Source organism: Halobacteriovorax sp. ZH5_bin.2 (genome assembly GCF_043196375.1).
Lineage (GTDB): Bacteria > Bdellovibrionota > Bacteriovoracia > Bacteriovoracales > Bacteriovoracaceae > Halobacteriovorax_A.
Genome location: NZ_JBEBMJ010000001.1, coordinates 193,056 through 250,726, shown reverse-complemented (window position 1 = coordinate 250,726; position 57,671 = coordinate 193,056). Strand labels below are relative to the sequence as shown.

At 36.5% G+C, this 57,671-nt stretch carries 62 protein-coding genes (1 of these 62 only partly in view); 18 read left to right on the top strand and 44 right to left on the bottom strand.

The window, feature by feature from the left end; genetic code table 11:
- From glyA to ABMA76_RS01185, 5 genes are all read left to right on the top strand, one after another.
- On the top strand, nucleotides 1–1,035 hold the 3' portion of the coding sequence (glyA, locus tag ABMA76_RS01205; RefSeq protein WP_392910318.1) for a serine hydroxymethyltransferase. 216 nt of this gene lie to the left of the window's left edge; only the last 1,035 of its 1,251 coding nucleotides appear in the window; its start codon lies beyond the left edge, outside the window; the stop codon is at nucleotides 1,033–1,035.
- Nucleotides 1,036–1,136: 101 nt separating this feature from the next.
- Nucleotides 1,137–2,720, top strand: a complete 1,584-nt coding sequence (locus ABMA76_RS01200; protein WP_393060678.1) for a YiiX/YebB-like N1pC/P60 family cysteine hydrolase — start codon at nucleotides 1,137–1,139, stop codon at nucleotides 2,718–2,720.
- A gap of 25 nt (nucleotides 2,721–2,745) precedes the next feature.
- The gene (nrdR, locus tag ABMA76_RS01195) at nucleotides 2,746–3,300 is read left to right on the top strand and encodes a transcriptional regulator NrdR (RefSeq protein ID WP_392858482.1); all 555 of its coding nucleotides are present in this window, start codon (nucleotides 2,746–2,748) and stop codon (nucleotides 3,298–3,300) included.
- Complete coding sequence (gene nusB / locus ABMA76_RS01190; protein WP_392858481.1) at nucleotides 3,275–3,754, top strand: transcription antitermination factor NusB; 480 nt, start codon at nucleotides 3,275–3,277, stop codon at nucleotides 3,752–3,754. Before nrdR ends, nusB begins: the two co-directional genes overlap by 26 nt.
- 2 nt (nucleotides 3,755–3,756) lie before the next feature.
- Nucleotides 3,757–4,161: a hypothetical protein gene (locus ABMA76_RS01185; protein WP_392910322.1), complete on the top strand. Its 405-nt coding sequence runs from the start codon at nucleotides 3,757–3,759 to the stop codon at nucleotides 4,159–4,161.
- Here the strand turns inward: ABMA76_RS01185 and ABMA76_RS01180 are convergent.
- The 5 genes from ABMA76_RS01180 to ABMA76_RS01160 form a co-directional block, all read right to left on the bottom strand.
- Nucleotides 4,158–4,922 carry a HEAT repeat domain-containing protein gene (locus ABMA76_RS01180; protein ID WP_392910324.1) on the bottom strand — a complete coding sequence of 255 codons (765 nt, stop codon included), beginning with the start codon at nucleotides 4,920–4,922 and terminating at the stop codon, nucleotides 4,158–4,160. The two genes, ABMA76_RS01185 and ABMA76_RS01180, sit on opposite strands and share 4 nt — an antisense overlap.
- A 45-nt stretch (nucleotides 4,923–4,967) precedes the next feature.
- Nucleotides 4,968–6,002: a hypothetical protein gene (locus tag ABMA76_RS01175; protein WP_392910326.1), complete on the bottom strand. Its 1,035-nt coding sequence runs from the start codon at nucleotides 6,000–6,002 to the stop codon at nucleotides 4,968–4,970.
- A 115-nt stretch (nucleotides 6,003–6,117) separates the two neighbouring features.
- Entirely contained in the window at nucleotides 6,118–6,960 is an 843-nt protein-coding gene (locus ABMA76_RS01170; protein WP_392910328.1) for an inositol monophosphatase family protein, read from the bottom strand.
- Entirely contained in the window at nucleotides 6,944–7,156 is a 213-nt protein-coding gene (locus ABMA76_RS01165) for a DNA gyrase inhibitor YacG (protein WP_392910330.1), read from the bottom strand. The genes ABMA76_RS01170 and ABMA76_RS01165 overlap by 17 nt, the downstream gene beginning before the upstream one ends.
- A complete protein-coding gene (locus tag ABMA76_RS01160) occupies nucleotides 7,153–7,953 on the bottom strand; it encodes an aminotransferase class IV (RefSeq protein WP_392910332.1) in 801 nt (266 codons plus the stop codon). The genes ABMA76_RS01165 and ABMA76_RS01160 overlap by 4 nt, the downstream gene beginning before the upstream one ends.
- A 39-nt stretch (nucleotides 7,954–7,992) precedes the next feature.
- On the opposite strand from ABMA76_RS01160, the gene ABMA76_RS01155 reads away from it, so the two are divergent.
- Genes ABMA76_RS01155 through ABMA76_RS01145 form a run of 3 tightly spaced genes read left to right on the top strand, consistent with a single transcriptional unit; the run spans nucleotide 7,993 to nucleotide 10,367 of the window.
- Nucleotides 7,993–8,961, top strand: a complete 969-nt coding sequence (locus ABMA76_RS01155) for an NAD(P)-binding domain-containing protein (protein WP_393060677.1) — start codon at nucleotides 7,993–7,995, stop codon at nucleotides 8,959–8,961.
- Entirely contained in the window at nucleotides 8,933–9,739 is an 807-nt protein-coding gene (gene panB / locus ABMA76_RS01150; protein WP_393060675.1) for a 3-methyl-2-oxobutanoate hydroxymethyltransferase, read from the top strand. Before ABMA76_RS01155 ends, panB begins: the two co-directional genes overlap by 29 nt.
- Nucleotides 9,720–10,367, top strand: a complete 648-nt coding sequence (locus ABMA76_RS01145; RefSeq protein ID WP_393060673.1) for a type III pantothenate kinase — start codon at nucleotides 9,720–9,722, stop codon at nucleotides 10,365–10,367. Before panB ends, ABMA76_RS01145 begins: the two co-directional genes overlap by 20 nt.
- On the opposite strand, the gene ABMA76_RS01140 is transcribed toward ABMA76_RS01145, so the two are convergent.
- Nucleotides 10,345–10,569 carry a hypothetical protein gene (locus tag ABMA76_RS01140; protein ID WP_392910342.1) on the bottom strand — a complete coding sequence of 75 codons (225 nt, stop codon included), beginning with the start codon at nucleotides 10,567–10,569 and terminating at the stop codon, nucleotides 10,345–10,347. The genes ABMA76_RS01145 and ABMA76_RS01140 overlap by 23 nt on opposite strands.
- Before the next feature lie 128 nt (nucleotides 10,570–10,697).
- On the opposite strand from ABMA76_RS01140, the gene coaBC reads away from it, so the two are divergent.
- Genes coaBC through ABMA76_RS01120 form a run of 4 tightly spaced genes read left to right on the top strand, consistent with a single transcriptional unit; the run spans nucleotide 10,698 to nucleotide 14,498 of the window.
- Nucleotides 10,698–11,924 carry a bifunctional phosphopantothenoylcysteine decarboxylase/phosphopantothenate--cysteine ligase CoaBC gene (coaBC, locus tag ABMA76_RS01135; protein WP_392910345.1) on the top strand — a complete coding sequence of 409 codons (1,227 nt, stop codon included), beginning with the start codon at nucleotides 10,698–10,700 and terminating at the stop codon, nucleotides 11,922–11,924.
- Entirely contained in the window at nucleotides 11,921–12,790 is an 870-nt protein-coding gene (gene panC, locus ABMA76_RS01130) for a pantoate--beta-alanine ligase (RefSeq protein WP_392910347.1), read from the top strand. Before coaBC ends, panC begins: the two co-directional genes overlap by 4 nt.
- Nucleotides 12,783–14,102 (top strand): GTPase HflX, encoded by a 1,320-nt coding sequence (hflX, locus tag ABMA76_RS01125; RefSeq protein ID WP_393060671.1) that lies wholly within the window; start codon nucleotides 12,783–12,785, stop codon nucleotides 14,100–14,102. The genes panC and hflX overlap by 8 nt, the downstream gene beginning before the upstream one ends.
- A 42-nt stretch (nucleotides 14,103–14,144) precedes the next feature.
- Entirely contained in the window at nucleotides 14,145–14,498 is a 354-nt protein-coding gene (locus ABMA76_RS01120; RefSeq protein WP_392910352.1) for a hypothetical protein, read from the top strand.
- A 7-nt stretch (nucleotides 14,499–14,505) separates the two neighbouring features.
- Here the strand turns inward: ABMA76_RS01120 and ABMA76_RS01115 are convergent, their stop codons facing one another.
- Nucleotides 14,506–14,778 (bottom strand): peptidylprolyl isomerase, encoded by a 273-nt coding sequence (locus tag ABMA76_RS01115; protein ID WP_392910354.1) that lies wholly within the window; start codon nucleotides 14,776–14,778, stop codon nucleotides 14,506–14,508.
- A gap of 99 nt (nucleotides 14,779–14,877) precedes the next feature.
- The gene (locus tag ABMA76_RS01110; protein ID WP_392910356.1) at nucleotides 14,878–15,186 is read right to left on the bottom strand and encodes a hypothetical protein; all 309 of its coding nucleotides are present in this window, start codon (nucleotides 15,184–15,186) and stop codon (nucleotides 14,878–14,880) included.
- Nucleotides 15,187–15,276: 90 nt separating this feature from the next.
- On the opposite strand from ABMA76_RS01110, the gene ABMA76_RS01105 reads away from it, so the two are divergent.
- Nucleotides 15,277–15,567, top strand: coding sequence for a hypothetical protein (locus ABMA76_RS01105; RefSeq protein ID WP_392858454.1), 291 nt, complete (start codon nucleotides 15,277–15,279; stop codon nucleotides 15,565–15,567).
- A 7-nt stretch (nucleotides 15,568–15,574) separates the two neighbouring features.
- On the opposite strand, the gene ABMA76_RS01100 is transcribed toward ABMA76_RS01105, so the two are convergent.
- The 16 genes from ABMA76_RS01100 to ybeY all read right to left on the bottom strand — a co-directional run bounded on the left by ABMA76_RS01100 (nucleotide 15,575) and on the right by ybeY (nucleotide 33,125).
- Complete coding sequence (locus tag ABMA76_RS01100; RefSeq protein ID WP_392910358.1) at nucleotides 15,575–16,435, bottom strand: prepilin-type N-terminal cleavage/methylation domain-containing protein; 861 nt, start codon at nucleotides 16,433–16,435, stop codon at nucleotides 15,575–15,577.
- Nucleotides 16,436–16,948: 513 nt separating this feature from the next.
- Complete coding sequence (locus tag ABMA76_RS01095) at nucleotides 16,949–18,679, bottom strand: 30S ribosomal protein S1 (protein ID WP_392910360.1); 1,731 nt, start codon at nucleotides 18,677–18,679, stop codon at nucleotides 16,949–16,951.
- A 166-nt stretch (nucleotides 18,680–18,845) separates the two neighbouring features.
- Nucleotides 18,846–19,991 carry a hypothetical protein gene (locus ABMA76_RS01090; RefSeq protein WP_392858447.1) on the bottom strand — a complete coding sequence of 382 codons (1,146 nt, stop codon included), beginning with the start codon at nucleotides 19,989–19,991 and terminating at the stop codon, nucleotides 18,846–18,848.
- A gap of 5 nt (nucleotides 19,992–19,996) precedes the next feature.
- Nucleotides 19,997–21,079, bottom strand: coding sequence for a DUF3108 domain-containing protein (locus tag ABMA76_RS01085; RefSeq protein WP_393060669.1), 1,083 nt, complete (start codon nucleotides 21,077–21,079; stop codon nucleotides 19,997–19,999).
- 1 nt (nucleotide 21,080) lies between these two features.
- Entirely contained in the window at nucleotides 21,081–22,154 is a 1,074-nt protein-coding gene (gene lpxK, locus ABMA76_RS01080; protein WP_392910365.1) for a tetraacyldisaccharide 4'-kinase, read from the bottom strand.
- A 9-nt stretch (nucleotides 22,155–22,163) separates the two neighbouring features.
- The gene (gene lpxB, locus ABMA76_RS01075; RefSeq protein ID WP_392910368.1) at nucleotides 22,164–23,294 is read right to left on the bottom strand and encodes a lipid-A-disaccharide synthase; all 1,131 of its coding nucleotides are present in this window, start codon (nucleotides 23,292–23,294) and stop codon (nucleotides 22,164–22,166) included.
- Nucleotides 23,291–24,238, bottom strand: a complete 948-nt coding sequence (locus tag ABMA76_RS01070) for a Gfo/Idh/MocA family protein (protein ID WP_392910370.1) — start codon at nucleotides 24,236–24,238, stop codon at nucleotides 23,291–23,293. The genes lpxB and ABMA76_RS01070 overlap by 4 nt, the downstream gene beginning before the upstream one ends.
- Nucleotides 24,239–24,250: 12 nt before the next feature.
- A complete protein-coding gene (lpxA, locus tag ABMA76_RS01065; protein ID WP_392910372.1) occupies nucleotides 24,251–25,045 on the bottom strand; it encodes an acyl-ACP--UDP-N-acetylglucosamine O-acyltransferase in 795 nt (264 codons plus the stop codon).
- 12 nt (nucleotides 25,046–25,057) lie between these two features.
- Nucleotides 25,058–25,537, bottom strand: coding sequence for a 3-hydroxyacyl-ACP dehydratase FabZ family protein (locus tag ABMA76_RS01060; protein ID WP_392910374.1), 480 nt, complete (start codon nucleotides 25,535–25,537; stop codon nucleotides 25,058–25,060).
- A 13-nt stretch (nucleotides 25,538–25,550) separates the two neighbouring features.
- The gene (gene lpxD / locus ABMA76_RS01055; RefSeq protein WP_393060667.1) at nucleotides 25,551–26,567 is read right to left on the bottom strand and encodes a UDP-3-O-(3-hydroxymyristoyl)glucosamine N-acyltransferase; all 1,017 of its coding nucleotides are present in this window, start codon (nucleotides 26,565–26,567) and stop codon (nucleotides 25,551–25,553) included.
- A 73-nt stretch (nucleotides 26,568–26,640) separates the two neighbouring features.
- Entirely contained in the window at nucleotides 26,641–27,141 is a 501-nt protein-coding gene (locus tag ABMA76_RS01050; protein WP_392910378.1) for an OmpH family outer membrane protein, read from the bottom strand.
- A 16-nt stretch (nucleotides 27,142–27,157) separates the two neighbouring features.
- The gene (gene bamA / locus ABMA76_RS01045) at nucleotides 27,158–29,452 is read right to left on the bottom strand and encodes an outer membrane protein assembly factor BamA (protein WP_392910380.1); all 2,295 of its coding nucleotides are present in this window, start codon (nucleotides 29,450–29,452) and stop codon (nucleotides 27,158–27,160) included.
- Nucleotides 29,453–29,582: 130 nt separating this feature from the next.
- Nucleotides 29,583–30,239 (bottom strand): ABC transporter ATP-binding protein, encoded by a 657-nt coding sequence (locus ABMA76_RS01040; protein WP_392858428.1) that lies wholly within the window; start codon nucleotides 30,237–30,239, stop codon nucleotides 29,583–29,585.
- On the bottom strand, nucleotides 30,240–31,433 hold the full coding sequence (locus tag ABMA76_RS01035) for an ABC transporter permease (protein WP_392910382.1): 1,194 nt from the start codon (nucleotides 31,431–31,433) through the stop codon (nucleotides 30,240–30,242).
- Between the two features lies 1 nt (nucleotide 31,434).
- A protein-coding gene (prfB, locus tag ABMA76_RS01030; RefSeq protein ID WP_392910740.1) for a peptide chain release factor 2 occupies nucleotides 31,435–32,548 on the bottom strand; the annotation gives its coding sequence in 2 pieces (ribosomal slippage) (nucleotides 31,435–32,475 and nucleotides 32,477–32,548; 1,113 coding nt in all).
- Nucleotides 32,549–32,576: 28 nt separating this feature from the next.
- Nucleotides 32,577–33,125, bottom strand: coding sequence for an rRNA maturation RNase YbeY (gene ybeY, locus ABMA76_RS01025; RefSeq protein ID WP_393060665.1), 549 nt, complete (start codon nucleotides 33,123–33,125; stop codon nucleotides 32,577–32,579).
- Nucleotides 33,126–33,197: 72 nt separating this feature from the next.
- On the opposite strand from ybeY, the gene mazG reads away from it, so the two are divergent.
- Together mazG and coaE are read left to right on the top strand one after the other, a co-directional pair.
- Nucleotides 33,198–34,004: a nucleoside triphosphate pyrophosphohydrolase gene (mazG, locus tag ABMA76_RS01020; protein ID WP_392858422.1), complete on the top strand. Its 807-nt coding sequence runs from the start codon at nucleotides 33,198–33,200 to the stop codon at nucleotides 34,002–34,004.
- Between the two features lie 2 nt (nucleotides 34,005–34,006).
- Nucleotides 34,007–34,657 carry a dephospho-CoA kinase gene (gene coaE / locus ABMA76_RS01015; protein ID WP_392910386.1) on the top strand — a complete coding sequence of 217 codons (651 nt, stop codon included), beginning with the start codon at nucleotides 34,007–34,009 and terminating at the stop codon, nucleotides 34,655–34,657.
- A 33-nt stretch (nucleotides 34,658–34,690) separates the two neighbouring features.
- On the opposite strand, the gene ABMA76_RS01010 is transcribed toward coaE, so the two are convergent.
- From ABMA76_RS01010 to ABMA76_RS00930, 17 genes are all read right to left on the bottom strand, one after another.
- Nucleotides 34,691–36,991 carry a hypothetical protein gene (locus tag ABMA76_RS01010; protein WP_392910388.1) on the bottom strand — a complete coding sequence of 767 codons (2,301 nt, stop codon included), beginning with the start codon at nucleotides 36,989–36,991 and terminating at the stop codon, nucleotides 34,691–34,693.
- A 206-nt stretch (nucleotides 36,992–37,197) separates the two neighbouring features.
- A complete protein-coding gene (locus ABMA76_RS01005; protein ID WP_392858414.1) occupies nucleotides 37,198–37,983 on the bottom strand; it encodes a FliA/WhiG family RNA polymerase sigma factor in 786 nt (261 codons plus the stop codon).
- A 16-nt stretch (nucleotides 37,984–37,999) separates the two neighbouring features.
- Nucleotides 38,000–38,896 carry a MinD/ParA family protein gene (locus ABMA76_RS01000; protein WP_392910390.1) on the bottom strand — a complete coding sequence of 299 codons (897 nt, stop codon included), beginning with the start codon at nucleotides 38,894–38,896 and terminating at the stop codon, nucleotides 38,000–38,002.
- 48 nt (nucleotides 38,897–38,944) lie between these two features.
- A complete protein-coding gene (locus tag ABMA76_RS00995; RefSeq protein WP_392910392.1) occupies nucleotides 38,945–40,408 on the bottom strand; it encodes a hypothetical protein in 1,464 nt (487 codons plus the stop codon).
- 7 nt (nucleotides 40,409–40,415) lie between these two features.
- Entirely contained in the window at nucleotides 40,416–42,491 is a 2,076-nt protein-coding gene (flhA, locus tag ABMA76_RS00990) for a flagellar biosynthesis protein FlhA (protein WP_392910394.1), read from the bottom strand.
- Between the two features lie 20 nt (nucleotides 42,492–42,511).
- Nucleotides 42,512–43,588 (bottom strand): flagellar biosynthesis protein FlhB, encoded by a 1,077-nt coding sequence (gene flhB / locus ABMA76_RS00985; RefSeq protein ID WP_392910396.1) that lies wholly within the window; start codon nucleotides 43,586–43,588, stop codon nucleotides 42,512–42,514.
- 10 nt (nucleotides 43,589–43,598) lie between these two features.
- Nucleotides 43,599–44,375 (bottom strand): flagellar biosynthetic protein FliR, encoded by a 777-nt coding sequence (locus ABMA76_RS00980; protein ID WP_021268508.1) that lies wholly within the window; start codon nucleotides 44,373–44,375, stop codon nucleotides 43,599–43,601.
- 10 nt (nucleotides 44,376–44,385) lie between these two features.
- Nucleotides 44,386–44,655 carry a flagellar biosynthesis protein FliQ gene (gene fliQ, locus ABMA76_RS00975; protein WP_392910399.1) on the bottom strand — a complete coding sequence of 90 codons (270 nt, stop codon included), beginning with the start codon at nucleotides 44,653–44,655 and terminating at the stop codon, nucleotides 44,386–44,388.
- A gap of 8 nt (nucleotides 44,656–44,663) precedes the next feature.
- Nucleotides 44,664–45,413, bottom strand: coding sequence for a flagellar type III secretion system pore protein FliP (fliP, locus tag ABMA76_RS00970; protein ID WP_392858401.1), 750 nt, complete (start codon nucleotides 45,411–45,413; stop codon nucleotides 44,664–44,666).
- A 31-nt stretch (nucleotides 45,414–45,444) separates the two neighbouring features.
- Entirely contained in the window at nucleotides 45,445–46,614 is a 1,170-nt protein-coding gene (locus tag ABMA76_RS00965; protein ID WP_393060663.1) for a flagellar biosynthetic protein FliO, read from the bottom strand.
- 22 nt (nucleotides 46,615–46,636) lie between these two features.
- Nucleotides 46,637–47,017, bottom strand: a complete 381-nt coding sequence (fliN, locus tag ABMA76_RS00960) for a flagellar motor switch protein FliN (RefSeq protein WP_021268549.1) — start codon at nucleotides 47,015–47,017, stop codon at nucleotides 46,637–46,639.
- A gap of 15 nt (nucleotides 47,018–47,032) precedes the next feature.
- Nucleotides 47,033–48,055, bottom strand: a complete 1,023-nt coding sequence (fliM, locus tag ABMA76_RS00955) for a flagellar motor switch protein FliM (RefSeq protein ID WP_021267929.1) — start codon at nucleotides 48,053–48,055, stop codon at nucleotides 47,033–47,035.
- Between the two features lie 67 nt (nucleotides 48,056–48,122).
- Nucleotides 48,123–48,656: a flagellar basal body-associated protein FliL gene (fliL, locus tag ABMA76_RS00950; protein WP_392910404.1), complete on the bottom strand. Its 534-nt coding sequence runs from the start codon at nucleotides 48,654–48,656 to the stop codon at nucleotides 48,123–48,125.
- A 291-nt stretch (nucleotides 48,657–48,947) separates the two neighbouring features.
- Entirely contained in the window at nucleotides 48,948–49,226 is a 279-nt protein-coding gene (locus ABMA76_RS00945; protein WP_021268333.1) for an HU family DNA-binding protein, read from the bottom strand.
- Between the two features lie 119 nt (nucleotides 49,227–49,345).
- Nucleotides 49,346–49,783: a hypothetical protein gene (locus ABMA76_RS00940; protein ID WP_392910406.1), complete on the bottom strand. Its 438-nt coding sequence runs from the start codon at nucleotides 49,781–49,783 to the stop codon at nucleotides 49,346–49,348.
- A gap of 91 nt (nucleotides 49,784–49,874) precedes the next feature.
- Nucleotides 49,875–50,666, bottom strand: coding sequence for a DsbA family protein (locus tag ABMA76_RS00935; RefSeq protein ID WP_392910408.1), 792 nt, complete (start codon nucleotides 50,664–50,666; stop codon nucleotides 49,875–49,877).
- Between the two features lie 76 nt (nucleotides 50,667–50,742).
- Nucleotides 50,743–51,714, bottom strand: coding sequence for a hypothetical protein (locus ABMA76_RS00930; protein ID WP_392910410.1), 972 nt, complete (start codon nucleotides 51,712–51,714; stop codon nucleotides 50,743–50,745).
- Between the two features lie 119 nt (nucleotides 51,715–51,833).
- Here ABMA76_RS00930 and ABMA76_RS00925 point away from each other — a divergent pair, with 119 nt between their 5' ends.
- Nucleotides 51,834–52,547: a hypothetical protein gene (locus tag ABMA76_RS00925; protein WP_392910412.1), complete on the top strand. Its 714-nt coding sequence runs from the start codon at nucleotides 51,834–51,836 to the stop codon at nucleotides 52,545–52,547.
- 13 nt (nucleotides 52,548–52,560) lie between these two features.
- Here ABMA76_RS00925 and ABMA76_RS00920 read toward each other — a convergent pair whose 3' ends face one another.
- Nucleotides 52,561–53,712 (bottom strand): SpoIID/LytB domain-containing protein, encoded by a 1,152-nt coding sequence (locus ABMA76_RS00920; RefSeq protein ID WP_393060661.1) that lies wholly within the window; start codon nucleotides 53,710–53,712, stop codon nucleotides 52,561–52,563.
- Nucleotides 53,713–53,790: 78 nt separating this feature from the next.
- On the bottom strand, nucleotides 53,791–54,654 hold the full coding sequence (locus ABMA76_RS00915) for a hypothetical protein (RefSeq protein ID WP_393060659.1): 864 nt from the start codon (nucleotides 54,652–54,654) through the stop codon (nucleotides 53,791–53,793).
- 163 nt (nucleotides 54,655–54,817) lie between these two features.
- Between ABMA76_RS00915 and ABMA76_RS00910 the strand changes: the two genes are divergently transcribed.
- Entirely contained in the window at nucleotides 54,818–55,030 is a 213-nt protein-coding gene (locus tag ABMA76_RS00910) for a hypothetical protein (protein WP_021267851.1), read from the top strand.
- Between the two features lie 4 nt (nucleotides 55,031–55,034).
- Here the strand turns inward: ABMA76_RS00910 and uvrC are convergent, their stop codons facing one another.
- Entirely contained in the window at nucleotides 55,035–56,915 is a 1,881-nt protein-coding gene (gene uvrC / locus ABMA76_RS00905; protein ID WP_392910420.1) for an excinuclease ABC subunit UvrC, read from the bottom strand.
- Between the two features lie 89 nt (nucleotides 56,916–57,004).
- Here uvrC and ABMA76_RS00900 point away from each other — a divergent pair, with 89 nt between their 5' ends.
- Nucleotides 57,005–57,424: a hypothetical protein gene (locus tag ABMA76_RS00900; protein WP_393060657.1), complete on the top strand. Its 420-nt coding sequence runs from the start codon at nucleotides 57,005–57,007 to the stop codon at nucleotides 57,422–57,424.
- Nucleotides 57,425–57,671 lie beyond the last annotated feature (247 nt).

Genomic DNA, 57,671 nt, shown 5'->3' with positions numbered 1-57,671 from the left:
GATTCAGTTGAGCAACTTGCAATTAATCGTCTATGTGAATTATTTGGATGTAAATTTGCAAACGTACAACCACACTCAGGTTCAAGTGCGAATATGGCCGCATATTTTTCAATCATTGCTCCAGGAGATAAAATTCTTGGAATGGACCTTTCTGAAGGTGGTCACTTAACTCATGGCTCACCTGTTAACTTCTCGGGAAAATATTTTGACGTGAAGTTTTATGGACTAAATCCAGAAACAGAAATGATCGATTACGATGATGTAAGAAGAGCAGCTAAAGAACACCAACCAAAAGTGATCGTTGCTGGTGCATCGGCTTACCCAAGAACAATTGATTTTGCTAAGTTTAGAGAAATTGCAGATGAAGTTGGTGCTTACTTAATGGTTGATATGGCCCACATTGCAGGATTAGTTGCTGCAGGTCTTCACCCTTCACCATTTCCTCATGCACATATTGTTACATCTACGACTCACAAAACACTACGTGGACCACGTGGTGGGATTATCCTGACTAACGATGAAGAGCTTGCAAAGAAAATTAACTTCAATGTTTTCCCAGGAATTCAAGGTGGACCTCTAGAGCATGTTATTGCAGCAAAAGCAGTTTCATTTAAAGAAGCACTTGATCCCCAATATAAGGATTACCAAAAACAAGTTATTACTAATGCCCAAGCGCTAGCAAAGCAGCTTACTGATCTTGGAATGGAAATTGTTTCTGGTGGTACTGACAACCACCTAATCCTAATGAAAACAGACCCTGCTGGTGTTACTGGTAAGGTTGCTGAAAAGGCCCTAGAAGAAGCCGGGATTACTTGTAATAAGAATATGATTCCAGGTGACACGAGATCTCCATTTGTCACAAGTGGAATTCGTCTTGGAACACCTGCTCTAACAACTCGTGGAATGGGTGAAGAACAAATGAAACAAATTGGAACTTGGATTGTTGAAGCACTTAAAAATGCTGAAAATGAAGCTGTCCTTAAAGACATCAAAGGCCAAGTTGAAAAACTTTGTAAAGAGTTTCCTGTTTACTAATTTCAATACTTTATGGAGGATAGTTTCCTGCTATCCTCCTATATTAATAAAATCTTACTAATCTTCCGATAACTAAATGTGATTTAGTATATGGGGATACTGTGAGAAAGTTTCATTCAAAATTTATTTCGGCCATTTTAGTTTCAACTCTTCTGTCGTCTTGTGCTTCAACTGTCGACCAAATTGAAATGGTGTACGATCAGTATTCTGCCGCAGTTTCTCGCTATATCGCTTCAACAACAACAGATTACAATCCATCTAAATTTGAAATCAATAAAGACAACTTATACAAGCTACAAGAATCTGTTGAAAAGAATCTCGTGTGGCGCATGGAATTTGCGAAGGCCGAAAAGAAGAAAGGACAGAATTCCTTAAAATTTATCTCTCCATACTTCGATTCAAATCAAAAAATCACTGCAGAACTTAATACATTTTTAAAAAATATTTCATGGGTAACTGATCCAACAACTCGCTTTGAGATTCGCACAAATCAAACGACTCAAGTTGAGCAACGCCGTGAAATTTATTTCACAGGAAATCGTAAACTTAAAAGACGAGAACGCGATGTGGACTTTGCCATTGTTAACCCTTACGACCTTAAAGGGAGTGAGATTATCAAGGCATTAAAAGTTGGCTATATAGCCAATATTGCAATCTACGAAAATCATCTTCTTTTAAAGAATAAAATTCGTGAAACACTTAAAAACGAAAAAGACATAACATTGCATAAAGAGTTAGGTGATTATTATAAGCGCCTCGTTCAAAAGCTTGTTAAATCCCCTTCTCACAAGAGGCTTGCTAGACTTGCCACAATTTATCGAGATATTAAAATTTTTGAAGAGGTAAAAAATAAAACAAGAATTTCTTATTACATCAATCCACTTATTGAAGAAACACTTGTCTACAATGAATTGATTAAGAACTATAATAAGAAAAAGAGATGGAATGAAATACAACCTTCAATCCAAAACACAATCTCTTCAATGGCACTAAAGGATAAGAGCTACTATGTAGGCTATTTTAATAAGGCCATTAAATTTGAAAATTTAAAAGGTGGCCAAGTTACCTATATTGGTAAAACAGAGAAGGCACACTTAGCCTATCAACTAAGACCAATGGATATTGTCTTTACCCATAACAAGAATAGTTTTAATAACGCTGTTGTCGATCGCTTTTGGGATAATGTTGGCATTTGGATTGGATCTTGGGATGAGATTGTAAAGCTTGGCCTATCTAAACATCCCTACGTCATCAAATATCGAAAGGATATTCAATCAAAGAAGCTTAACTTTATAACGACAACGCGAGAAGGCATTAAACTTAAAAGCATCGATTCAATGTATAACCAAGATGATCTTGCAGTTATCAGAAAGAGAAAGCTCTCTTATCAAGAAACAACACAAGGTATTATTTTGGCCCTCAGTAATATTGGGAAGCCATACGACTATAAGATGGATCCATCAGATACAAGTCGCGTCTCTTTTGCGCAGCTCGTCTTTGAATCCTTTCCACAAATTAAATGGGATAAGTCTCATGCCTATAAACAAGAAGCTGTTTCTCCATATAAAATTACACAGCGCACAGGAGAAAAACAAGAGTTCTTCACTGTTATGTTGTATCGAGATGGTATCGAGGTCCTAGAGGATCTAGAAGACAACTTCAGGCAGATCTCTTCCCTACAGTAATTATTCACACCTACAAAATCAGAATATGCAATGCATTCATAATATGCTAGAAATAGATATGTATTGCCCAAGTTGCCAAACACCAAACACAAAAGTTATTGATTCGAGACACCTGTCCGACGGACTCGCTGTTCGTCGTCGTAGAGCATGTCTTAACTGTGACTTTCGTTATACGACTTATGAGAAGCTCCAGCTTCAAGTACCGGCACTTGTAAAGAACGATAAAAGACGTGAGCCTTATAACCGCGAAAAAATTTCGAAAGGGATCAATAAGGCCTGTCAAAAAAGACCTTTAACTACGGCACAAATCAACCGATTAATTGACGATGTCGAAATGACTCTCTCGCAAATGAACAATATTGAAGTTCCTGCTAAAATCGTTGGTGAAGTTGTTATGGAGAAGCTCTACGAGCTAGACCCTGTTGCCTACGTTAGATATGCTTCATTCTATTGGAACTTCAAAGATATTGATGGATTCATTGAGAGTTTACAAAAGAGCATTGGTCAATTTGGAAATTTAAAAGAAAAGTTTTTATTAAATAAGGATTCAACTAGTGAAAAACCAAGCATTCAACAATAAGTCAGCAGCACGTCGTTTTGCTTTTAAATTTATCTATAAATTATTTTTAAAGGACTTCAAAGCAGAGCTTGAAGAGTACAAAAATGATATTGGAAAACTTAAGGCCGATATTGAAATGTTTGAAGAATCTTACATGAAAGAAGATGAAGAACACCATGATAATGATATCAATCCAAGTGTTCAAAACTTTGGTAACAAACTAATCACTGGTGTTATTAAAAACTTTCCAGAGATTAAGGAAACTGCTTCTACTTATATTCTAAAGAGAAGCTTTGACTCTGTTGATGCTATCGAAAGAGCAATTCTTTGTCTTGGTACTTACGAAATCAAATTTGAAGAAACTCCAAATAACGTAGCAATTAATGAGTACATCAATCTTGTTAAGAGTTATGGAAAAGAAGAATCAAAGAGCTTTGTAAACGGTATCCTAGATAAAATCAGTAAAGCACAATAATAATGGCACTAAAACACGAACTCTTCACATTGATAAATGAAAGAATTGGCGCAGTCATTTGCCTTTACGATCAACAACAAGAGAGTTCGTCCCAAGTCCTTGAGGCCATGAATCACCTTGTTGATGGCACTCTAGAAGAAAGAATCTTAAAATCAAAGAATAAAGACCTAATTAAAGATGGGGCAAGTCACTTCTTCTTTTCGAAGAACTATGGTGAACAACTCAATATCATCTTTAGCTCAATCCCTAACACTCCATCACAAAATGAGTTAAAGCAATTTATCAGTGTCTTAGATGCTCAGAAAAAAACTCATATTGAGGAAAAAGAGATTGTCGTGATAAAACCAAAAGGACACGCCTTTAAGTTTCATCACCCATCATTTCAAATAAATCATTTTGAATACTAGCGAATAACAACAGTCGCTTGAGAGACCTTAGACCAGAAACGCTTCTTTTCTTTAAGATTACCATTTGGTGCTTTTCGACCAGTAATCTTCTCTAAAGTTTCAGAGATTTCTCTGTGGATATCAGAATACTTTTCTTTTTGGATCATTGATAAAAGAGGCTTCTTAGCTTTCTCAAATTTTAAATCCCCTATTGTTGTAATAATCTCTTTTACAATATGGGCCCTCTTAGTCGATTTAAGCTTTTCATTAATGTGATAATTTCTCTTATCATAGAGCATTGCCCAAATATTTGGAGCTAGATCAGTAAGGTTCATTCTCTTCACATTCTCCAGTGCTTGATAGCGAACAATAAGAGAATTATCCTTTAAAGACTGCTTATATACATCTTTATAATCTGTTTGGTTTAATGCCAGAAGTGACTTTAGAGCGGCCATTCTCATGACCCAATTAGGATGTTTTGCAAACTTAGAAATAAAAGGAGCTGACTTTTTCCCCATAACTCGACCAAGTAAGAAAGTTGCCATCCAACGGTTTTTCTCAGGATACTTTTCATCTTTCATTACATTGATAAGGGCAGCAACAGACTTGCCTTTAAGCTTTAAAACTTGCTTCTTAAGCTTTTCCATATCAGCTGATTTTAAATTGTATTTGAATTGTCTTTCGAGCTTCTGTGTTAGCACCGCTTGATGGGCCTTATGATTTACAGCAGAGAACGAGTTAAAACTAACAATTAATGTTGCAATAAGAAGTAGTTTTTTCAAAAGACATCCTTGTCTAAGTTATTCTATTTTTTTTAAAGATTATTTTTAACCAAGCATTTTTTCAAATTCGCTTAAAAGCTCTTCTGCCGATTTCTGATCTGCTGCTTCATTCTCAGGAGCTTTCTCCCCTGCAACTTCAGCTGCGGCCGCAGCTGGAGCCTCAGCTTCTTCAATTGGCTCAGGAGCTGCTTCCATTGTCGCTTCTTCAATTGGTTCTTCAAAGAACTCAGAAGCTTCGGCCATTAAGTTATCAGGTGCTGGCTCTGGAACCTCAACTGGTTCAGGAGCTTCAACTGGTGCTTCATCTGGAGCAACAACTTCTTCTGGTTCAGGAGAGAGATCAACTTCAGGTTCAGCATCAGGAGTTAAGTCAACTTCAGGTGCTGGCTTAGACGGAGTTCCTCCACCTTCTGCTAATTGTGCCTTTAGTTGTTCGTTTTCTTGCTTAAATTTTCTAAGGTCAGCAAGATCACCTTCAATCATTTCATATTCTTTAAGTCTTGCCTGTAGCTCATCTCTTTCTGATGAAAGAGCAGATAATTCTGCACTACTATCGCCAGCAGATTCACTTGCTGCTTTCAATGTTTCGATTTGCGATTTAAGTTGGGCAATTTCAGAATTTAGATTTGTTATGATTTGAGCAGAATCTGAATTATCTCCCGATTGCTCAACAGCACCCAGTTGTGCTTCAAGGTCTCTAATAAGAGAATCTTTATTTGCGATCTGTCCATTTAGTGCAGCAATTTCAGCATTCTTACTTGCTAACTGAGCTCCGTCAACATTACCCGTTGGTAAGCTTCCACCAGGAACAACAGAAGGAATCCCCTCTCCTGTCTCTAGTCCACCACCTCTAAATAGAGAAGATTTTAAAGCGTTTGAATTTTGAATAACTGAGTCGAGATAGCTTTTTAAAACATTCGCTGGAATTTGATGTTGTAACTCCTGCATACGTTTTCGTGTATAAAACCAATAAACGACGATGACACAAATTAAAAGTATAAGAATAGAGAATAAAATATAAAAAACGTTGTCACTAACGTACATCATTTCTCTTGATAATCTCGTGATAGAATTCGTCACTTTTTAATCCTTTTAATATATAAACCTTTGATTATTTTAACATAATCAGCGCCATTTAAAAGATATGAAAAAATAGCAAAAATGAACCGATAATGTAGGAAATAAGTAGAGTCTTTTAGTCAGAGACCATTTCATTTAACTTCTCATAAAGCGGATTTCTGCCCACAATAATTGTCTTTGAGAAGATATTATGATCTTGATCATTATACTCAGTTACTTTAGCACCAGCTTCTGTACAAATAATCTTTCCAGCGGCCACATCCCAAGGAGCAAGCCCCTTCTCCCAGAAACCATCAAAAATCCCGCGAGCGACATAGCACAGATCAATGGCCGCTGAACCAAGTCTGCGAACAGCAGAAATATTAATCATGACTTTTTTAAATTTTTTGAACTCATCATTGAATGGTTTTCCCTTTTCAGTAGCAAAGCCAGTTGCCAATAGGAAGCCACGGTCTCTTGAACGTGTTTTCTTAAGTCGAGTTTTTTCTTTCCCCTTAATAAGATAGGCTCCATTGCCCTTTGTCGCACAATAGAATTCCCCTTTTTCAGGAATATAAATCACACCAACAACTGGTTGTAGCTTATAAGTTAGAGAAAGGCATACACAGTAGTGCTCTAATCCGTGGACAAAATTATTTGTTCCATCTAGTGGATCAATAACCCAAAGATAGTCACTATCTTGGTATTCCTTTAGGTGTTTATAATCACCTTGATACTTGTGGTAGAAGTCTTCTTCTGCCAGCACAGGAATATCTGCTCGAAGCTTATAGAGTTGGTTAATAATATAGCCTTCAGACGCATGGTCAGCTGCAGAGACTGCTCCTTGAGCATCTTTGTAGCTAATCGAAAGATTTGAAAGATCTTTTTGAAAAGGTTTTAAAATTCTTCCGGCACCACGTGCGATCTTTATTAATTCACCTTCTATGGCAATAAGTTCACTCTTAGTAATCTTCTTCATCCTGTCTCTTTTTAATGACGGCCTCTAAGTCAGAATCAGAAAGAGGCTCCTGACTAGCAACTGTATAATTCTCTGTAAGCCACATTCCTAAATCAACCATCTTACATTTTTCACTACAAAATGGGCGGAAATCACTTGAATAATAATTAAACTCTTTTGAGCATTCAGGACATTTAACCTTCAAAACTTTTGTCACCAAATTTCTCCGTAAAACTCATTAACTAAACTTTTAATCTCTGTATCTTCAGTATATGCTACTTCGTTGATAGTTGAAATATGCCTAATGCCATTAAATGAACTTGTTGTGAAACAACTATCAAACTCATGCAACTCGGCTGCATGAACGCGCATCTCTTTCAGGGGGCGTCCTAGCTTTTCTAACATGAATTTTACCCTCTCAAGAGAGATTCCATCAAGTACACCAAACTCTGCAACTGGAGTTATATAGTCATCCCCTTTCTTGAGAATAATATTGGCCGTCGGAAGTTCCAATAGATAAGACTCTGGATCAAGTAGGAGGACATCATCATAGCCAAGTGCGAGACTCTCCCTTCTTAACTGAAATTGGTATTGGTAATTACTTCGCTTTAAAAAGTCGGGAAAATTTTGATCTGGATAATAGCAATGGGAATTCAACTTTAATGAACTTTTAAGCTGATCTTTTTCAACGGCCCATATCCAAAATTGTATTGCTCCAGAGAGTTCTCGATAAAAAGTGATCCTAAGATAAGCGTGAGGGATTGAGCTGAAATCATCAAGTATTTTTGCCGTGGCCAGCTGAACTTCATCAATTATTGAGTTATTAAAATCGTTAGGCCAACAATATTGAAATGACTTCTCCAATCTTTGACGATGCTGATCCCAAAAGATGGCCTTGCCACCTTTTACAAGTATTGTCGTAAAGAAAGAATTCCCCCAAAGATTTCCCTCATTAATTAATGCATCACGTGCAGTTAAACCTTTCTTAGAAAAATAGATTACTTCCTGTGCCATAACTTCCCTTATTGTTTCAATCCATGATATCTAATTTTTATGATGAAAAATAGTAGCGATAATATTTCTAATGATATTTTAATTATTGGTTTTGGCTCTCAAGCTAAGTCTTGGTCATTAAACCTTAGAGACTCTGGTAGAGAAGTTACTATCGGCCTACGCCAAAATAGTAGCTCAACTTCTTTAGCAAATAAAATGGGCCTGCCAACAATTGATATTACAAATAACAAAATTGCTAATTTCAAATTTATCATCATCCTTACACCAGATGATACCCATGAAGAAATCTTAACTTCTCTTCAATTCTCTGATACGAATTTTAAGCAAAGATTGGTTTACGGTCACGGCTATAGTGTCATGTACCAAGACCTACGAGCAAAGTTTCCTGCGTATCAGCACTTTCTTTTAGCGCCTAAGGCCATTGCAAGTGAGCTACGATTTGGTTATGAAACGAAGGCTCCCCTAACTGCAGTTGTAAACTGTGATGATGAAAGCCTCTTAAAGCTTGCAAAGGATCTGGGAATTAATGTTGGCCCAATCGAAAGTAGTTTTGAAGAAGAAACAATCTGTGATCTCTTTTCAGAGCAATCGATACTCTGCTCGGTTATTCCACAGGCAGCAAGACTGTCTTTTGAGACTCTTGTCAAAAAAGGTCACTCCCCTGAAATTGCCTATATCGAATGCTGGCATGAGGTAAAACTTATTGCTGATGCCATGATAAAATTTGGCCCTACAGAGTTTATGAAGCTTATCTCCCCTAATGCCTTCATGGGAGGAGAAATGGCCAAGTCATTGATATTTGATAATGAATATCAGAACAAACTCAATAAAATCTACAAAAATATCGAAAATGGCACTTTTGCCCGTGAAATTCTTCATACCGATTTCCAAAAGCAGCTCTCTCAGGTTATAAGTGAGTGGAATAACTTAGATATCACCAAAGTTTACAATAACTTTGGAAAGAAATTGGTTCATGGGAATGAAGAAGCTAACAACTCGAATAATTAGAAAATCAAAACTTTCTGAAACAAGAAAATCACTTCAAGTTCTTACTTGCTATGATTATCAGACAGCTCAAATGTTAAACGAGACAGAACTTGATATGATTCTTGTAGGAGACAGTCTTGGAAATGTTGTTCTTGGCTACGATACGACAGTTCAAGTTAGCTTAACAGAAATGGCCATTTTTGGAGCAGCAGTAAGAAGAGGTGCACCAAATAAATTTGTGATTGTTGATATGCCCTTTGGTACTTATACAACTTTTGACAAGGCCCTTGAGAATGCTACGAAGCTCTTTCAAGACACTCAGGCAGAGGCCCTGAAGCTTGAAGGTGCCTATCCTCACCAACTCGATATTATCAAAAGATTAACTCAATCTGGTATTCCTGTGATGGGACATATTGGCCTGACTCCACAAAGTGTTCATGAGCAAGGTGGATACTATACTCACGGCAAAGATGACTCAGATAAGGCAAGACTTCTAGCAGAAGCAAAGCTTTTAGAAGAGGCCGGATGTTTTGCAATTGTTCTCGAATGTGTCACTGATGAGATTGCCACAATCATTACAAGAGAGCTTTCAATCCCGACAATTGGGATTGGTGCAGGAAAGAACACTGATGGACAAGTTCTTGTTATTAATGATCTTCTGAAAATGGGACCAGGAAAATACCCGAATTTTTGTACACCTATTGCTAACTTCTTTGATCAAAAGCTTAAGCTAATTAGTGAGTATATTCTAAAGAATAAGAACGTGGATGATACAGACGATGCAGACCTACACCATTGATAGTGGTAACACTTTTCTTAAAATTGGTGTTTTTCAAAGTGACACTCTTACAGATGTTAAGAAATTAAGCATTCGAAACTTTGATTTTACATTTAAAGAGAACTCTTCTGTCATCTATTCAAATGTCTCTAAAGAAATAACGCCACTTCTTCCAGCAAGTGCAATTAATGCAAACGACCTAATCAAAGATTTCAAAACATCTTATGATCCAAAAAAACTAGGAATTGATCGTAAAGTCATCTCTTACTTTCTGCAAAAGAAATTTCCAAATGAGAAGCTCCTTCTCGTTGATTTGGGAAGCTTTATCACATTTGATGAAATTACTAATGGAACTCATCTTGGTGGCCCCATTTTTCTAGGTTTAAATAATTACTTAAAGTCATATCCTAAATTTTCCGCCAATCTTCCCCTACTTAGCGAAATAGACTTAACAGACATGACCAATACGAAACAGGCCATCTCCCACGCGTACGCAGCCTATACAGAAATGATCATCCTTCAAGTAAGGAAATACAATCAACACAGAGTTATTTTAACGGGTGGAGATTCAGAGAAGCTGAAGGACTACGGTGAAATTCAGAACAACCTCATTCACCAAGCTCTATTTAACTTACAAAATTCTTTTTAAAATTAGCCGGAATTTCGATGGCACGATACTTCTTGCCATTAGATAGACGTAGCCAATAACCTTCCTTAACATCACCATCCATAACGATATTAATAGGCTTCATTGACACGATATGATCGTAATTTATGTAGATGAGTTCTAGCGTATCACCTAGTGCTTGTACGTCACGTTGTGAGATGATTGAGAACTTACCAAATTTCATAAACTTACCTTTGTTACTTATTACACGGGCCTTCCGAATACCTTCAGATATTTCAAATTCAATGGCCTAAATCCTTAAAAACATATATAAGATAGACACATAGTATTAACAACCAGAAAGTTAAATATATGAAAATATTAGTAGGTGTATGTGGCTCAGTTTCCGCTTACAAGTCAATTGAGTTTGTAAGAGGACTGGTTAAAAAGGGCCACGAGGTAAAGGTTATCTTAACAGGCGGAGCAACGAAATTTGTTCAGGCAGACCTCTACACTTACCTTGGTGCGGCCGAAGTTTACAGCGCTCAATCCGACTTTAGTGCCAGTGTAGAAACGAAGTCAGTGCTTCATATTGAATTGGCAAAATGGGCCGACTCACTTCATATCTACCCTGCGAGTGCCAATACTATTGCCAATCTTGCCATGGGAAAGGCTGATGATCTTCTAACCTCTGTCTTCTTAGCAGGATGGGATAAGTTTCAAACAGTAATTTATCCGGCCATGAATACGTCGATGTGGACAAATCCAATCACACAAGAAAATATTGATCTATTGGCCCGCCTAAATAAGCAAAGTAATGTCTTTATTTATCCACCAGCATCTGGTGAACTTGCATGCGGCGATGTCGGTGCAGGTAAAATCCCAGCAGTTGAAGAGGTCTTAGCAAATTTTGATGCCATTAATCCTTCAATTAATGAATCCTCAAAAAGAGTGGTTATTACAGCTGGTGCAACAGTTGCTCCTATTGATCCAGTTCGCTTCGTCACAAATCCTTCATCTGGAAAAACGGGTTATGAGATTGCAAAAGAATCACTTCGCCTAGGGAATCAAACTGTAATCTTACTTGGGCAAAACTCTTGTCCAGAGTTTCAATACCTAAGAAGTCTTCCTGGAGTTAAGATTATTTCTGTTCGAACAACAGATGAAATGTATGAAGCAGTTCTTGCTCTTAAGAATCAATTTGATACTTATATCTCAACGGCCGCCATTAGTGATCTGAAGTTTAAAACAGCAGAAGGTAAGCTAAAAAAAGAGGCCCTTTCTTCAAACCTTGAGTTTGAAAAGGCCCAGGATATTCTTGCATATGTTGTTGCCAATAAACTGGACCATCAAATAATCGTTGGTTTTGCTGCAGAGACAGATCTTTCAAAAGAAGTTTTAGAATCAAAATATAATCGTAAACCAACAAAGCTCCTAGTTGGAACACATGTCAATAGTGGCCTTTGTAAAACTGAGCGAAAAGGTTTCGGAAATAATGAAGCTAACTACACAATCCTTAACAATGGTGAAATGGCCTTTACTGGCGAGCTATCAAAAATCGAGTTAGCAAAAGAAATATTTAAAAGGATTAAAGCTTGAAGTTAATTCAAACGCGATCAGATTTAATTGCAACAATGAAGGAAGTGTCTCACGACTCACTTGGCCTTGTTGCAACAATGGGTAACTTACATGCGGGTCACATGAGCCTTCTGACAAGTGCACTTGAAACTTGTGAGAAAGTAGTTGTTACCATTTTCGTAAATCCAAAACAATTTGGAGAAAACGAAGACCTCGATAGCTACCCTCGTACACCAGAACAAGACCTTGAATTAATTAGAGAAACTGCTGGTAATCGTGTTAATGACATCGTGGTTTTTCTTCCAAAAGATAATAGTGAGGTCTACCCTGCGGGCTTTAATACGACAGTCTCAGTTGAAGGAATTACCCAGAAGCTATGCGGTCAGAGTCGCCCTACTCACTTCAGTGGAGTAACGACTGTAGTCTACCAACTCTTCACTTTAATTAAACCAAGTCAGGCCTTTTTTGGACAAAAAGACTACCAACAAGTTTGTGTCATTAGAAAAATGGCCCATGACTTAAACCTTGAAATTGATATTACAACCGTACCAATTAAGCGTGAAGAAAGTGGACTTGCCCTATCATCTCGTAATGGTTACTTAACAAAAGAAGAAAAAGAGTACGCTCTTCTTCTTCCTAATAAACTTGATGAATTAGAAAATCTTCTAATGAGAACTACTTGGGTTGATGCTCAAGCTCAGTTAAATGAAATCCTTGAAGAAACCCTTAAGGATTCTAATTGGGACTATCTTGAAATTCTTGATAGCGCCAATCTAGAAGATGTTGAATCAAATACAAAAGAAATTGTTATCGCTGGAGCTTACTTCGTAGGAAGTAAACCAACACGTCTTATCGATAACAGATTAGTGGAAATTACTTATGCTTGATAATGAATTTTTTATTTCACGTGAGGCAAAGGCCTCTCTCGTCTCATTAGTTTGTCCCAAGTTCAAAGAACATGCGACAGAAAAAGACACTCTCCGCTCACTTGGAGAGCTGAGAGAACTAATGCGCACACTCGATATTGAAACAGGTGAACAGTACATTCAAAATAAGAAAACTGTTGATCCGGGAACAATCCTTGGAACAGGTAAACTGGAAGAAATCGCAATGGATGCAAAAGCAGAAGGTTCTACTCTTCTAGTTTTTGACTGTGAGTTAACTTCTTCACAAATTAGAAATATTAAGAAGCTAACAGGAATGTCTGTAGTTGATCGTTGCCACATTATTCTGGAGATTTTCTCTGAGCATGCACGTACGAAAGAAGCGCGTATTCAAATTGAAATCTCACGTCTACAGTACATTCTTCCACGTCTTGCTGGTTTCTGGTCTCACCTCGGCCGTCAAAAAGGTGGTATTGGTGTTCGCGGTGGTGAAGGAGAGCAACAGATTGAGCTCGACCGTCGTATCATTCGTGAGCGTATTGAGTTCTATAAAAAAGAACTTAAAGAAGTTGAAAAGTCTCGTATTGAGCAAAAGAAGAAACGTTCAAAGAAAGCAATTACAACGGCCCTCGTTGGCTATACAAATGCTGGAAAGTCATCTCTTATGAATCGTCTGTGCCGAGTTAATGTACTTGAAGAAGATAAGTTATTCGCAACTCTTGATTCAACATTTAGAATGCTAAACCCAGATACAAAACCACCAATGATTCTCATTGATACGGTAGGTTTCTTATCGAACCTCCCTAACACTCTAATTGATGGTTTCAAGACAACTCTTGAATCAGCACTTGAGGCTGACCTACTCATTATAGCTTGTGATATCAGTGACCCTAATTATGAGAAGCACCTTGAAGTAACAAATAACGTATTTGATGAACTAGGCCTAAGTGATAAAGAGCGCTTTATCGTCTTTAACAAGAAAGACAAATTAAATGATAAGATCACTGAAACGATTATAAAGAGAAAACACCCTAATAGCTTTGTGATCTCAAGTTTTAATACTGAAGAAATTGATGAGTTACGCGAGTATATTGTTAACTTCTTTTTAGAGAAACAAAATAACTACGATCTCTTTATTCCATATGATGCAGGGGCGGCCCATTCAATCGTCGTTTCAAAAACTAACGTTATTAGAACAAGTAATCACGAAAAAGGGATCTACTATCAAGTAAGAGTACCTGACTTTATTTATAACCCATTAGGGTTACAAAAGTTTGAACTAGGGCCTCATGATCCCCTTCTAGACGAAGTCTAAGTAAAAAACTAAATATAAATTTTACTATTCCGAAGAGCGAGTATGAACAAAATCATACTCGCACTAATTTTATCTATGTTATCTTGGTCTGCTCTTGCAGGTGTAAAAACGATCGAGGTTGAATCTTATTTTAAAACAGATATGGACTTCATGTTTTCCATCAAAAATAAGAATTACGATAAAGTCATTCTAGACTGCCAAGGATTTATCAACGGATTAAATCTTTATAGCTCTCGCGGACATGATATTTTCACACTTCCAGGTTATGGGCATTGCATGGCCATTCATAATGAAATTATTAAGAATATCAAAAATGAAAAAAAGTCTTGCTTGGTCTTAAATGATAAGGAAGGACAAATAGTCGTTCTGGACAACAAGTGCCCAGAACAAAAATAAAAGACGCTTAAGAAATTCTCTTAATTAGGTGGTAACCAAATTGCGTGCGAACGACTGGAGAAAGCTCTCCAACTTCTAGAGCAAATGCCGCCTTTTCAAATGGTGCCACCATCATTCCCTTACCAAACTCACCAAGATCTCCACCTTGCTGACCAGAAGGACAATTTGAAAAGTCTTTTGCAAGCTCTTCAAAAGTTTTTCCATCTTCTAATTTCTTTAATAAATCTTTCGCTTCATACTCTTGATCAACAAGAATGTGAGCACAACGAATCTTAGACATAGTTTTTCCTTTGAATATATTTTTTAAGAATGAAATCGCCAATAGTATGTTCCTATGATTACAAGAAGTATGATGGCCAGGCCAAGATACATGTATAACTCATCCCTCTCCATTGAAATCTCCACAAATTCGATCTAGATTTGAAAGAAGATTTGCAATATCTAGAGGTGCCTCAATAACACGTTGAGCACCCTCTTCTCCCTTTGTCACAAGCTGAACCACAGGAATATTCTGACAGAATTCTGATTCGATTTTCCCTATTGTATCGGCCGTAATTGTTGAAAGGTCCACGAGAATGACTTCAGGCACAATATCTCTAATAAAGTGAAAGGCCTCTTCTTCATTAGAAAGAGTGAAGAAATCTCCGCCAACTTCCTTACCTAACGCCTCGATAGCTGTGATCATCATTTGGTTATTAGACAAAAAGAATAGTTTTTTAATTTTCACGATTAAGCCTTCATATGTTACATTTAATCAATAAGTGTAATGGGAGTCCACATGTCTAGCCGCATTAAAATTATTGATAACCTATCCAATTCTACCTTATATGAGTTTTCAATGGAAGACGCAGATCGTGCATATCAAAAATCGGAAGAGCTAGAAGAGATGGGACTTGATATCAAACTAGTTATCCCTTCTGTATCACAGACACTTATCGAATCCCTTGGTGCCTCAAGTGAAACAATTGAGAAATTAAAAGAAATGATGGATGAAGAAATTGCCTCTCATATCAACGAAGAAGATGGTGGTTGTTCAATTTGTCTTCCCGATGGAAAGATCCACCAATAAAGACTATCTAAAACTCTTCATTTAGAAGTTTTTCCATCCTCTTAGTACTTTCCTGCAGAGACTTAAGAGATTCCATTGCCTTTTTTAGCTCAGGATTATTATCCACGGCCTTGTTAATATCTTCTTGTGATATTGCCTGCCCTGTTTTTTGAGCGGCCTCATTAACTGAGTCTTCAAACGCTTTATTATAATCACTCTTCGTCGACAATTCATTATTTGCGGACTCTTGCTTAGATGTTCCGGCATCAGTAGTCCCCTCATTATTAGGCCCTGAGGCGGAATTAGACTTAGCAGTTTCAGAAGAGCTTGAAGATGTATTCATAAATGGAATCTTAGGAAGATATAGCCCTCCAAGAACTCCACAATCTTCAACTCGATTTGAGTCATTAACAAAGAGATCAACTTCAAAGCGTTTAATAATAGTTTTGCCACCATATGCATTATCATTCATACGACTTAGTTCAAGATTTAACTTAAGCTCTGCACGATGGAAATCCTGGCCCTCAACTTTATTCACGTAGAAGTTTGTAATATACATTGAAGAAAGAACGAAATTCGTTCCGTTTACTTTATCCCCTATTGTGTACTTGGCCTTACCATCAGGCCTTACAATCTCATCCAAGATAAGATCGTTCTCTAGCTTACCAAGCTTCCCTAGTGATCTCTTACAGATCCCAGGTTTTCCCATATATGCCTTAATAGCATTGGCATAATTATTTAGTTCTGTTTGATTGATGGCCGTTTTTGTCGACTTCATCTGAGTCTTCATAAAACGCGCGAAACCTAGCGCAATGATGGCCAAGAGACCTGCGGCCATAACAATTTCAAGCAGAGTAAAACCAGAGTTATTTTTAGTGAATTTATGCATAAATATATTTTAAGGGAAGTTGGGATTTAAAGAAAGAATGAATATTAGTCTGTTTTAGAGGTGTGGTTTCAGGGGGTTGGACGATAATCACTTCGTGATTGCGTGGGCCGTGCCCTCTTTTGGAGCTTGTCGCGATCGGCTGCGCCTGCGTGGGTGGGTTTTCGCGATCGGCTGCGCCTACGCGGGTTTCTTTCCGCGATCGGCTGCGCCTACGCGGGTTTCTTTCCGCGATCGGCTGCGCCTACTCGGGTTGGTTTTCGCGATCGGCTGCGCCTACGCGGGTTGGTTTTCGCGATCGGCTGCGCCTACGCGGGTGGGTAATAAAAAAGGCCACCTTTCGGTGGCCTCATATATCTTTTTATATAAGATATTTTATTTGTAATCACTTCGTGATTACTTGCTCCTGCTGCGAACCGCTCGGGCTTGAACCCTCGCTCTCGACACCAAACTCTAGCTAAAGAGATGGGGAGCTAGCATAGCGTCCAATAGTTTGCCTTTGGGCAAACAATGACGCTATTCTTTACCTAGGTTGAAGCCCTTAAGAACGTCACCAAGAGTTGCAGACTTAACTACTTCTTGTTGCATTCCCTGAGTATCAGAGTTTAGAGCAGATTTCATAGAAAGAGCGATTTTCTTCGCATCTTTATCTAGAGAGATAACCATAGCTTTAACTACGTCACCTTTCTTAACTACGTCTTCTGGCTTCTCAACTCTATCTTCAGATAGTTCAGAAATGTGAACTAGACCTTCGATACCAGTTTCAAGTTCAACGAAAGCACCAAAATCAGTTACTCTAACGATTTGAGCTTCAACGATTGTACCAACTGGAAGTCTTGTTTCAATTTTCTTCCAAGGATCTTCTTTAAGTTGTTTAACACCTAGACAGAATTTTTGGTTTTCTTTATCAACTGAAACTACTGCAGCTTCAATATCATCACCAACTTTGTAATCGTCGTTTAGGTTGATATTTTTCTTAGTCCAAGAGAAATCAGATACGTGAATTAGAGCATCAACTTCTTCACCAAGGTCAACGAAGATACCAAATTCTACGATTGATTTAACTTTACCAGTTACTTTTGAACCTACAGGGAACTTAGCTTCTAGAGCATCCCATGGGTTTTCTTGAAGTTGCTTGATACCAAGAGAGATTCTCTTGTTTTCTACGTCAACTTCTAGTACTTGAGCTTCAACGATTTCACCTACAGTGAAGTGCTTCGTTGGGTTCTTGATAGAGTTTGTCCATGACATTTCAGAAACGTGGATTAGACCTTCGATTCCGTCATCAAGTTCAATGAAGATACCGTAATCTTTAACAGATACGATCTCACCTTTAACTTTTGTACCAGCAACATACTTCTCGTGTGCAGCTTCCCAAGGATTTTCTTGAACTTGCTTAAGACCAAGAGATACTCTTTCTTTTTCTTTATCAAACTTAAGGATCTTAACTTCGATTTCGTCACCAAGAGTAAGGATATTTGATGGGTGCTTAACACGTCCCCATGACATATCAGTGATGTGTAGAAGACCGTCAATTCCACCTAGATCGATGAATGCACCGTAATCAGTGATGTTCTTAACGATACCTTTAACAACCATTCCTTCTTCAATTTGAGAAAGAACTTCACCACGTAGTTTACCTCTTTCTTCTTGAAGAATAGCTCTTCTAGAAAGAACGATGTTTCCACGTTTCTTGTTGAATTTGATAACTTTGAATTCCATCTTCTTACCGATGAACTTATCAAGGTTTCTAGTTGGTCTAACATCAATTTGTGAACCAGGTAAGAAAGCCTTAACACCGATATCAACAGAAAGACCACCCTTAACTTTTGCTACAACTGTACCAGTAACTGGAGTACCGTCTTCACATGCTTCAGAAATTTTATCCCAAGCTTTAAGGATTTGAGCTTTGTCCATTGAAAGAACTAGGTTACCTAGGTGAGACTCTAGTTTATCAAGATAAACTTCAATTTCGTCACCAAGTGCAACTTTTAGAGAACCATCGTAGTTAGTGAATTCTCTTTTTGGAACAAGACCTTCTTGCTTGTATCCAATGTCAACAAGTACGTAATCAGGTGAGATGTTTACAATTTTACCTTTGAAAACTTCACCTTCTGTAAATGTTGGAGTTTCTGTCGAATCTAATAGCTTCGAAAACTCTGTTTCATCTCTTGTCTCAACGTCTTCGCCAAGAACAACTTCGTAACCTTGCATCCAAGATTGTTTTAGATTGTTTAAATCTGTCATAATTTACCTCACGGCAGACAACTGAAAGTGTCCAATCAGTGCCTTAATTTTTGATATCTAAAGGCAAGGCCTTTAGTGTAAATCTCTTCTACTGAAGACAATTTACTTTAAAATGATTTTGCGCATCTTATTATTTACGGGGCCCTACGTCAACAATAAAAACTTATTAATTATAGAACCTTAGGCGTTTATTCAGGTGTTTCTCGTACAGTTTAAATAGGTTATATTTATAACCATCGATACCATGCTCATTCCAAAGCTCATCGCGAGACTTTAGACATGATTCCTTGTACTTAGCATTGTTTTGGACAATATCCTTAACCTTGGCCCTTAACTCCCTAGCATCGCCCTGACGATAGGTAGCAAGTGAGCCATGATAGATACGATGCAACTCTTCAGTTGTGGCATTTCTTGGCACCGCAGTAGGAATACCTTTTAAAATTGCAAGAAGTGCATAATCTTCAATTGGCGATTTTGATGTATATGAAATCCAAATATCAGAGCGAACTTCATAAATATTATCATGCTCATGAAATTCAACGTAATTTTCAAGTTTGTACTCAGCAATCCTATCTTTAATGGGATTGTAGAGAATATTTCTCTCCCACTTTCGATTTGAGAAAATATGTAGCTTAAATCTCTTTGGTAGCTCATTATCTAAATTTAGTGCCCACAAAGATTCTAAGCATACAGAGAGGTCGTTTAGTTCAACTTCGTGATCATTTACCCAACAAGAAAGGTGAATGAGATTTTCTTCGTCAAAAGTATATTTTTTTTCAAAGTTAATCTTATCAACGCCAAGGCCTGAAGAATAAATCTTGCGAATAGGAACATCCATATGAGTATTGATAGAGTCAATCATCTCTCTAAAAGGGATAAAAATGAGATCAATTCTTCCTATCAGGCGGCGATACCAAAATTGCTTATAGAACTTACTAACTTCAAAGTTGATCGTGAAAAAGAGTGCAGTTAAGTTTCTCTTTCTTAAAAACGAGGCCAGTGGCCATAGGAAATTAAGTTGGTAGCAGTGAACGATATTGATATCATAGCGCTTAATAATGCCTCTTAGCTTTGAAAGCTTGTACCAATTCCATACACGAAGTTTAGTTGTCCCTGTGTGGAAGATACAATCGATTCCGGCCTTCTTACACTCACGATGGAGAAATGAATCCTTCAGACAGTAGATAAAGATATTATGGCCAATTTCTTTTAACAAAATACTATCTCTTAAAAGCATACGTTCCTTCGAACCTGAACTATAGGTTGGAGAAACATAGAGAATATTCTGTTGTTTTCTAAAAATATTAACCATTAATTTTACTTACCAGTATCCTTTCCTGCTTTATGAGAGATTAGCTCTCCTTTAACTGTTCCAATTTTAACCTTTGCAGAGAACTTTAGTACAGTTCTACTTTCATCCGTTGAGATCCAAAAGTTAATATCTCCCGACTTCTTTAAAACACCAGGGAATTCAGTTTGTGCCGTAATCTTATAGGCTTTATATAGCTTCCCCATCACTGTAATGTTTTCGATTTCATCAACAGTTGCCTTAAGAAGCCATGCCTTACCTCTTGTGATAATTGGAAAGTCAAAACTTGTTCCAATTTCCATAGGAATACCACGAATAAAATAAAGGGCCGAAAAAGAATCAGTAAAATAGCGTGGCAGATACTCAACTTTTTTTACTTTTTTCGTCTTCCCTTTCTTTAATCGGTTATAGAAAAAATATGTCTTTAATTCATCGTGATCAAATAGCTGAAGATCATCAACAATTTGACCAGACTCACGTTGCTTCATCTCATATTTTAAAGAAGAAAACTTCCCCTTATCAGCATCAACATAGACATCAAGAGTATCTTTCAGTTTATAAATTCCTTCAAAGTATTCAGCAGATTCTAAAAGTGCATTTACATGAAGAACATCTTTATCACCAATCTTTGCCATTGGTTGCGTACTAATAGTAGCAATACCGGCCTTAAAGATTGACCAGCTAATTTCATACTTAAATTCTTCACCAACAAAGAAGATAGGCTTGTAACTCTCCCAGTATTTTTTAGATTCTTTATCAAAATTTAAAAATACATTTGGATAGTCCTCACTTTCTTGAGGATTTAGTTTTACCTTTGGAGCTTCTACTACTTTCTTTGGTTTCTTCGCAACGGCCTTTGCCTCTTTCTTTTCAACCTTCTCAATTTCTTTCTCTTCGATAGAAGAAGAAAATGGCGGAGGAGTAGGCTTTGGCTGCTCAACTTCAGTCGTTTTAAATTTATCTAGAGTCTCACTTTCTTCTGTGGAGAAGATCTCCACAAGATCCACATCATCACTATCACTTTTCATGAGTGCACCGGCACAACCGAAAAGGAGTAAGGCAATAAGACTTAAAGAAAAAATATTTTTCACTCTAACCTCTAACAACCGAGTTGATTTTATCTTTTACAAATTGCTCGCCTTTTATAAATTCGATACCAATTTGTAGGTAGTGAATTTTATCACTACTTGAACACCTCTTCATTTTAACAATATCTTTCTCAGTTGTAAGAATGATGGCATCCTTTTCTTGTGCTAATTCGACAAGTCCATCTAACTCACTAACTTTATAGAGGTGGTGGTCAGGGAAATTAAAATCGTCAACTATATTTGCATCAAGTTGCTTAACTAATTTTAAGAATGCTTCCGGAGAAGCAAGTCCAGAAACACAGATTACACTTTTTCCTTTTAGGTCAGTTAAAGCATACTCTTCTTCGTGAAGAAGGTTCTTGATTGCACTAGGTGCATATTTGAAAAAGCCACTTGGTGTATTTGCCTTACAATTATCTAAAATATATGACTCAAGTGTATCAAGTTTTTCTTCGCTAACAAGATCGGCCCTACCAAATAGAACGATATCAGCTTCTCTTAATGCACTTACACCTTCTCTCAAGTATCCTCTAGGCGGACAATGATATTTTGACATTGGAAGAAGTGAATCAAAGAGTACAATATTTAAGTTTCTATTAATCTTTAAGTGTTGAAAGCCATCATCTAGAAGAACAACATCTGCTTTTTCTTCTTCATAATATCTTCTTAAGTTGTCACTTCGGTCCGCACCAACAACAACGCTTGCATTTTTTAAGTTTCGGCTTAAAACGAGGGCCTCATCACCAAAGACAAAAGGGTTCTCGCTGATCTTCTTGCCTGTTTTTATTATTCCACTCGATTTCTCAAGCTCACCTTTGTATCCTCTTGTTAAAACCATCGTTTTCTTATTTAGAATATCATTCAAATAATTTCCGATCCAAAGAGTAAAAGGTGTTTTACCTGTACCACCAAGAGAGAGGTTTCCAATACTAATAATTGGCACCTCAAACGATGATGATTTAAAAATCCCCATCTTAAATGCGAATCTTCTTAGGCGATAGATCCACTCCCATAGAAAACTAATTGGAGTCAGGGCCACAGAAAAGAAGTTAATGAGTTTTATATTAATATTATTCATGATTCCTCATTATAAATAAGCACTTTTAATTTTATCGAGAAGATATTGAGAAACTTCGATATCCTCACCTTCTGTTAAGTCTCTTAGTTTTTGAAGTTCACTAAGAACAAGCTCGTAGCGATTCTTATCATCAAATAGTTCTTTGGCCTTACGGACAAGATTATATTCACTAAAACCTTCACCTAGGAGTTCTGGATAAACCTCATGTCCTAGAATCAAATTTGGAATTGAAACAAAGCCCTTATACTTAACAATATTTTCAGCGATAAACGTATTGAATAGATTGAGATCATACGCAATCACACTAGGAACACTATATAAGGCCAATGAAAGGTTTACAGTTCCACTTGTTGCAAATGAAAAGTCCGCTTCCTTAAGAGCTGTATCTAATTCACGATCCTCATAAACCCTATCAAACTCACCTTCGAAGCGAGAAAATAGCTCCTCATCAACAGAGCTGGCCTTAACAATAGAAAGCTTAAAATTATAATTTTCTTTTAGCTTTCGACAGGCCCTAATAAACTGAGGTAACATGAATTCAATCTCAAAGCGTCGACTTCCAGGCAGAAGAAGAATATTAAATTCTCCATTTTTAAAGTCAACTTCATGTCTTTTAAATCCCTCAAGAAGAGGCTTCGTTTTCTTTAGAAGTGGGTGTTCAATTGTAATGGCCTTACTTACACCACGATCCATAAACCACTTTTTTTCAAATGGAAGGATACAAAAAAGTGTATCAACAGAAGCCTGAAGGTATTTTGTACGCCACTCTTTCCAAACCCATGCTTGAGGTGCCACATAGTAGAGAACCTTGACTCCAAGCTTTTCAAGCTTCATGGCCAATTTCAGATTAAATGTTTGGAAATCAATTAAGATAGCAACTTTCGTTCCTCGTTTCTTTACTTCATCAATAATGTGATTATAAGCACCATAGTAAAAAGGAACTTTTTTAACTGCTTCTGTTATTCCCCAGGTAGAAAAATCTTTTAGATCATAAAGTAATTCAACTCCTTGCTCTTTCATAAGTTCTCCCCCTACTCCGTAGAATTGAGTATCAGGAGCTCCCTTTGTAAGAGTCTCAAGGAATGTCATTGCATGTTCTTCACCAGATTTTTCACCAGCAATTATTAAGCAGCTTTTCAATTAAGTTCTACCTCAATATTCTTTTCAAGCGATTCATTAACGGCCGCAATTAATTCCATTGCAGCAATTCCATCATCAATTGTTACAAATTCTTTTGTGTCATTTAAGATGGCATTATAGAAACGCTCTTGTTCGATTAGTAAATGATCACGTTTTTCGTAATCAAATTCATTAATAACTTGCTCCTCACCAGCTTTAATATCTGTTGAGTAAGAAGCTTTATTATTTAATAGGTCAACTCTAAGAATTCCCTTCGCAGAATTGATTTGTACACTTCTTTCAGTCTTTACATCGTTTCTTGAGTTTTCAATTGTTACGAGACGATCGCCATAACTTAGTAGCGCCTTCACATGATCAAATTTATCAGTAAGAACTTTCATCCCATAAGCTCTGATACTTTTAGGTTTTCCAAAAAGCATAAGGGCCAGATCGAGGTCGTGAATCATAAGATCTTCCACAACACCAACATCTGCGGCCCTTCCTTTAAATGGCGAATTTCTTACAATTGTAGCAACACTAGAATTTTCAGTAATGTCTTTAAACTCTTCAAGACGCTCCCAGACTTGATGGCATCTTTCACTATGTCCAACTTGTAACTTAACACCCTTCTCATTAGCAATTGACTTTAAATTCCTTGCCTCTTCTACTGTAACAGTAACTGGCTTTTCACAAAAAACATGCTTGCCTTCTTCAAGTAAGAACTTAGCAATTTCGAAGTGAAAGCTTGTTGGTGTTGCAATTACGGCGGCATCAATTTCACCAATGACTTCTTTAATATCAGAGACAATCTTGATATCAGGGTATTTTTCTTTTGCTTTTTCTTGATTAGCGGCAAAAGGCTCAACAATTGCAATTAACTCACAATTATCTAGATTATATGCTTTCTGAGCATGCCATTGACCTAAGTGTCCATAACCAATTGAAGCAACTTTTACTTTAGACATAATTAATCCCTATTAGCTTAAAAACGGCGCAATTCCCATTTTTGTCGTTACAATATGCTCTTTAATGCGCTCGATAATTTCATTATTTGCATATGGCTTCATTAGCTCTTCAGTTTCAACGAATGTACGTGGTGAGTAAGTTGAAGCTTCCATATCACGGAAGAAGTCAACAATTTCAGAAATAGCATTTCTTTCAACACCTGCACGACGAAGACCGATAATATTGATCCCACGAAGCTTTGCACGGTTACCATAAGCAGTACAATAAAGTGGAATATCCTTATCGATAGCTGAAGCACCTCCGATATAAGCACCTTCTGCAACTTTTACAAATTGAGAAATATTAGTTCCACCACCGATGATAACTTTATTACCAACTTTTACGTGACCTGCAAGGTTTGTTGAGTTTGCCATAATAACACGATCACCAACCACAACATCGTGACCTAAGTGAACTTTCGCCATTAGAAGACAGTTGTTACCAAGAGTCGTTTTTTGACGATCCTTCATTGTACCTCTGTGAATTGATACATATTCACGAAGAACATTATTATCACCAATCTCAACTTCTGTTGGATCTTCGCTATAAGTTAAGTCTTGTGGTTCTTCACCAATTGAACAGAATTGATAGATTTTATTATTGTCACCAATTCTTGTAATACCATTAATGATTACGTGGTTACGAATGTCACAATTTTTTCCAATTTTAACTTTTGGACCGATGATACAGTATGCACCAACAGTTGTTCCTTCTCCAATTTCAGCAGACTCGTGAATAATTGCAGTTGGATGAAATCTCTCGCTCATGGAGGCTCCTTCTTAATTATCTTTTACTTTAAAAGATGCAAGAACCTGACACTGGCTTACTAGGTCGCCTTCGTGAAAGATTTTGCAATCGTTTTGTAAGAAACCAGTACGCATTTTTGTACATACAGTTTCAATATCTAATTTCATACCAGGGTGAACTGGTTTTCTAAACTTTGCGCCCTCAATTGATAATAGCGCAACTTCGAATTCACCTTCTTCTAAATTTTTATAATAAAGCTTTAATTGAAATGAAGTGAATTGTGCCATCATTTCGACCTGTACAACACCAGGAAGAATTGGGTTTCCAGGAAAGTGTCCTGCGAAGATTGGGTGATCTTCACGAGTGGTATAATTTCCTTTTACAACTGCACCAACGAGATCTTTTAACTCGTTCACTTCACCTACAGCTTCTACACTTGTAATCTCATCCACGAATAAAAATGGTTCGCGATGAGGGAGAATTTGCATTACTTGTTCTTTGTTTAATTGCATACGTTACCTTCCGTTAAATATTCTTTCGTAAAAAAGCAATTCCTCGTAAAAATTCACGCATAGGTCTTGCCGGGTATCCACCAACGATTTCCTTCGGCTTCACGTTTCCAATAGCGACACTGCCACCTGCAAGTTGAGCGGCCATCCCGACTTCTAAATTGTCAGCGACAGCGGCCTTTCCTCCAAGAACAGCGTAATCTCCAATCTTTGTGCTGCCACCAAGTCCTGCTTGTCCACAGAGAATAACTCCATTACCAAGCTGAACGTTGTGTGCAACTTGCACTAGATTATCAATTTTAGCGCCATTGCCAATACGTGTCGGTGAAAATGTTCCTTGGTCAATACTCGTATTTGAACCAATTTCAACATCATCACCAATTACAACTCCACCGAAGTGCCAAATCTTATGATGAACACCTTGATGAAAGTTATAACCGAATCCATCACTACCTATAGTCGTACCGGAGTGGATTCGACAATTCTTTCCAATGACAGTTTGAGGATAAATTGTCACGTTAGGATAAATTGTACAATTTTCGGCAATTTTAACATTTGGTAAAATCACACAACCGGGCATGATTGTGCAATCAGCAGCAATTTCGACACCTTCTCCAATAAAAATATTCTCAGCTATTTTTACAGAAGGATGAATTGTGGCCATGCCACTTTTTCGGCCATCAAGATCATAGCTAAGTGAACCAAGTTTTTCGTCGAAAAATATTTTAGATGCTTTTGTAATTGAGATAGGAATATTCGTTGAAGAAATTAACACCTTTGAACTATCTTCAAGTTCTTTCTTTTGAGAGTCCTCTAGTGACTCAAAGAGTTTTGCATCGACAATTAATGCAAGATTCTCACTAGCTTTCGCTTCTTGGTACTTTGCTAAAAATTTCTTAGCACCAATAAAGAGAATTCTTCCTTCAATAATCTCTTCCATCGAAGAAATTCCTGTTACTTCGTAATCAGAATTTCCAGATAGAAAACTCATATCGCTATCGTTTTCAATAATATTTTTAATAAGAATGGACATATTATCCCCTCCTTTAAAACGACAAAAGGGAATACCTACGTATTCCCTTCATGAGTCTTTTTTAATTAGCAAATTACTTATGTTTTTTATCGTAAGCTTTAATTACATCTTCAGTAATGTCAGTTACTTTTTTGATGTAAAGAATTGGAGTTGTTGATGTTTCATAAGTCCAGTCTAGACCTTTGCTTTTTGATACTTCTTCAACAACACCTTTAATTTTATTTAAAATTGGTCCCTTTGCAGTTTGTTCCATTTTTGCAAGCTCACCTTGATACTTCTGCATTTTTTGTTGGAAACCGAAGAACTTCTTTTGTAGTTCTTGACCTTTTTGTTGCTTAGTTTTTTCATTCATAACAAGAGCTTGTTTTTCAAACTTCTCTTTTTCTTTTACTAGAGCTTCTTCTTCTTTCTTAAGCTCAGCCTGCTTCTTATCAATTTCTTTTTGCAGCTTATCTTTGATCTTTTTAGATTCTTTAACTGTTAAAAGAACTTTTTGAACATCAACACGACCAATATTCATTGCCGATGCAGTTAATGAAGAGAAAAGTAATCCAATCACTAATAAATTTTTCATATCGTCTCCTTACGAATTAGAATAATTGTCCAATATCAAAGTGGAATTTAGTCCCGCTATTCATATCTGGGTCAGGGTTAATAGGAACCCCCCACTCAAATCTTAGAACACCAATTGGTGAGAACCAACGGAAACCAAAACCATAATCCATATATATCTTATCGATATCTTCTAGTCTCTTTGCTGTACCAGCATCGAAGAAAGTAACAAATTTAAGACCTGCTTCTTTTGCAAGAGGGTGCTCAAGCTCAAGAGTTGTAAAAGCAGTAAATGGAGCACCAATATTAAATGACTCTGTTTTATCTGGAGTTCCTGGATCATTATCGTGATCATATGTTACAGACTCTTTAGGCCCAATATCTTCAATATCATAACCACGTAGGTTTCTAGCACCACCAAGAGAGAACTTCTCATTTCTAGGTACTGGAACACCTTGCTTCTCTTCGATTTTACCAGTGTAGAATCGACTTCTAAATACTAGCTCTTTCCATACAGGATAGAAGTAGCGTAAATCAATTTCGTTCTTCCACCACTTCTTATCTCCACCTAAACCAGCGTACTCAGTTGCAAGGTTCCAGTAGTATCCGTCCGTAGGCTCAAAGCGGTTATTTCTCTTATCTTTTACAACGGCAACACGAACAGAAGATGTAACACCATCTTCATTCTCATCGACTGTCGGATCTTTAATATCTGTTAACTCAGTTTCTTCAAGTTTATAAGTTGTATAAAGTCTTGTGTAATCGAAGATTGGATAACCAATACGAGCAGCAAAACCATGTTTCTTATAATCATATGAGTCTAATTGAGTATCTACAGTTCTAAAGACCTCGCCTCCTAGAGTCCACTTAGAGTCCATAAAGTATGGCTCCGTAAATGAAAGAGAAAAATTTTGTTGCTCTTTTGCAATATTAGTTGAGAACGATAGTTGTTGTCCTAAACCTCTAAAGTTATTCTGAGAAATCGAAGCTTGAAAGAATCCACCTGTCGCAGTTGAATAACCAGCACCAAGTGAAATTTGCCCTGTACTCTTTTCTTTAACACTAATTTCCACATCAAGAACATCATCTTGCCCAGGAGAAGAAACCGTATTGAAGATAACACTTCCTGGCTCAAAGAAACCTAGGCGGTTAACATTCTCTTTTGACTCACGAAGACCAGAACCAGAATATTTTCCACCCTCGTGAATCTTAAGTTCACGGCGAATTACCTTGTCACGAGTCTTTGTATTTCCAGTTACCGAGATACGTCCAAACTTAGCTAGTTTCCCTTTTTCAAATGAGTATTGGATATCAACTCTATTCTCACCTGGAACTAATTGGATATTTCTAATTACGTTGGCAAAGGCATAGCCAAGGTCTTGGTATGACTCAGTAAGTGTTTGAATATCACGTCTTAATAACTCTTCTGAATAAACTTCACCGGCCTTAAGTTTAGTCTTCTCTCTTAGCTCATCTTCTGTAAAAAGAAGCTCACCTTGAAAGTACACATCACGTACATCAAATTTTGGACCTTCTTTAATTTTAACAGTAATGAAAACCCATTTCTTATCTTCAGAAACAGTAACTTCAGGAACGGCCACGTTAACTTGTAGGTAACCTTTCGTTGAATAGAAGTATTTAATTCTTTCGATATCTGTTTTGAAATTAAGTTCTTTAAAATTTCCTGAACCCGAAAGGAATGAGAATAGACTCTCCTCTCTTGTTTCCATAATTGATTTAACTTCTTCTTCAGCAAAAGCAGTTAACCCTAGAAACGTAACCTTTTTAACTCGAACCTTATCGTATTCACTAATATTATAAACAAGGTGAACGTTCTCTTTATCAACTTGTCTAATTTCATATGAAACATTAGCTAGGTAGAAGCCCTTCTCTTCATAGGTCTTTTCCATCTGGCGAACATCGGCTTGAATCGAGTTAATATCAAGAATTGAATATTCTCTCGTTTTAAGGCCTTCGCTTAAATCGTCCTTATCAACCTCATCATTACCTCTAAAAACAATCTTAGCGATAATAGGCTTTTCAACAACTTTAAAGATTAGCTTATTTCCATCTTGATGCGCTTCTACTGATTCGAAGTACTTTAGATTATAGATAGTCTTGATATCATCAAAGAGTGTTTCATTCGTTAGAGTAAGGCCCGCACGAGAGCGTAGCTTATCGAGTACAGCTTCCTTCTCTACTTTCTTTAAACCTTGAACTTCAACACTTGAGATTTTAAATAGACGTACACGTGGTCCAATTTCACTTGCTTGAATACTTAAGGTAATTGAAAAAACAATAATATATATAAAACTCTTCCAAGAGTTAATCATCTAGTCTCCATGATCCAGCGATCTTGCCATGTGTGTGTGTGCAGACAAAAAATACTTGAGTAAAAAAATATCAATAATCTTACAAAGTTACAAAAAGAAAAACGAACATCCTGCACAAAAAAGTGACCAACTAATGCAGGATCCCATCGATCATCGTGTGAACACGACTAAACTTTCGAGACATTTCCTCATCATGAGTGACCACAAGAAGGGTTGTTCCAAGCTCTCTTGAAAGCTCAAAAATAAGGTCGGCCACAATTTTAGAATTCTTCGAATCGAGATTCCCAGTAGGCTCATCGCACAATAAAAGCTTAGGACGCAATGATAGAGCACGAATCAGATTTATACGCTGCTGCTGACCACCAGAAATTTCATACGGGTACCTTTTGAGGCACTCAGCAACTCCTAGGGTCTTGGCGAGTGAAAGAATATACTTCTTCACTTTTGACACATCATGTCCCCCTAAGCGTGCCGGTAGAAGAATATTTTCTAGGCAAGTAAGAGATGAGAGTAAAAAGTGAAATTGGAAAACAAATCCTATTTTGGAATTACGATAATTTGCTAGCTTTGCATCATTCATTTGGCCAATATTTAAGTTGTCGACTGTAATTTGACCGGAAGTAATATTTTCGAGGCCGCCAATCAAGTACAAAAGAGTCGACTTCCCACAACCAGATGAGCCTTTGATAACACATTGCTCGCCTTGAGATAATTCGAGATCAACACCCTTTAGGATATGGGAGTTTCCAAAGTCTTTGTAAACATTCGATACATTTAAAACTGCCATTTACGAAAACTCCTCTCTAAGACCTTGGGCCATTGATTTTGAATCTAGTCTTTTAAGAACTATAAAAGTTAAAAATATAATAAAGATAAATGAAATAAATCCAACAATAAAAATATCTCTTAATGATAAGAATAGCTCAATGCGATTTAGGTGATAGACATCTGTAGGAAGAGAGAAGATATCAAGCGTCCCTAAGAAGTAGTCAAAGACTTCAACACAAATAAGCGAGCCCATAAAGGCAAGAAACCAGATCCCAATATTTTGAACTAGCCATAGCGTTCTAAACTTCTTTGGAGAAAGTCCTATTGCGTAGAGTAAGAATATTTCTTGAGAGCGTCTTTCCTTAGAAAAAATAATAAAAGCAAGACAGTTGAAAATGGCCAAAACAACCACAATTGAAAAGACAATTGAAATCATATACTTTTCAAATTCGACGGCCTTAAGAAATGTTGCAAAATCACTCCAATACGGAGCAATATTGTATTCATAGTAGAAGACACTCTTCATATCTGCCACCACTTCATTAATCTTGGCCAGACTTCGATATTCAGGCTTTAGTCTTAGGCTCATTAAATTGATTCGACCCTTAACCCCTAAAAGGGTTTGAATCTTTTTTAAATTCACATAAACAAAACGGCTTCGATACTCATGGATCTTGAAAGTTTTAATATCTTTAATTTTTAAGACGGCATTGGTTGGTAAGTAACGCTCACCTAATTTCCCTGCAGAAAAACTAAACTTCAGAGTATCACCAACTTTAACTTTTAGATCTTGCGCAAGTAGATCACCGATAATAACTTCATTTTCTTGTGGCTCAACAAGACCATTATCTAATTGATTGATTTGTTCATTAACACCAACAACAAAGACGGCCTTTCCCTTTTCATCTTTGTTAACAAAAGATTGGGTACGTAGCATTGGTATCTTTGTTTCGATTGGAAAATTATTAAGATCTTTTTGTTCGTTTTCGTTTAATTCAAAAAATCCATTTGTGGCCGTAAGAATAACTTCACCACTTCCAGCATTTAATGATTTTTTAAGCGTAACTCCAAAGCCATCCATAAGAGCTAAGCTACAAAGGATGACAGCTAAAGAAAACATTAAGCCCAGTATTGTGGCGGTTATAAAATAGCGCGAAGATCGATCACGAAAAAAAAGTAATTGGAAATCTTTAAAAAGATAGAAAAAACTCAATTTACTCTTCCTTCATCCCATCAACTGACCATCTTAAGTAGGCATCCATAAAACCATCGATATCACCATCTAAAACTTTTTCAGCTTGTGATGATTCAAAATTCGTTCTGTGGTCCTTAACCATCTTATAAGGATGTAGAACATAAGAGCGAATCTGCGCTCCCCATCCAATTTCTTTCTTATTAGCTTCTTCTTCTGCAGCTGCTGCTCTTTGCTTTTCTAGTTCTAACTCATATAAACGAGACTTAAGAACTTTCATTGCTTGAATTTTATTTTGCAGCTGTGATCTTTCATTTTGACAAGTAACAACTAAACCTGTTGGAAAGTGGGTAATCCTAACGGCTGAGTCAGTTGTGTTAACCGACTGACCTCCAGCTCCACCTGAGCGGTAAACATCGATTCGAATATCTTTATCAGCAACTTCAATTTCAATATCGTCATCCACTTCTGGAGAGACAAAGATCGAAGCAAACGAAGTATGGCGACGATTTGCTGAATCAAATGGCGAAATACGAACAAGGCGATGAACACCAGTTTCAGACTTTAGATTTCCGTAGGCGTAATTACCTTCAATTAGCATCGTAGCAGATTTAATTCCTGCACTATCACCATCTTGTACATCAAGAACTTGAACTTTAAAGTTCTTGTGTTCGGCCCAGCGATTAACCATCCTAAAGAGCATACTTGCCCAGTCACATGATTCAGTCCCACCGGCACCAGCATTAATACTGACAATAGCATTATTTGAATCGGCATCATCAGAAAGAAGAACCTTCAGTTCTGCCTTATTGAATTCATCGACAAATTCATCAGCAATCTCAATCGCCCCAGTTGCAGAATCTTCATCCCCTTCAGCTGCGTACTCAATTAAAATTTCGAATTCATCATATAGGTCTTTTAATTTTGTATAAGTATTAACGACATCTTCTAAAAGGTTTTTTTCCTTTTGAACTTTGGCAGCGTTCTGATTGTCGTCCCAGAAACCAGGCATGGCCTCCATATCTTGAATTTCACTTATGCGTGCTGACTTTTGGTCAACATCAAAGTGACCTCCTTAGACTAGCAAGCTTATCATCGTAACTTGCCATTAGTGATTTCTTCTCACCAAGGGCTATGCGAGTACTTTCTTCCATCTCTACTTTCCTATTTCTTCTGCCTAGATTTTTTAATTTTAGTTAAAATCTCTTTTTCAAGAGCTTCCATAATTTCTTCTTCCTCTTGTGAGATTTCGTGATCATATCCTAACAAATGAAGAAGTCCGTGACAAAATAAGTGAATGACCTCTTGCTCAAGTTCAAGATCAAACTCTTTTGCTTGCTTTGCTGCCACATTTCGACTGATGATAATATCACCAAGCATAACAGGCCCAGGAAGAACGAAATCCGTACTGTCGGGACGCAAACTCTCATACATAGGAAAAGAAAGAACATCTGTCGTTTTATCTTTACCTCGATGATCGCGATTAATTTGTTTCATACGAGAGTCACCACAAAAGTGAAGATCGACTTCAATCTCTTCGTGAACCTTCTTGTCTAAACAAGTGTTCTTTGAATAAAGAAAGTTACTTAAGACAACAAGTGAGTCTTTTAGCATATTTTCACAGGCCGTAAGTCCCCAATCACTTCTAGAATTGTCAGCTAAGTTAACAATAAGTCTTGATTTGTTCACTTGAATAGTTGCGCTATAGGCCATTATTTCCAATCTCTTTTTAAGGGTGTATTATTCTGTCTTAAGTTACATAGATTATATTACCAAGGCAAAGTTATGTCACTAAGCGAAATGGAAAGATTAAGAGAAGTTGTTGCAAAGTTAAGAGATCCTAAAGACGGTTGTCCATGGGATCTAGAACAAACTCATAAGTCCCTTCTAAAGTATTTGATGGAAGAGTCATATGAGTTCATGCATGCAGTTGAAGATGGTAACTACAAAAAGATGGAAGACGAATTAGGTGATGTTCTTCTTCAAGTTGTCCTTCACTCTCAATTAGCAAGTGAAGAGTCTAAGTTTGATCTTAACTCTGTTGCTAAGACAATCGCTGATAAAATGGTAAGACGCCACCCCCATGTGTTTACGGACAACAAGGCAAAAGATGTTGCGGAAATTAAACAACGTTGGGAAGAAATAAAGAAGGCGGAAAAAGCAAATGAAGAAAGCCTTAAGAAATATGAAATTTGTAATGAACTCCTCTCTTTTCCGGCCCTTACAAGTGCTGCAAAAATTGGAAAGAAAACGAATAAAATAAACTTTGACTGGGAAGATTACACGCAAGTAATGTATAAAGTCGAAGAGGAGTGGCAGGAGCTAAAAGAAGAACTCACTCCAGGGCGCGAGCTCAATAAAGAAAGAGTCCAAGAAGAAATGGGAGATCTTTTATTTTCAGTTGCACAACTTGCAAGACATCTCGATCTAGATCCAGAAATCACATTGCGAGAAGCAAACTTAAAATTTAAAAGACGCTTTAATCAGCTTGAAGACATTGCCAGAGAAGAAGGTATTGTCATTCGTGAAAGCTCTCAGGACGAACTTGAAACTCTCTGGTCTCGTGTTAAAGAAATCGAAAAAAGCAACTAGTTATGAAAGCATCACCTATTAAGCTAAAAAAAGAATTTATCACTCTAAAAAAAGATAAGCGTCTTTATCAAATGCCTTGTCCTGTTGTTGGACTAACAGGAGGTATCGCCACAGGAAAATCCACAGTATCTAAGTTACTACGTGAAAAAGGCTTCCCTATCATCGATGCAGATGCTCTTGTCAAAGAAGTATATAAGACACAAGAGTCTCTTGAGCACTTACAAAATTATTACCCACGTGTTGTCGAAGAAGATAACACAATTAACTTTAAGTTACTGCGTGAATACTTTTTTCAAGATATTCAAATCCAAAATGATATTGAAAGCTTAATCTATCGTCAGCTTCCCGAAGCTTTCTTAAAAGCTTTTAAAGATCTCGGTTCTCCAAAGGTTGTGATCTATGATGTTCCTCTTTTATTTGAAAAGAATCTCGATTCTTTCATTGATCACAAGGCCGTTGTTTACTGCCCACGTGCAAAACAAGTTGAACGCCTAATGGCCCGTGATGGAATAGAAAAAGATCTAGCCTGTAAGATTCTAGCAAAACAAATCGACATCGAAGAAAAAGCAAAGCTTGCTGACACTGTCATCGATAATTCAGGAGAACCTGAAGACTTGAATTTAAATATGTTTTTAGATCACTTTGATTTATAGAAATAAAAAAGGCTCCCTAAGGAGCCTTTTTTTTTACAATATAGGATTACTATCAGCAACAGTGTATTCGATCTCGCCATTTTGAGTGCGAAGATTTTGGAAACTTCCATAAAGGCCGCGAAGTGAAGAAATAAGTTCTTCGTCCTCTTCTTGAGCAAAACGTGATAGGTGTTGCGTTTGAGTTGCAACATCATTAATTTCACTTCTAATTGCCTTGAAAGTATCTTTAATGGCACTAACATCAGGCACTTCTTTACTATCCATAATGATTTGAACTTTAGAAAGCCCAACATCTAGTTGTGTTGAAACTTTTGAGAAACTACCAAGAGTCGAGTTAAATTCTTTTAGCTCACCAGCAAACTTCCCAACAGTTGTCTCACTAGCAACTCCTCGTTGGATTTGATCGATAATTTGAGAACTTCTCGCTCTAAACAACTCAACTTGTGACTTTAATGATTTAAATTGGTCACGTGACCTTACAAGTCCTGCATAAGCTGCTTTATTCTCATTAATAATTTCAACAATCTCACCTGATCGTGTTGCTAATTCAATTTCTTCGTCAAATAAGCGGTTTGTCATTTCGATCATATAACGATTCATTTCTTCAAACTTAGCTCTCATTTCAACAACTGATACAATTTTATCTTTTGCAATTTTGAATTTATTAATCGCATCTTTTTGTAAATCTTTCTGACCTTCAAAAATAATTCTAACGTCATCAATAATTTTATATTGTTCAAATAAGTTATTTTCCAGAAGCTCAATCTCCTTCAAGAATGAAGCTTTCTGCATTAAGAAGTGATCATTAACTTTAGTGAATTTTTCATATACATTATCAATCCCAGCAGCTGAAAAATCTTGTTGCAACTTTTCTCTAAACTCACCATTGAATTTATCCTCAATGAGAGCATCAAGAGACTTCCAAACCGGAGAAACAACTGACTTCATTTGATTAGATAACGTCTCCTCTAAACTTCTTAAAGGATAGAAGATAACCATAATACGTTTTTGATCTGCATACTCTACTGGAGAAACGTACATTTCAAATGGTGCTGCTTCTTTATCATTTTCTGTTTTTACTTGAATCTGATAAATTCCTGCCACACCGTCTCTTACAGCACTTATGACAGGGTCATTTTCACCGAGATTTGTAAATGTACTTAAATAGTCCCAAGTGATACTCATATCTTTTTTAGCACTATCGATACTCCAGTGCTCATAGAATAAAGAGTTGGCCCAAACAGCATTAAGATTTGAATCTAAAAGGAGTGATGAGAAAGGCATCGCATCTTGAAAGATCGAACCAAAGCTCATTCTCTTGTGAATATAGCCACGGTATTTTTCAATCTCTTCTTTAAATGGATGTGACCAATCTCCTTTAAGAGATGCTTTCACTGGTATTACTCCATCTTTAATAAGATCAAGTGAAGTAGCTTCTAGTAATTTCTTTGCTCTTTTTTCAGAGTAAGCGAACATAAAAAGTCCACCTGCAAAAATTGTAACTAAAATTCCGATAATTGCGACAAGTCCATATAAAGTTGTTTGAGAAGTTTGATTTAATTCAATTTTTTGATAAGTCAGTTTTGGACCAAACTTCTCACTCCATGCAAGATAGCTCTTATTTGTAGTCTTCCAAATACTATCAAAGTCACGAAGTGTATTAAGAGATTTCTCTAAAAGATTTAATTCAGTTCTTAAAGTTCCAAGACGAACAACAATAAGGTTCTTATCTTCATCCGAAAGAACTGATCTCATTGTTACCTTTTCCATATAGTCCACATCACCTGCTATCGAAGCATGTAGACGTTTTAAATTTCCGTAACTGTAAAAATTAGAACTCTTAGTTGTTCCCACTGAAATTTTAGTTTTAATTTTATTTGAAATTCTTGTTAAAGTTCTCCACTGATTATGGACAACGAAATTTTGGAAACCAATCATCTTCGTTCTAAGAACATTAATAAGTGTTGATTTATTTGCAGAAGTTGTAATGTCATCTAATTTCTTTCTCAGATCAGAGAAATTATTATGTAGGGCCTCATATTCAGCAATGTTTACGATTTCATTTAGTTCTTTAATTGAAGTTTGAAATCTTTCGAATTCAGATGTTGCCTCTTTTGTACGATCAACTCTTACTAACTCTTTAATATCTTCAAGAGTATTGGAATTCTTCACCTCTTCAAATTTAGAAGTTGATTCATAGACCATTGTCATGCGATCAAAATTAGCTGGGCCATTCTTCCAAAAGGACCAAACACCGTATGAAATAAGTGCTGTCGTTAGAATAAGAGAAACAGAGAAATAGATAAACAACGGCTTACTGAAACGAAGCTTCATTATAGGTCTCCTAAATGTCGGAATGGGAAAATCACTTCCATATGTTAACGGTCCTTCACATCCTGTGAACGTAAGAATTTCTAAATCTATTATGCAATTTTTTAATTGAATTTTAAAGGCTTAATTAATTTATTTTATAGGCAAACAAAGGCCCTTTAATTGAAAGGGCCTGAGTAAAAAAGTATGTTTTTAAAATTGTATTGTGATTAGCTAACTAGTTCTTCATAACCTTCGAACATAGTTTGTAGCTTAGCTTTAAGTTTCATTACTGCTTGAGTGTGTAATTGAGAAACACGTGATTCAGTTACATCTAGTACCTGACCAATTTCCTTAAGGTTAAGATCTTCATAGTAGTAAAGAGAAAGAACAAGTCTTTGCTTTTCTGGAAGTTGCTCAATCCCCTCTTTAATTTTGTCTCTGAAGTTTTTATTTGAAACAGCAGTGAATGGATTCATTGCCTTACTGTCTTCATTTAGTCCTGCCATTGCACGCTTGTCATTGCGATTAAATGTCGCTGAGTCATCAATATTCAGGATAGAGACAGACTTTGCCTTATTTAGCATTGTGTGAAATTCTTCTTTAGAACACTCTAGCTCTTTACACATTTCATCATCAGTTGCTGGACGGCCAAGTTCAGATTCTAGCTTAGAGTATGCGCGGTCAATTAGCTTGGCCTTCTCTCTTACAGAACGAGGTACCCAGTCTTGTGAACGAAGTTCATCTAGGATAGCTCCTCTAATTCTAAATTCTGCATAAGTTTTAAACTTATTATCACGTGAAGGATCAAATTTCTCGATCGCATCCATTAGCCCAATAACACCACATGAAATTAGATCATCTAATTCAATATTTGATGGTAGGCGTGAAGCAATTTTTTGCGCAATATACTTAATTAGTGGAGCGTATTCCACTACGATCTCATCTTTTACTTTTGGATCAACAGTTGATCTGTAATCTTTTAAATTCTTTAATTTTTTGGCCAACGATGACATCTCTCTCACTCCTTGATTAAGCTAGTTGCTGTGGGTTACTACCAGCACGACTGAATCCCTTCAGCAACGCAGGCGCGACTCGACTAGTACTGTCCTCGTCGGTAAATTTATTAATGATGTTAGTGTAATATTTCGAAAGGGAATTCTTTTCCGTTTTTAAAAGTGCGTGATCAAATTTGTCAGATGGAATTTCTAAATTCTTCACACCACCTAATACACTAAGATTAGCTTGCATAAAGCTAGCAACAGTATCCACTAGAGACTTAACAACTTTTCTATACTGTTGATTTGAATCAACTCTATTTACAATGAGGTGATTATTTTTAATTTGATATTTTTGATTTAGGATTTTAATTAAGGCATAAGTATCTGTGATTGATGAACGGTCAGGATTAACAACCATAAAACGATAATCGGCATAGGCCTGTAGATTTATCGTCTCTTTATTAACACCTGCTGGGCAATCAAGGATTACATGATCATATTCACTTCTATGGGCCGCGATAATATCAATAATAAATTTATCGTGCTCGAAGCTAGTATCGAATAAGTCACTATTACCATTACAACCACTTAGAAGGTGAATATTTCCAAGCTTGTATAGACATTCATCGAATGATTTTTCTAAAGAGAGCAGTGAATAGAAGTTATCGTTTAGAGGTAGTCCTAACTTCACGGCAGTATTTGAAAGGTTATAATCACAATCGATTAAAAGAACCTTCTTGCCTTTAGCACTTAGCTCGTTGGCTATCATTAAAGCGGTAGTAGTCTTCCCTACACCACCTTTACCTGATCCAACTGCAATAATTTCACATTCTTCATTAAGGTAACTAAGAGGGGTTTTAACATTCAATTCGCAGCTATCGTCACTACGGTGCGATAACAACCATGTTGAAAGATCGTTTCTGGACATCCTGTCTCCTAAACAAAACTTATAAATTTAATCTAATAACAAAAAAAGCTACAGCTTAAAAATACCGGCCAAAATCCTTTCGGCGGTTGCAGCTTCTAGGTCATCAGGAACAATCTCACCCGTTCCAAAAAATTTGTAAGGTAACGAGCTAAAGTCAATTGCAAGATTAAAGAGTGACCCATAATTCAAGCACTGATCTAAGTGTGTTACCACTAAACCATTTGCAATATTTGCATAACGATTTAGTACTTTTCTATTATACAACTCTGTATTGATTCCCGATAGACAGATTAAAATTTCCACATTTTCAAAACTACGTCTTAATCCATCAACGAACTTCTTGATTTCATTGATTTCTTGATTTGTTGCCTTGTAGTCGATAAAAACATTTTTCTTTGTTTCTATTGATTTTCTTGTTTGGGCAACAATTTCAGAAATTGATTCACAGATATTTGATTCAACATTAAAAAACTTCTCAGAGAAAGAAGTATTATCTTTAAAGCCAGTGTTGGCCTTGTTTCTGATAATTACAGAATCCTGTTTAAGAGCAGAAAGCTTCGTTAGCATTGAGCTCTGTCCACATGAAGCATCAGAAATAATTACTGTAACCGTTTTAGACTCTTCATTATCGACAGATGAAAAGAGTGGCATTGCTGTTCTAACTTCACCCATCATTTCTTTTAAAGCAAATTCAAATACTGTATCAGGATTTTCTTTTTCTTCATCAGATAATTCAAAATTTGCTTTACGAACAACCTTTTGAATATATCTTTCTTCGATATCTAAGCTTCTAAAGATTGTCACCATCTCTTTAACACCAAGGGCCTGAGGTTTAGTCATCCCCTGCACACTTTGAGTTAATTCAAAGATTTTCTTTTCAAGCTCATCAATTTTATTTCTTTGAGTTTCCATTAACTCATTTACTTCTTCGTTATTTGCACGAGTTTCATGATAAGACTGAGATTGAACTGGTCTTGCTTGTTGAACTTGTGGTCTTTCAACAATTACCTCTTCCTGAATTTCTTCTTCAAGAGAAAAGTCACCATTTAAGAAATCATTAAAGTGTTCAGACTCAGCATTTGCAGTCGCCTTCTTCACTTCTTCACGGTCAATTGAATTTAGAAAATCATCAAGTCCAGAGTTAGCTTGTGAAGAGTTTTCTTCAACAGCACTTACCTTTCGGTTAAGGCCTAAACTTCCATATCCATTTAGTGAGTTAGCTTGTGATTGTCCATTAGTGTTTTGATCGTGTGAATTTATCATATTTGCAATATAAGATGAGTTATTTTTATAAAATGAATCTTTTTGTTCCGAGTTTAGAACGTTATCAACCTTGGCCTTTTTAGTGTAGTTTTTCTCAGAAATAGCAGCAGTAATTTCAATCTTTTTCTTTTTGAAAGCGCCCTTAATTCCCTTATTAGTCTGTGTCTTAAGAATAATTGCGTCAGGTCCTAGTTCGGCCTTAATATTCGCTAATGCCTCATCTAAAGAATCTGCTTCAAATTTTCTCACGTACATCCTATAACCTCACCGTTCCAAGTGACCTAATATTCACATCCGGACTTAATTCATTATGACTTACTACAATCAAGTTTGGTATGAATTTTTCTGTCAATTTCTTAAAGTGACCGCGAATAACTGGTGAACAAAGAACAATCATCTTTTCTCCCATGTTTGTGGCCTCCTCTATTTTCTCATTTAAACTGGCCAAAATCGATTGGGTAATTCTTGGGTCTAAAGAAACTTGTTGACCATTTTCTGTTTGTATGAGATTGCCAGCAACCTGTTCTTCTATTTTACGATCTAACGTAAATATCGGCAAATCACCATTGGCAGACTTTATAGACTCAGTGATAGTGCGGTATAGCGATTGTCTGACATTTTCAGTCAAGAGATCTGTATCCTTGATTCTTGTTCCATGTTCAGAAAGAGACTCTAAGATCGTACGAAGGTCTCTGATGGAAACATTTTCCCTTAAAAGATTCTGTAACACCTTTAAAACTGCCCCTAGAGGAAGGATTTCAGGAACAAGATCCGCAACAATTTTTGGATAGTGTTCTTTAAAATTATCCATAACTCGAACAAGTTCTTGGCGGCCAAATAATTCATGTAAGTTAGTTCTTAGAATCTCAGTTAAGTGAGTTGCTAGAACAGTTGAGAGATCTACTACAGTATAACCATTAAATCCTGCATCATCCTTCTGGTCTTCAGTAATCCATACAGCAGGAAGTCCAAATACTGGTTCAATTGTTTCAATTCCATCAATTGGCTCAATCACACTTCCTGGGTCCATTGCTAGGTAGTGATCAGGAACGAGCTCTCCTTGAGCAACTTCAACACCTTTAATTTTTAGAGAGTAACCACCTGGCGCAAGCTCAAGATTGTCCTTAATTCGTACAGATGGAATGATAACACCCCAATCAAGAGCAAATTGCTTTCTCATATATGTGATACGCTCAAGAAGATCACCGTTTTGAGATGAATCAACTAAATTGACTAGCCCATAACCAACCTCAAGCTCAACAAGCTCAAGATTAAGAAGATCTTCAAGAGACTCAGGAGTTGATTTCTTTTCTTCTTCAACAACTGTTTCAGCAGCAAGCTTCTCTTGTACAATTTCGTTTTCCATTTTATTTGAAACATATACTAGAGCTAGCCCAACAGTAATAAATGGTAGTTTTGGTAGCCCTGGAATCATTGCAAAGATTAGGAGTACACATCCAGCAATTAGAACAGCTTTTGGGTGAAGCTTAAACTGCTTACTCATTTGAGCACCAAGATTATCTTCACTTGTATTTCTTGTTGCAATAATACCGGCAGCAGTTGAAATAATTAGAGCAGGAATTTGTGAAACAAGTCCATCTCCTACCGTAAGAAGAGTATATGTTTCAGCAGCACTTCCAAAACTCATCTTGTATTGACCAACACCAACGATGATCCCACCGATAATATTAATTGCTGTAATTAAAATACCAGCAATGGCATCCCCTCGAACGAACTTTGAAGCACCATCCATAGACCCGTAAAAGTCTGCTTCCTCAGCAACTTCAGCACGTCTTCTCTTTGCATCTTCATCGTTAATTAGGCCAGCATTTAAGTCCGCATCGATGGCCATCTGCTTACCAGGCATTGCATCGAGAGTAAACCTTGCCCCTACTTCTGCAACCCTTCCAGCACCTTTCGTAATTACCATAAAGTTGATAATAACAAGAATGATAAAGACAATAATACCAACAACAAAATTACCTTCAACAACGAATTCACCGAAACTTCTGATGATCTCACCAGCTGCACTTGTTCCCTCACTTCCTGAACGAAGTAAAATATTACGAGTTGAAGCAACGTTTAGTGAAAGTCTAAAAAGAGTCGTTACGAGAAGAACTGCTGGAAATGTAGAGAAATCTAAAGGTTTCTTCGTATAAACAGAAACTAAAAGAATAATAATTGCGAATGATAGTGTAATTGCTAAAAGTAAATCGAGTACCACTGGAGGTACTGGAATAATCATAACAGCAAGAACTGCTAGAATACCGATCGCTACTGCGAGGTCTGAATTCTCTGTTAAAACTTTTAATCTTTTAAAGATATCATCCATGATATTTTCCTAAACTCTAATTAGCTAATCGCTTTTTGCTTCTTTTTAAGCTTATAAACAAACGCTAGTACTTCAGCGACTGCTTTATATAAAGTACGAGGGACTCCTTCCCCTACTTTAACTGATTTATATAGTGCTCTTGCTAAAGGAACATTTTCAACAATTGGAATATTATGTTCTTTCGCAATTTCTCTGATTCTTAATGCAAGGTGATCAGCACCTTTCCCAACAATACCTGGAGCAATCATCGTCTCTTGGTCATATTTAATAACGATAGAAATGTGAGTTGGGTTTGTCACAATAACATCTGCAGTTTGGATATCAGCAAGCATTCTCTTTTGTGCTTGTTCACGTTGAATTTGACGAATTCGTTGTTTTACCTCAGGAGAACCATCTTGCTCTTTTGACTCTCGCTTTGCTTCTTCTTTTGTCATCATAAGTTTTTTCTTATGAGCATATTTTTGATAAGCAAAATCCCCAGCGGCAACGACGATAAGCCCAGCAAGAATTGAATAACCAAGCTTTACAAGAATATCTTTACCAATAACAAACGCTTGAAGGAAGTCAACGTGTAGGAAGCCTACAAATTGCGTAATATCATCCTTCATATATAAGTAAACAATTCCAAGAACAATAATAAACTTGAAAACACCTTTAATCGCCTCAACAACGGCCTTCATCGAAAATAAATTTTTAGTCCCTTTAATCGGGTCAATTCTTTCTGGTTTAAACTCCAGAACTTCAGGTGCGTAGATAAATCCAATTTGAGCAACATTTGCAATAATACCTGCACATAGCGAAACGATACACACAGGTGCAGCACATACTAGTGCAGTCGTTGCCGTTTTATTTGCTATAGTTTTTAGTGATTTTTCAGTAAAGGCCGTTGCTGGATTAAGGTGCATAATCCATCTAATAAACTCTTCCATTTCTTGATAAATAAAAAGAAGAGAAAGAGCTAGAGTCATGATACAAGCAGCCAGCACTAACACACTCGTTAGTTCTTTTGAGGATGCAACCTCCCCCTTTCTTCTCGATTCGTCAATTCGATGCTGGGAAGGGTCTTCCGTTTTTTCTTGATCTGTATCTTCGGCCACGACTTACCCCTTAAATGATAAAGTTAAACCACTCGCCAAGTCTTTCCGTATACATTCTAAATGCTACTTGAAAGAACTCATCGCTTGTTGCCGTAAATACTAGTAGACCTAGGCCAATATTGACGACAAAGCTAACCATAATGATATTCATTTGTGGAACAGTACGAGCAATAATTCCTAGAACCGTACTGATGAGCATATTTGTAAAAATTAATGGTGTAGCCAGCATAATCGCTGCAATAAAAATTGATTTGAACGCTTCGATATAGAAGATATGCGACTTTGCAAATACACCAAAATCATAAATATGAATCGTATAAAAAGATTGAAAAATCCCTTTAAACATTGGTAATAAAGCACCTGATGAAACAACCATAACGAGAACAGTCCATTGTATTAGCCTTTCGAAAGGACCTACTTGCTGACCCGAAGATGGATCGAAGTAGCGAATGGCCGCAAATCCAATTTGCTGGGTAATGATACTACCTGCCGACAGGAAGATACCCATAATTGATTTTACCAAATATCCAATTATCAATCCAATAAGTGTGTAAATAATAGTGAGGGCCCAAAACTGGTCCTTACCCACAAACATAATATCTTTGATAACTTCACCCTGAATATATGGGTAGAAGCAAAAGCTCATTACTAGTGTTGATAAGATCTTAACAATCATAGGAATCGGTAAGTTATCGTAAATAGGAAGTTGAAAATTAATGGCCAGCAGCCTGGTAAAAATTAACCAGAATGCAATGATTGGGACAATGTCAGTTATTTGAATTGTCATCTAATTTGACCTACCTTCCATTAACAAGACTTGGAATAGAAATGATTAGATCTTTCGTAAAAGTTGTTAGTTGATCCGTCATCCACGGAGCAGTTAGAACAAGGGCCCCAACAATTACTAAGATCTTAGGTATAAATGAAAGTGTTTGTTCATTGATTTGGGTTACAGCTTGGAATATTGAAACCAAGATACCCATAATAAGAGCACCTGCTAACATCGGTGCTGATATCATTAATCCTATTGTGATTGCTTGTCTTGCGATGTCAGAAAAAAAGTCCATGATTACTCCTAATTAAACGAACGTAAAAGTGATCCAGTAACAAGTTGCCAACCGTCCACAAGAACAAATAGTAAAAGTTTAAATGGTAATGAAATAACAACCGGAGGAAGCATCATCATCCCCATGGCCATTAGAACAGATGCCACAACCATATCTAGAATTAGAAATGGAATATAAAGTAAGAATCCAATTTGAAATGCTGTCTTTAATTCAGAAATAATGAATGCCGGAATTAAAAAGTGAATAGGTACGTCATCAATTGATTGTGGTGCCTGACGATTCGTTACATCATAAAAAAGTCCAATATCGGCTTTACGAACCTGCTTATTCATAAACTTTCTCAGTGAACCTTCAATACGATCAACTGCTAAAGTCGTCGTTATTTTCTTATCCATATATGGCTTTACTGCATTAGCATAAATCTCTTCACCTGTAGGCTGCATAACAAAGACAGAAAGGAAAAGAGCAAAACCGATGAGAAGTTGATTTGGTGGCATACTTTGCGTACCAATTGCTTGTCTCATGAATGATAGAACAACGATGATTCTTGTAAAACAAGTACAAAGAATTAAAACCGCCGGTGCAAGAGTAAGTACTGTAAATAGAATAGTTAATTCGATCGTATCAACAAGATCAACTCCCTGTCCAAAATTAACAGAAAGACCTGGAAGGCCCAGGTTAGTTGATTGTTGAGCAAAGATCGTACTTAGCCATCCCCCAATACTAAATATTAATAATGCTCTTAAAAAATTCTTCATCCAACTTCCTATTGAATTGATTTTAATAAAATTATTGTAAAGACTTCATGTCCTTAACTTTCTTCTTAATTTGTGCTGTTAAGCTTACTTTCTCTTCTTGAGTCGCTTGTCCAGCAAGACTATTTAAGATGTCTTGTTGTGATGAAGCTGTCGAGTTACTTGCTTCTTTCATATTCTGAGCAACTTCTTTTAGCTTAAATTCTTTAGAACCAGAGTTTGCCGTATCTAAATTTGTATCAAAATTAGATCCCGTTAGCGCCTTCTCACCTTCTTTAAAAAATTCTGTTGTATCTTGAATTTCAGTTAAGAAGTCCATACCCTTTTCAGACTGGGCCATTAGGAAAACTTGCTTTTGAACTCTAACAACAAGAAGACTTCTCTTTGGAGCAAGGTAAGTTGTCGATAGAACCTCAACCATTTTTGCATTTGAGAACAGACCAAGTCCACCCTTCTTTAACATTCCCTTTCTAAAGAAATTCATTAAAAAGAAGATACCTGCTGCAAATAGAGCAAAGAACCCAATAAATTTAAAAATATAAGTCGACATCTGAAATCCACCTTTTTCAACACCTGAAGAAAGATTGCTTACAGTGTCTTCAATCTGCTCATTCTTTTCTTTGGCAAGAGCTAGTAAAGACTCACTAGTCTTTTCAAGCTTTACATTATTCTTATTTTTGTTATTAGTTACTTCTTCTTTATCTTTTAGTAGCTTTGCAAGGTAGCTTTCATCATAAGCTTCAGCATTTTTTTGCTTTACAGGAGCTCTCTTAGTAGGAGCAGCTTTAGTTACTGCAACTTGTTTCTTATTCGCAGTAATTGGAAAGTACATCTTAATTTCATTATCACTAACTTCTAAACTTACTTTATCTTCGTTACCCTTAATGTCGTACGGGAGAATTGCACGAACACGAGCTACATCCTTCGTAAATTGATATGCTAGAAGTTTCGTATCAAATTTTTCATTAACAGATACTTGTTTTTCAATCTTTGGCCATACGATTGTATCTTTTAACGCTACTTGAATAATATCATCTTTAATTGTTAACTCAGGAGTTGTATCAAACTTTCCTTTAAGCCCAACCGTAACAATACCTGTTGAACCATTTTTAGTTAACTTAACCTTCCCGACTTCAACTCTAGCAAATGCATTCGTTGTCATAAGTGAAAGTGCTAAAAATAATAATTTAAGTTGTCTGGCCATAATTAATTCCTACGTTTCTCTACTACTTTAGATTTTCAATTCTCTCGATTGGCGAAATAATATCAGTTAAACGAATACCAAATTTTTCGTTTACAACAACAACTTCACCTTTTGCTACTAACTTTCCATTAACTAGGATCTCAAGAGGCTCACCTGCTAGTTTATCAAGTTCTAGTACTGAACCTTGTCCTAATTGTAGAAGGTCTTTAATAATTACTTCTGTTCTACCTAGCTCTACTGTTACTTTCAGTGGAATATCTAGGATAAAGTCTAGGTTTTGAACCTTAAGCTTATTAATGGCATCGTCACCTGCTCTGATTTCATCAGCAAGTTTTTCAACTTCCATTGTGTTGAAGTTCTCTAGCCCTTGTGTTTGGTTATTTAGTTCTGTTTGATCACTCATTTATATCTCCCTTAATTATTCGACTTCAATATCCATAGAAACTTTAGGTGTCTTATCAACGTGAGTTACTTGCACCGCTCTGTTTCCTTTGTATGTTCCAATAAGACACTTCAACTTTTCTACACCTTGAATTGCTCCCTTAACCTCGCTTGATGCTTCCTGATTAAGAGGAATAATATCTCCAGTTTGTAGAGTTAAAAGATCTCCTACAGTCATTTCAGCTTCACCAAGCTTTACAACAATCTCGGCCTTCGTATCTTTAATGTGCTCATTCATAGCACTAGTCCAGATACTATCTGCCATGTCATTATCTGTTTGGTAATTTGATGAAAGTTTTTGCTTAATCGGCTCAATCGTTGAGTAAGGAACAACGATCATAATCGTTCCCGAAGCTGATTCAAATTCAACTTCAAGAGTTGTCGCGATAATTACATCTGATGGAGGAACAACACCAACGAATTGTGGGTTAATTTCAGTTCTAACGTATTGAGCATCAATACGGTGAACCTGTGCCCATGCCTCTTCAAGGTCAGCAATGGCCATATCCATAACCTTTCTCATGAAAGAAAGTTCAATCGCTGTAAATTCTTTTCCTTCGATCTTTGTGAAAGGACGATCTGTACCACCAAAGTATGAATCGATAATTGCATAAGCAAGCTTTGATTCAAATACTAGTAGAGCAGGACCTCTTAGTTCATTAAACTTCATGATACACATACACGATGGAATCGGAAGCGTGTTTACAAACTCACCAAACTTTAAAAGGTCTGTTGAGATCATTGAAATCGTCGAGATCTTTCTTAGAGAGTTTGAAAGTGATACACGAAATGAACGAATGAATCTTTCGTAGATGATTTCAAGAATAGGCATTCGCCCACGAATGACTCGGTCTTGATTTGTTAAGTCATAGGGCTGAATATTCTCGTCTTCAGCTTCATCATCGAAATCCCCACCTTCACCTAGAAAATCATCTGCGTCACCATCGTTTACAGCGTTTAATAGAGCGTCGACTTCGTCTTGACTTAAAACCTGTGCCATCGTTCCCCTCCTAGGATTTGATGATCTTGGCATCCTGCCAAAAATTAAACTTAATACTTTATATTAACTAGTTGATCTGGAAACCAACGTAGTAAACATCTAAAACTTTTCCATCAACTAAGTATGAGTTGATAGCTGATTTGATCTCTTCTTTTAGGTATTCCTTACCTTGTACTTTAAGGAGATCATTTGGCCTCTTAGAGTTCAAAATACTAATGATTGAATCTCTAATCTGAGGCTTTCTTGCCTTGTATTCTTCTTCCTTCGCATTCAGAGAAAGCTTAAGAACAGCATTTAATCTAATATAGCGTTGAGGGCCATCACCTTGTGCAAGGTTGGCCGTGAAGCTATCAAGTGGAAATAGCTTTCCTTCTTCTTCCTGTGCTTCACCAGTCTGTACAACCTCTTTATCTTGAGATTGTTCGGCCATTTGTGCCTTAACGATATCTTCCACAGACGACTGCTCTGAGATCTTTAAATGTGTTTGGTACTGAAAGTAAGCGATAACACCCATTAAAACGATATTCAGTAGTAGAGCTACTGTTAGTAGAGGGTTCTTTCCACTTCCTTGGTATGAATTGTCAGCACTTCCATCTGCCATAATCTATAAATCCTTTACTTCACACAGAAAAAAATTCCTTTAAAAACTGTGCCTCGTCAAAAATTATACATCTAGCGGCCATTTTCTACAAGATAGTAAAGTGTGTTCCGGAAGATTCTGCCCATTAATTTTGAAATTTTAAGACTTTATGAGGAATGTAAAAAAGTAGTGGTGTCAAAATGTCGACGTTTTCTTGACGCTAGAGAGAGTTGATAGGCAAAAAATACCCCTAAAAATAAGAAAGCCTCCGTAATGGAGGCTTCTTATTATGAAACTAATTTCAAACAAAAATTAGAACATTTCCTTCCAAGCTTTACCTGGCTTGAATTTTGGAAGTGTCTTAGCTTTGATTTTGATTTTTTCACCAGTTGCTGGGTTGATACCAGTTCTAGCTGCTCTTCTTACTTTTGTGAAAGTACCAAAACCGATTAGTGAAACATCGTCACCTTTCTTAACTGCTTTCTTGATTGTCTCAAGAGTAGTAGATACGAATGCATCTGCATCTTTCTTTGTTAGGTGGCTAAGTTCTTTGTTTTTTAAGATTGCTTCTACAAGTTCTTTTCTGTTCATTTTAACTCCAAATAGTTAGTTATTTAGTTGTTGTAGAAATAGGATGAAGTTTGAAACACGCTTTGACAAGGCTTTTTAGCGTTTTTTTTAACTTTTGAAGGTTTTTTTTATTTTCATGCTTATTTTAAGTTTTTTTCTTGCCAAACTACTATCTCTTCCTCTAGTGCGATTCTCACGGCTTTTAGCCACTCTCCTTCAAGTTCTTTATGATCTTCAAGGTCTTTAATTTCAACAAAAAGTTGAATAAAGACTGGACCTAGTTGTTGATAGAAAGTTTCCATTTTTGGAATATTAATATCGACAGGAAGACGATGAGCAAGCTTATCCAAGCTTTTTTCAAGCTCTAAAATCTCTTGTGCTAAATCAAAAATAGAATTGATTTTTAACAAAGATGATAAATGATTAATGTAAGCAACATCTAAAACATTTTGTTCTAATAAAGAATGTGGAATATCATCGTGAAGAAAATCTTCAATTGTATAATCAATTTGTCTTGCTGATTCACGAAAGAATTCTTTGTTAACTTTCACTTGATTATGATCAAAGAAGTTCACCATTTTAACCTCCAATGATCATATTATAACACGGAAAAATAAAAAGGCCCACCTAGTGGCGGGCCTTCATATTTAAACTGAACTTGATCAGTGATTAGATATCAAGTTTACCTTTTTCTTTAAGAAGACCAAGGATCATCTCAAAGTGAGAAAGTGGGTAAGCACCTTTAACAGGTACACCATTGATTACGAAACCAGGAGTTCCTTGAATCTCAAACTTTCTTGCTTCAGCTTCGTCTTGTGCAATTCTTTTTTCAACTGCTTCAGACTTAACATCTTTTGCAAGTTTAGTCATGTTAACACCTAGATCTTTCGCTGTTTTCTTTAGGTATTTTTCTTTTAGATTTCTTAGCTTTTGCTGACCTTCTTGAGTAAAAAGAATGTCGTGAAATTTGAATGCTTTTTCTTCAGATTGAAGTCTAATTGCTTCGTAATAAGCAGCTGCGATTCTAGCTTCTGAGTGGAAAGAAAGTGGAAGGTGCTTATAAACAAATTGAACCTTTCCTTTGTACTTTTCAAGCATTGGTTTAACAACATTATCAAACCCTCTTGTACAGTAAGGACACTGAAAGTCAGAGTATTCAACTAAAGTAATGATTCCACCTTTAGTACCTCTAACTGATTCGTCTTCTCTGATTTGTGGCTTTAGAGGGTTTTCAATAAACTCGTGAAGTTTTTTGTTTTCCTCTTCTTCTCTTTTCTTCGCCATTGCTTCTTTTGCGTTTTGAGCTGCAACTTGAAGAGCTTCCATAACTTCAGCAGGGTTAGCTTTAATTGCTTCTGCTAAAATCGTTGGATCATCTTTTAATGCTTTTTTGATTTCATCTTTACCTACACAACTCGTAAGTAAAACTAATGACATTACAATGCCTAATGCTTTTTTCATTACTATCCCTTTTGTTATTATGAACAAATTTCACATCAAATTATTATTATGATTTTACTTGAACAAAGTTAAATACTCAATCATCTTTTACTGAGTACTCTTTTTCCATATAGTCCAAATACTTGTTGATGGCACGCGTCTGATGACGAACGTACTTGTAACCGATAAGGTGAACTCTTGATGTATATCGTCCACTAATAAAAGATCGCATTGTTGCAAAAATACCAAATGCTGGCGTTGCAACTTTGTTATAAAGATAGCCCATGAAAAAGCCATAAGAAATAATATTGATAATAATCGTAATCCCTACAATATCATCCTGAATTAAGGCCATGTTACTAAAGTAATCTTTAGCAATTTTACCATTCGTAAAGACTTCGTTAACCACAGAAATCACAGCATCAAAAAGAGCATAGTTAATAATTAGAATGATCATTCCAGTTAGAATACATGTAATAGCAACGTAGATACTTTTATGGACAAAGAACATCGTCTCAAAGACAGGTTTATGTATCCTCTTGTATTTAGCGGGAACTTCAATTTGAGTTAATTTCCCACTCATGCGCAGAGTTGAAGTCGTTGTAAAGAACCAATCACTAAAACTAGACAGTAATCTTAACTCAGATTTAAGTTCTCCGTCGAAAGAATTTACTTTTTCTTCAGATCCTAGAAAGTCCAAACAGTACTGTGCAATCTCATCAAATGGCCGAAGTATTAATTGCGCAAGAACAATTCCCGCAACTAATAAGAAGGCAATGGAAATAATCATCCAAGGTAGAACTTCTAATAAACCAATTTGAAGGTAGTCATAAATTAGTGAATCAATAATATAATCAATATCCTTACGATAAGTCGTAATATAGATAATTGTTGATTTTAAAAGTATCCAGTTAAGTATAAATCCTACGATAATTGAAATAAATGGAATGATCGCAAAGATGAGCCCCATCTTTAAACGAAACTTGGCCTGATCATCCTTTTTAAAATCTTTAAAGGATCCAGTGATAATCTTAAACGTTGATTCTTTTACTTGTTCATAAGCTGTCATAATTACTTACTATTTCGGTTAATTTGAAAAAATTCTTAATTAATTTTATCAATTTCTAAAGAAATCCTTAATCCTCTCCGATACAAGTAATAGCGTGAAAACTAATATTTGAGGATATTATGAAAAAGTTTAAGTTATTAATGGTTGTGACAATTGCTTCAATGCTTGTAACAAGCTGTGGACAAGACTCTAAAAGTAGTAGTGGTGGTTACTACTCAGGTTGGGGTAATGGCGGAAGCGGTTCAAATACAGGATCAACTGGAATGGACTCTCAAGGTCAGGCCTTATTTGATAGTCTTGTGAATGCTCAAGCTTTTAGTTGTCAGTACGGCCGATACGACAGTAATAATCTAAATAATTATGGCCAGTCTTATCTTAGGCTCGGACAAAGAAGAGGAACGATTGTTGCTAATATTCCAGCTGGTTACTCTTATAATAATGATGTCGTTGCAGGTCCACTACAAGAAGGAATGCTACCAAATGAATCAAACCAACACCACGTTGGAGTCAATAGCTTTGGGGACATTCTTATCATTACAAAAGTACTCAATGGTAGTAATCTAACTGGTTATAATATTCGCCTTTCTCTTTGCTCACGTTCATTTACAGATGGCCGCTATAGCTACCCAATTATTGGTGATGATCGTGGACTTCAGGGAATTAGCCTACAGCAGTCTGGAGCGGTTCTAGGTTCAGGAACGAATTGTCCAGCAGCAACAGTTGATTCAGCTCACTTTCAAGTTATTGCAGCTCCATACCAATATTCACAACCAACTCAAGGAACTCTTCAACCAGTTGGTTTAAATATTAGTTTTTCAACACCATGTCCTTAATGATTTAAAAGAACTAATAAAGTTTCAAAACATTTAATTTCGGAAAATAATGGGCCAGAATTTCACGATGGCCCTTTCCTTTTTGAGCAAGACCTAAAGAGCCTACCTGACATAGACCAACTCCGTGACCATTGCCCTTTCCAACAAAGTGAAGACCTGCTCCACCTACATCAACCATATAGAAATGATTTGAAGGAAATTCGACTCGACCAAAGTAGCGACGGAATAAACTTTTTTTGATTTTGATCTTCTTTACACCATTTTGAACATAAAGGTTTTTTTGATCTCTTTTATCTGGATATAAGAATAGTTTTTTCTTTAAGCTTTGTTTCTCAATAAACTTCTTTCTCATTGCCCATTTAAGAAATTTCTTAAAGCGAAGTTTTGTAATTTTTGAATCCCAATTTTTCTTCTTCTGACAGTAATCACATTTTACCGTCGAATAACCATGAACATCATTTCTCCACACATCAGAAGGAACTAATGTCGTTCCTCCACAACTTGCATGAAAGAATGCGGGAACAAGATTTCCCTTTCCATTTGTAAGAACTAATCCTGCTGTATCTTTTGCGGCCTCAAGAGTACTGGCCGTCACATCATTAAATGTTCCATTTACTTGATGTTTTTCAGAATTTTCTAAATCATAAAGTGTGTCATTCTTAAGCCCTGAAATCATCATGTGGTGAAGAGCATAAGTACGAGCCGCTACGGCCTGTGCCTTTAAGGCTTCAATTGGCCAAGATGCATTCATTTCTTTTGCAAGTAGAGTTGCAATATAGTCATCAAGGTCCATCTCATTAACAACATCACACGAGTTACCATCAGCACTCGTCACAATATGCATCTGTCCCATGAATTGTTTACGCTCAAAACTAATAAGTCCTGTTTGTGATGTTAGAGATGCTAAGTATTGTGGTTTTACAGATTTAACTGATTGTAGATTTTGACAATTAACTTTTATCTTTTTAAAGCCTTTAAAACTTTTTCGACTTCTTGTTGCTACTACCTTACGAGTAAGATCAACGCCTTCTAGAAGAACGTTATCAAGATCTTTTGCAACCCTCACCTTTATTGTGTGACCTGATCGTATATTTTGTAATGGGCTAATTCTCGCAAGAGAATTCCATGAAGAAAGTATAATGATAGAGATAAGTAAATTTCTCAACGAATATCGTCCTGATTTGTGCGGCATCCTTGCCCTGCAACTTCTCTAGTAAAATGATATATGATTTTACTAAGCTACTCAACTTGTGAGAAATTTTATCGCTTTTTGCATATCTGTCCATGCCGTTTTCTTCATGGACTCATTTACCTCTAGTAATTTAGGATGAAATAGTGGCATGACGTCTATTAACTGAGCATTTCCATCAACTTCTATTTGAATTGAGTGAAACTCTCCATGAACGTTTGCAAGACGAACACGTTTATCTAGACATAAGTTTGTAGCAGCTGCACCAAGACTAATAAGTAGTCTAGGCTTAAAGTGAGCACAACAAGTGAAAAGGAATTCACGAGCATCTTTTTTAATAAATGGAACACGAATAAAGCGGCCACTTGAAATCTTCATGGCCTTAATCATACGTCCCATTATATCTTGATCAGATTCAATCATTGATAAAGGTAGGAAGTCTGGAAGCTCCCCTTCTTCAATCTCATCCAGTCCAAAGAAGATAATATCCACTTCACCTTGATAGTCTTTGTAGCCAGGAATTGATTCAAGCTCCCAAGAAGTACTATACAGTGAAAGAAATTTATTGATATCGTTGTTAACTTTGATAGAGCGAGAGGATTCAGCTGAGCTTGAAGCTGCTGCAATATCAATCTTGCGCTTCGGAGGTGTAATAGGAACCTCTATTTTAGGCGCTAAGACTGTTTGCTCTACTGTTGCAGCTTCTTGCTGAGGAACAACGACCGTCGGCTTAGGTGCTTGACTAGGAGCTTCAGTCACTTCTTGTGAAGCCTTACTAGAAGTAAGCTTGCGCTCTTTTAGCTTAGGATACCAAAGTGTATTTTCAAATAATTTGGCATAGTAATTCGGCTTCTCATCTCGTGAGAGTTTTAAAACGTTATTAAAATCTTTAGTTAATTTAGTTAAAAATTGCGCCATTACTTTATTTCCTATGGGTAAAATATCCCTAAGTCATTAAAAAAAAAAGCATAAATTTCAGAACATTGTTAAGCCTCCGATAAATCAACTACATCCACTGCTTGGGACACTCTGCACAATTTCAAATCCCTAGTAGTAATTATTATTTAAAGGAGTTGCTACAATGTCATTCGATCCAGATTTCCAATTTGAAAACTTTGAAGAGTTATTTGGTGATGCCGATCAAGTACATAAGGTTTTAAATGATTGTCCTGTATGTGGCTCTAAGATGGTTCACACACACCTATCGGATTATAAAAACTTGTACATACACGAGAATTCGAGATGTACTGATTGCGGGCACGGCAATCGTAAAAAAATCCACCACCTAAACTAGACAATTATTTCTGAGAGAATTCGGCCATAAGCTTGGCATGAATTCTCTCAGCAATGCCTTCCTTAATATCCAATTTATGACTAATTTCAATTACCGATAACTGTGATAACTCTTTAAGATTCAAGTCCATATTTTCGTGAATCGTTTTTAGCGTCTTCTCACCAATCCCTTCGATATCATCAAACCATGAAGTAAAAATACGATCTCTCTCCTTCTTATGATGAAGTTTGCGAGAAAAACGGTGCGCCTCATCTCTCATTTGCACAACAATTCTCATAAGAGATGGTGTCTTCTTTAAAATATAAGGATTAATTCGATTAGGTATAATTAGCCTTTCATCAGAACTTGAAACCTCTTTATCTCTGAATGACTCCTGTTTACTTGTTTTAATCTTTGCAATTCCCACAACAGGAATCTCAAGTTTAAAATCTTCAAGAACGGCCAAGAAACTTGAGACTTGTCCTTTCCCACCATCAACAATAAAGACATCGGGAAGTTTTCCTTTCTTTAACCTTCGTGCAAGAACTTCTTTCATCATGGCAAAGTCGTTATTTCCTTCAGGTCTTTCTTCCAAGTGATAATAGCGATACTGTGTCTTATCTGGTTTTCCATCGCGAAAGACAATCTGAGAAGCCGTTGGAGACTTCCCTTGCCAAATGGCAACGTCAAAACATTCAAGGATTTTTGGCGTCTCTTTTAAGTTTAAAAGCTCTTTTAGTTTATTTAAACCAATCCATGGGCCATCAAGGTTTTTCACTCTAAAGCGCTGGTGTTCTCTTGCATGATCAAGTGTTAAATCATAAAGAGTTTTCATCTTTCCAATAGGTTTTTGTACTTCAACTTCTTGATCAAGAACTTCATTAAAAGCTTCACTAATCATTGATAGGTCAGCTTTTTTCTCATCGAGATAAATACGACTTGGAAGCTTTTCTTTCGTATTTGAATAATATTGAAAAAGGAATGTTTGAAAGAGTTCATGATTTTCACTCTCACTATCGCCTTTCCCAAAGTGATAATTTTTATGCCCTAGAAGAATTCCTGATCTCATCATATAGATTGAGATATCAACTTCTAACTCTCCAACGTGATAAGCAACAATATCAAAGTCTCTTTCCGTAGATAATTCGACGTTTTGTTTCTCATAGCTTTGAGAGAAAGACTTTAACTCTTCAATGCTATCGCGAATTTCTGCTGCCCTTTCAAAGTGTTCACTTTCAGCAGCAGCAAACATCTTTTCTTCTAAAATCTTTAAAACATTTCTGCTTTGCCCCTCAAAGAAGTTAATTACGTAATTAAGATCCTTGAAATAATCTTTCTCAGAAATATAATCCACACAAGGAGCCGAACATTGCTTCATCTGATAAATAAGGCACGGACGTTTTCTCTTTCGCATCTCCTCTACTGAGCAGTCTCTCAATGTAAACGACTTTGTTAAGATGCGAGATATTTTTAAAATATTACTTCCCGTTGTAAAAGGCCCAAATAACTTAATTTTCTTTTTTCTCTTTGGCCTTCTTGTGTAAACAAGACGTGGGAATTTTTCGTTCAAATCAATCTGAATATAGGGATAACTTTTATCGTCTTTTAGCTGAATATTATATTTGGGAATATGCTTTTTAATTAAGTTATTTTCTAAGATATATGCTTCGGCATCAGTCTTAGTCATGATAAAGTCAAAGTCTTGAATATGAGAGACAAGGATTTGGGTTTTAGGTGACTTTTCTGAACTGTTAAAATAGCTGGAAACTCGACTACGAAGGTTTTTCGCCTTTCCAATATAAAGAATTTCTTCGATGCCAGCACGTTTTCGCTTCATCAAATAGCATCCAGATTTTGTCGGTAAATGTTTTGCTTTTTCCAGCAGTGCTAAAGTATTTTTCTTCATTATAATTATCTACATATTACCTTTTATTCTCTTTACTTTAATCCTATTCGCCATTAAATTGACCTAATTAAGTAAAAGGAAGAGAGAATATGTCAAAACTAGGTGTTGGTAAGGAAATTGTAACATATTGTAGCAAATGTAAGTTAGATCTTGCTCATTTAATTGTAGCAATGAAGGATGCAGATACTCCATATAAAGTTCTGTGTAATACTTGTAAAGCAACTCATGCTTACAAGCCAAAAAAAGTAGTATCTCCAAGTGCTACTCGTCGTAAAGCTCCGACAAAGAAAAGAATTTCAACAGAAGAAAAAATCATTAATGTTTGGGAAAATGCCCTTGAGAAGCTAGAGGGTGAACCTATTTCATATAGTATTCGTCACAAATTTGAAGTTGGTGATGTACTCGCTCACCCAACTTTTGGGCCAGGGCTTGTCGAAAAAAGTCTCGATGCCAATAAGATCGAAGTACTTTTCAGAGGCTCAATCAAAATTCTTATGCATAATAAATAAATAAAAAAAGAGCTTGATAAGCTCTTTTTTTATTTATGCGTCCTTCATTTGGAATGAGGATGTACACGAGAGAAAGACCTTTAGGTCTTTCGGTTCGCAACAAACGCAATACAAAGAGCTTGATAAGCTCTTTTTTTATTTATGCGTCCTTCATTTGAAATGAGGATATACACGAGAGAAAGACCTTTAGGTCTTTCGGTTCGCAACAAACGCAATACAAAGAGCTTGATAAGCTCTTTTTTTATTT

Bases quoted from the DNA above. Each gene is read 5' to 3' on its own strand.
- hflX (WP_393060671.1), top strand. From the start codon at position 12,783: ATGCTTGATAATGAATTTTTTATTTCACGTGAGGCAAAGGCCTCTCTC.
- ABMA76_RS01120 (WP_392910352.1), top strand. From the start codon at position 14,145: ATGAACAAAATCATACTCGCACTAATTTTATCTATGTTATCTTGGTCT.
- uvrC (WP_392910420.1), bottom strand. From the start codon at position 56,915: ATGAAGAAAAATACTTTAGCACTGCTGGAAAAAGCAAAACATTTACCG.
- ABMA76_RS01040 (WP_392858428.1), bottom strand. From the start codon at position 30,239: ATGGCAGTTTTAAATGTATCGAATGTTTACAAAGACTTTGGAAACTCC.
- coaBC (WP_392910345.1), top strand. From the start codon at position 10,698: ATGAAAATATTAGTAGGTGTATGTGGCTCAGTTTCCGCTTACAAGTCA.
- fliL (WP_392910404.1), bottom strand. From the start codon at position 48,656: ATGGCAGATGGAAGTGCTGACAATTCATACCAAGGAAGTGGAAAGAAC.
- ABMA76_RS00925 (WP_392910412.1), top strand. From the start codon at position 51,834: ATGAAAAAGTTTAAGTTATTAATGGTTGTGACAATTGCTTCAATGCTT.
- ybeY (WP_393060665.1), bottom strand. From the start codon at position 33,125: ATGGCCTATAGCGCAACTATTCAAGTGAACAAATCAAGACTTATTGTT.
- bamA (WP_392910380.1), bottom strand. From the start codon at position 29,452: ATGATTAACTCTTGGAAGAGTTTTATATATATTATTGTTTTTTCAATT.
- ABMA76_RS00965 (WP_393060663.1), bottom strand. From the start codon at position 46,614: ATGGCCAGACAACTTAAATTATTATTTTTAGCACTTTCACTTATGACA.
- coaE (WP_392910386.1), top strand. From the start codon at position 34,007: ATGAAAGCATCACCTATTAAGCTAAAAAAAGAATTTATCACTCTAAAA.
- ABMA76_RS01105 (WP_392858454.1), top strand. From the start codon at position 15,277: ATGTCTAGCCGCATTAAAATTATTGATAACCTATCCAATTCTACCTTA.
- fliQ (WP_392910399.1), bottom strand. From the start codon at position 44,655: ATGGACTTTTTTTCTGACATCGCAAGACAAGCAATCACAATAGGATTA.
- flhA (WP_392910394.1), bottom strand. From the start codon at position 42,491: ATGGATGATATCTTTAAAAGATTAAAAGTTTTAACAGAGAATTCAGAC.
- ABMA76_RS00980 (WP_021268508.1), bottom strand. From the start codon at position 44,375: ATGACAATTCAAATAACTGACATTGTCCCAATCATTGCATTCTGGTTA.
- ABMA76_RS00930 (WP_392910410.1), bottom strand. From the start codon at position 51,714: ATGACAGCTTATGAACAAGTAAAAGAATCAACGTTTAAGATTATCACT.
- ABMA76_RS01155 (WP_393060677.1), top strand. From the start codon at position 7,993: ATGATGAAAAATAGTAGCGATAATATTTCTAATGATATTTTAATTATT.
- ABMA76_RS01010 (WP_392910388.1), bottom strand. From the start codon at position 36,991: ATGAAGCTTCGTTTCAGTAAGCCGTTGTTTATCTATTTCTCTGTTTCT.
- ABMA76_RS00935 (WP_392910408.1), bottom strand. From the start codon at position 50,666: ATGAAAAAAGCATTAGGCATTGTAATGTCATTAGTTTTACTTACGAGT.
- nrdR (WP_392858482.1), top strand. From the start codon at position 2,746: ATGCAATGCATTCATAATATGCTAGAAATAGATATGTATTGCCCAAGT.
- ABMA76_RS00945 (WP_021268333.1), bottom strand. From the start codon at position 49,226: ATGAACAGAAAAGAACTTGTAGAAGCAATCTTAAAAAACAAAGAACTT.
- ABMA76_RS00900 (WP_393060657.1), top strand. From the start codon at position 57,005: ATGTCAAAACTAGGTGTTGGTAAGGAAATTGTAACATATTGTAGCAAA.
- fliN (WP_021268549.1), bottom strand. From the start codon at position 47,017: ATGAGTGATCAAACAGAACTAAATAACCAAACACAAGGGCTAGAGAAC.
- ABMA76_RS00915 (WP_393060659.1), bottom strand. From the start codon at position 54,654: ATGGCGCAATTTTTAACTAAATTAACTAAAGATTTTAATAACGTTTTA.
- ABMA76_RS00940 (WP_392910406.1), bottom strand. From the start codon at position 49,783: ATGGTGAACTTCTTTGATCATAATCAAGTGAAAGTTAACAAAGAATTC.
- ABMA76_RS01110 (WP_392910356.1), bottom strand. From the start codon at position 15,186: ATGATGATCACAGCTATCGAGGCGTTAGGTAAGGAAGTTGGCGGAGAT.
- ABMA76_RS01050 (WP_392910378.1), bottom strand. From the start codon at position 27,141: ATGAAAAATTTATTAGTGATTGGATTACTTTTCTCTTCATTAACTGCA.
- lpxK (WP_392910365.1), bottom strand. From the start codon at position 22,154: ATGAATAATATTAATATAAAACTCATTAACTTCTTTTCTGTGGCCCTG.
- ABMA76_RS00910 (WP_021267851.1), top strand. From the start codon at position 54,818: ATGTCATTCGATCCAGATTTCCAATTTGAAAACTTTGAAGAGTTATTT.
- lpxD (WP_393060667.1), bottom strand. From the start codon at position 26,567: ATGTCCATTCTTATTAAAAATATTATTGAAAACGATAGCGATATGAGT.
- lpxA (WP_392910372.1), bottom strand. From the start codon at position 25,045: ATGAGCGAGAGATTTCATCCAACTGCAATTATTCACGAGTCTGCTGAA.
- ABMA76_RS01095 (WP_392910360.1), bottom strand. From the start codon at position 18,679: ATGACAGATTTAAACAATCTAAAACAATCTTGGATGCAAGGTTACGAA.
- ABMA76_RS01005 (WP_392858414.1), bottom strand. From the start codon at position 37,983: ATGTCATCGTTGGCCAAAAAATTAAAGAATTTAAAAGATTACAGATCA.
- ABMA76_RS01100 (WP_392910358.1), bottom strand. From the start codon at position 16,435: ATGCATAAATTCACTAAAAATAACTCTGGTTTTACTCTGCTTGAAATT.
- ABMA76_RS01060 (WP_392910374.1), bottom strand. From the start codon at position 25,537: ATGCAATTAAACAAAGAACAAGTAATGCAAATTCTCCCTCATCGCGAA.
- fliP (WP_392858401.1), bottom strand. From the start codon at position 45,413: ATGAAGAATTTTTTAAGAGCATTATTAATATTTAGTATTGGGGGATGG.
- ABMA76_RS01115 (WP_392910354.1), bottom strand. From the start codon at position 14,778: ATGTCTAAGATTCGTTGTGCTCACATTCTTGTTGATCAAGAGTATGAA.
- ABMA76_RS01185 (WP_392910322.1), top strand. From the start codon at position 3,757: ATGGCACTAAAACACGAACTCTTCACATTGATAAATGAAAGAATTGGC.
- ABMA76_RS01000 (WP_392910390.1), bottom strand. From the start codon at position 38,896: ATGTCCAGAAACGATCTTTCAACATGGTTGTTATCGCACCGTAGTGAC.
- ABMA76_RS01140 (WP_392910342.1), bottom strand. From the start codon at position 10,569: ATGAAATTTGGTAAGTTCTCAATCATCTCACAACGTGACGTACAAGCA.
- ABMA76_RS01160 (WP_392910332.1), bottom strand. From the start codon at position 7,953: ATGGCACAGGAAGTAATCTATTTTTCTAAGAAAGGTTTAACTGCACGT.
- fliM (WP_021267929.1), bottom strand. From the start codon at position 48,055: ATGGCACAGGTTTTAAGTCAAGACGAAGTCGACGCTCTATTAAACGCT.
- ABMA76_RS01170 (WP_392910328.1), bottom strand. From the start codon at position 6,960: ATGAAGAAGATTACTAAGAGTGAACTTATTGCCATAGAAGGTGAATTA.
- panB (WP_393060675.1), top strand. From the start codon at position 8,933: ATGAAGAAGCTAACAACTCGAATAATTAGAAAATCAAAACTTTCTGAA.
- ABMA76_RS01090 (WP_392858447.1), bottom strand. From the start codon at position 19,991: ATGGTTAATATTTTTAGAAAACAACAGAATATTCTCTATGTTTCTCCA.
- ABMA76_RS01145 (WP_393060673.1), top strand. From the start codon at position 9,720: ATGCAGACCTACACCATTGATAGTGGTAACACTTTTCTTAAAATTGGT.
- ABMA76_RS01070 (WP_392910370.1), bottom strand. From the start codon at position 24,238: ATGTCTAAAGTAAAAGTTGCTTCAATTGGTTATGGACACTTAGGTCAA.
- mazG (WP_392858422.1), top strand. From the start codon at position 33,198: ATGTCACTAAGCGAAATGGAAAGATTAAGAGAAGTTGTTGCAAAGTTA.